The sequence below is a fragment of the Fluviibacterium sp. S390 genome (assembly GCF_049800695.1).
Lineage (GTDB): Bacteria > Pseudomonadota > Alphaproteobacteria > Rhodobacterales > Rhodobacteraceae > Meridianimarinicoccus.
Window position 1 is genome coordinate 1 of record NZ_JBNAFN010000011.1, and the last position, 55,774, is coordinate 55,774.

The window sequence follows — 55,774 nt, forward strand, 5'->3', positions numbered from 1 at the left end:
GCCTGCCGCGTTGACGCGGAGGTGGATCTTGGTCGTGAACCCACCTCTTGAGCGCCCAAAACCCTGTCGCGGAGTCCCCCTTTAGCACCCGCTGCCTGATGATGGGCGCGAATGACAGTGCTATCGACCATTTGCAGGGCGTCCGGAACGGCCCCGCTTTGGTTCAGGGCGTCCAGGATTTCTTCCCATAGTCCCATCAGTGTCCAGCGTCGGAACTGGCGATAAACGCTCGACCATTTGCCGAAGTCTTCCGGCAGGTCACGCCATGGCGCGCCGGTTCGGGCGATCCAGAAAATTCCATCCAAAACAAGGCGGTGGTTGGTGGGCTTGCGCCCATTCGGTGCGCGGGCAGCCAGGATGAAGTGTTCAAAGAACCTCCATTCCTCATCGGTCATCAACTCTCGTGCCAAGCTGGTCTCCATAACAGATACCAGCTTGAATCACGCCTGAGGGCCAGTGTGAATCCTTTTTGTCAACATGACCTAGAATGCCTGCGAAGAAGGGCATCAAGTTGACGGACAAAGGAAAAAACCAGAAGGAGAAAATATTCATCATATTGATGACGGAACCAATGGGGCTCAATTCCCCTAATGACTATACTGTCAACTTCAAAATTCACCACCGGCTGATGGGCGCGAAGAAAGGCAGTTCTACCCAAGGTGGAATTGCCTTGGGAGACACGGGCAACAATGAAAAGGAAGTTGCACTGGTAGCGCCAAAGGGAAAGCACAACGGTATGATCTTTGTGACCGGAATCGATATCACGATTCGGAATCTGAACGACGTACCAGACGATACGATCAAGATCACAAAGCTCATTTTCGGATTCGAGGCACCCGATACGCGACAGGATGGGGACATGGTTGAATACCCGGTTGATATCCCCGGCGTTCCGCTTCCCATGTCGGGCATCCTGTTGACCACTGGATTGATAGGCCTCGCCGCTTCACGCAGGGTGAAGCCGGGGCTGTTCAAACGGTCATGTCAGGATTGCCGGGCCACGCGGTAACGAAGTTGCGGGCGCACACCCCTGCCAGTTCGCCGGATGCCGGCGAACATGGGCAGGGGGCACCCGGTTACTCGTTAACAAACACCGAAATACACTCTCAGGTTGTACCTTTGCTGAACAAAGAGTTTCTGACAAGCGTTTATATTCAGTGTGTTGTCGATTGACCCCAGTCCGCGGACTGCATTTCGCGCAATCGGCTGGCCGTGCGTTCGAATTCGAACGACCCGGCGCCGTCCAGATACAGACGCTCTGGCTCTTCCGCGGCGCTCATGACCAGCTTGACGCCGGCCTCGTAGAGCGCGTCGATCAGGGTGACGAAACGCTTGGCCTCGTTGAACTTCGAGGAATCAAGCCGTGGCACGTCTTCCAGGATCAGAACCCGCACCGCATCGGCCACCGCAAGGTAATCCGCCGGGCCAAGCATGGCGCCGCAAAGATCCCAGAAGCTGGCCCGCGCCACCCCGTTGCGGAAGCGCGGCAGCAGCACCTGCCGCCCCTTGACGGTCAGCACCAGCCCGGCGGACTCGGCCGCATGGGTGCCGCGCGCCAGCCCGGCGGCGGCGGCCTCGGTTCGGGCGGCCCGGATGCGTTCGATGGGCGCGCCGGTCATGTCCTGCCAGATCCTGTCGATGGAAGCGCGGGCGGAGTCGTCGGCGGGATGGAAATAGACCTGTTCGCCCGACAGCCGATCCTGGCGATAGTCGGTGGGACTGGCCAGTTCCCAGACCACCAGATGCTTCTTGATTTCCTCGATGAACGGCAGGAACAGCTGTCGGTTCAGCCCGTTCTTGTAAAGCTCGTCCGGATGCCGGTTCGAGGTGGTCACGATCACCACGCCAGCGGCAAAGAGCCGTTCGAACAGGCGGCCCACCAGCATCGCGTCGGTGATGTCGGTGATCTGCATCTCGTCGAAGGCCAGCAGGCGCACCTCGGCGGCGACCTTGTCGGCCACCGGCGCCAGCGCATCCTCGACCCCGCGCTTGCGGGCTTCGGCCATGCCGGCATGCATTTCCTGCATGAAGGCGTGAAAATGTACCCGGCGCTTGGGCACGGGCACATGGGTAACGAACAGGTCCATCAGGAAGGATTTGCCACGCCCCACCCCGCCCCACAGGTACAGCCCCTTGATCTTTTCGGGCTTGGCACCGCCCAGCCCGAAAAGCCCGCGTTTGGGCGGCGGGGCCTGCAAGGCGGTACGGATGCGCTCGAACTCGGGCAGCACGGCCTCCTGGGCCGGATCGGGACGGATGGTGCCCTCGTCGGCACGGGTCGAATAGATGTAGCGCAGCTCGGTCATGGCACTGGCCTAGCGGCTGTTGCGATCAAAGAAAACCGTCCCGATGCGCGCAGGTCCGGCGGAACCGGAAAGGGAGCCCTCCCGCCCCCTTCGGCCGGACGGCCTGCCAGGGGTTGGGCCGGGCGCCGCGCCTGCGGCGCGGCGCGGGTGCGCCCTTGCTTCCCGGTTGCCCCTTGCACCTCGGGGGCGGTTTTTCCTATCTGAAGGGCACCCAAGACGAGAGCCGTTGCCCATGCGCCCCTTGCTGACCGCCCTTGCCCTGAGCCTTGTTCTGGCCGTCCCGCTGGCCCCGCCCACCCATGCCGACACGGAAGTTCCGGGCTCGCAGGCGCAGATGCAGTTGTCATTCGCGCCGGTGGTCAAGGCGGCGGCCCCGGCGGTGGTCAACATCTATGCCAAGCGCGTGGTGGCGCAGCGGGTCAGCCCCTTTGCCGACGATCCATTCTTCTCGCAGTTCTTCACACCCTACAGCCGCAGCGTGCCGCGGGTGCAGAACTCGCTGGGATCGGGCGTCATCGTCTCGCCCGACGGGCTGGTGGTGTCGAATCATCACGTCGTCGGCGACGCCTCCGAGATCCGCGTCGTGCTGTCGGATCGGCGCGAGTTCGACGGCGAGATCCTGCTGTCGGACCCCGAATCGGATGTGGCCATCATCCGGCTGCAGGAGGCCGCCGATCTGCCCGCCCTGACCTTCGGCGATTCCGACGCGGCCGAGGTCGGCGATCTGGTGCTGGCCATCGGCAACCCCTTCGGCGTCGGCCAGACCGTGTCCAGCGGCATCGTCTCGGGGTTGGCACGGTCGGGCGGCGTGCCGGGGCTGCGCGACAGTTATTTCCTGCAGACCGATGCGCCGATCAACCCCGGCAACTCGGGCGGCGCGCTGGTGGACATGGCCGGGCGGCTGATCGGCATCAACACGGCGATCCTGACCCGCTCGGGCGGCTCGAACGGCATCGGATTCGCCATCCCCGCCAACCTTGTGCGGCAATACGTGACCCAGGCGCAGGACGGGGCGACCCGTTTCGCGCGGCCCTGGGCGGGGATGGAGTTACAGCCGGTGGACGCAGCCCTGGCCGAAGCCCTGGACCAGCCGGTGCCGCGCGGGCTGCTGGTCACCCGGTTGCACGACCAAAGCGCCTTTGCCCGCGCCGGCCTGCGGCCCGGCGATATCCTGATGGCGCTGGACGGGCTGCCCACCGATGCGCCGGTGGAACTGGACTATCGGCTGGCCACCCGGGGGCCGGGGCGCGCGGTGACCGCACAGCTGCATCGCAAGGGTCAGGACCTGCAAGTCGACGTGGTGCTGGAGATCGCGCCCGACACGCCGACCTCCCCACCCCAGACCATCACCGCGCGCACCCCGTTCAACGGTCTGACGGTGGCCGAACTGACCCCCCGGCTGCTGGAGGACCTCAACCTTGGGCTTGAGGCGCGCGGCGCCGTGGTGGTCGCGGCACGCGGCCCGGCCCAACGCAGCGGCCTGCGCCCCGGCGACATCATCACCGGCGTCAACGGCACCCCGGTGACCGATCCCGAACAGCTGGCGCGGCTGTTGTCGCAGCGGGCCAGCGGCTGGGATCTGCGCCTGCGCCGCGACGACCGCGATCTGGTACTGCGCCTGCGCGGCTGAGCAGGCACCGGGCCCGCCGCTGATCGACCCCATCACAAGCTTTGATTTGACCAGCGCCCGCGCGCGCGGCAAATGTCGGCGGGAAGGAGCCGCCGATGTCCCAGCCTCGCCTGATCACCCCCGTCCTTGTCGCCGGCTGCCTGATCCTGATGATCAGCTTCTCGATCCGCTCGGCCTTTGGCGTGTTCCAGATCCCGATCGCGACCGAATTCAACTGGCCGCGTGCCGAGTTTTCGCTGGCCATCGCGATCCAGAACCTGGCCTGGGGCTTTGGCCAACCGATCTTCGGCGCGCTGGCCGAAAAGATGACCGACCGCAAGGCGATCATCCTGGGCGCGCTGGTCTATGCCGCCGGGCTGGTGCTGTCGTCCTTCGCGGTGACACCCGAGGCGCATCAGATGCTGGAGATCCTGGTGGGCTTCGGCATCGCCGGCACCGGGTTTGGGGTCATCCTCGCTGTGGTCGGCCGGGCCAGTTCGGATGAAAACCGCTCGATGTCGCTGGCCATCGCCACCGCGGCAGGCTCGGCCGGGCAGGTCTTCGGGCCGCCGGTGGCGCAATGGCTGCTGAGCTTTCTGTCATGGCAAGAGGTGTTCCTGGTCTTCGCAGTGGTGGTGCTGGCTTCGCTGGCGGTGCTGCCGATGATGAAAGCGCCCACCGTCAGCCGGACGGAGCTGGAAGAATCGATGGGCACGATCCTGAACCGGGCCTTTCGCGATCCGACCTATACGCTGATCTTTCTCGGCTTTTTCTCCTGCGGCTATCAGCTGTCCTTCATCACCGCCCATTTCCCGGCATTCGTGACCGAATTGTGCGGGCCGATCGACCCCGGCGGGTTGCTGGCGGGCATGGGAATTACGACCACCTCGGCACTGGGGGCGGTGTCGATCTCGATGATCGGGCTGGCCAATATCGCGGGCACGCTGGCGGCGGGCTGGGCCGGCAAGCGCTATTCCAAGAAATACCTGCTGGCCTGGATTTATGCCGGGCGCACGGTGATCGCGGCCTGGTTCATCCTGACCCCAATCACCCCGGCGTCGGTGCTGATCTTTTCAGGGCTGATGGGGGCGCTGTGGCTGGCCACGGTGCCGCTGACCTCGGGGCTGGTCGCCCATATCTACGGCCTGCGCTACATGGGCACGCTGTACGGCGTGATCTTCTTCTCACACCAGTTGGGATCGTTCATGGGGGTCTGGCTGGGCGGCAAACTCTATGACCTGACCGGCGGCTACGAGGTCGTCTGGTGGGTCGGCGTCGGGGTCGGCGCGTTCAGCGCCATCATCCACCTGCCGATCCGCGAGCGGCCCTGGCAGGCGGTCCCCCGCGCCGCCTGACCGGACAGGCCGTCAGCCGCCGGACACCGGCAATCCATGTGCCCGCAAGGCCGCGTGCCAGCCCGCGACACCGTCGAACAGATGCGTCTGCCAGCCGCGCGCCTGCGCGGCGCGGATGTTGTCGATCCGGTCGTCGGTGAACAGCAACCGCTCGGGGGCGATGCCGCAATCGGCCTCGACCTGCGCATAGATCCCGGCGTCGGGCTTGATGATCCCCATGTGGCCCGAGATATAGCGCCGGTCGAATTCATCCAGAAACTCGTACCGCGTGCGCGCCAGTTCGAACGACCCGATCCCGAAATTGGTCAGCGCAAACACCGGCACCCCCGCCGCCCGCAAGTCGCGCAGCAAGGCGATGGAGCCTTCGATGCGCGGCTGCGCCAGATCCAGCCAGTTGTCGTGCCACATGCGGATTTCGTCCCGGAATGCGGGATACTGTTCGGCGGTATCATAGATGGTGGCGCGGAAATCGCCGCCGCGATCGACCTCGTCGTTCATGCCGTGCAGATCGACGGCGGCGAACATGGCCTTGCGCCGCTCCTCGCCCACGACCCGGTCGTAATAGGTCTCGGGCTGCCATTCGATCAGCACATTGCCGATGTCGAAGATCACCGCGTCGATACTCATGATTTCACCCTTTCTTGGCCGCCGCCAGGGCCCCGTCCAGCGCCTGCAGGAACCGCGACCGGTCGGCTTTCGAAAACCCGCGCCCGCTGCCCTGCAGGAACGGGTCCGAGGCGCGCAGGTCCGCCATCAGGTCCCGCGTCGCCAGCCGCGCGCCGATATTGGCCAGGCTCAGCGCCGCGCCATCGTGTTGCAGGACCTGCGCCCCGGCCTTCAGGCATTTGTCCGCCAAAGGCAGGTCCGAGGTCACCACCACGTCGCCGGCGCCGCAATTCTCGGCAATCCACATGTCGGCCTTATCCGGGCCGTCGTCGACGAAGACATGGCGCACCAGCGGATTGGCCGAGGGGCGCAGCCCGCCGTTGCAGACCAGCACCATCTCGACCCGGTGGCGCGTGGCCACCCGTTCGGCCTCGGCCTTCACCGGGCAGGCATCGGCGTCGATGAAAAGAGTCACAGATCCAGCGCATCCGCATGGAAGGCCATATGCGCCTCCATGAAGCTCGACATGAAGAAATAGCTGTGATCATAGCCCTTCTGGAAACGGAACACCCCGTCCTGCCGCCGCGCGGCCATGGCCTCGGCCAGCGTCTCGGGGTGCAGCAGGTCCAGAAACTGGTCGTCGGTGCCCTGGTCGATCAGCACCGGCCCGTCGAACCCATGTTCGCGCATCAGCAGGCTGGAATCATACGCCTTCCAACTGGCCTCGTCCTCGCCGAGATAGGCGGTGAACTGCTTGCGGCCCCAGTCCGAAACCATGGGATTGGCAATCGGCGCAAAGGCCGACACCGAAGCAAAGCGCCCCGGGTGCCGCATCGCCACTGTCAGCGCCCCATGCCCGCCCATGGAATGACCGGTGATGGCCTGGCGATCCATCTCGACGGGGAAATGATCTTCGATCAACCGGGGCAATTCGCCGGTCACATAGGACCACATGCGGAAATGCGGATCCCAGGGCGCCTGGGTGGCATCGACATAGAACCCGGCCCCCTGCCCCATGTCGAAGCCCGTGTCATCGGCCACATCGGAGCCCCGCGGCGAGGTGTCGGGAAAACACACCGCCATGCCCAGTTCGGCCGCGTATTTCTGCATGCCGGCCTTGGTCATGGCGTTTTCATGGGTGCAGGTCAGCCCCGACAGGTACCACAACAGCGGCACCTTGCTGTGCGCGGCTTCCGGCGGCAGGTACAGCGCGAAGGTCATCTCGCAGCCGCAGGTCACCGAAGGATGGGCATAGACCCCTTGAACGCCGTCAAAGGCGCGGTTTTCGGATACGGTTTTCATCGGCGGTGATCCTTGTGCTTGTGTGCCTCAACGGCTACCGCGCCGGGGCGCGTCGGGCAAGCCTCAGCCGCCGGTCAGCCAGGCGATCACCATGGGCACGGTCACCACGCTGACCAGCGTCGAGATCAGGATCGAAGCCGACACCCGCTGCGGCGCCACCCCATAGTGCTGCGCCAGCATGTAGACATTGCCTGCCACCGGCAGCGCCGCAGCGGCAATCACAACGGTGGCGGCGAAAGGCTCCACCGGGATCAGCACCAGCAGGGTGAAAGCCACCGCCGCCGGATGCAGCGCCAGTTTGCAGAACGACAGCCAGATCGCGACCTCGACCCGTTCCGCCGACTTGTCCGCCAGCGAGGCCCCGATGGCAAACAGCGCCCCCGGCGTCGCCGCCGCCCCAAGGATCACCACGAAGGACATGGCAGGGGCCGGCAGCGTCCAGCCCGAGGCCGACCACGCCAGACCGGCACAGATCGACACGATCATGGGGTTGCGCACCAGCCCCAGCCCCACCGAGCGCAGCGCCGACGGCCGCATTCGTCCGTCGCGGGCAAGGGTGATCAGGATGACGATCAACGAGGAAAACACGATCAGATCGACCGACAGGATCAGAAGCAGCGGGCCAATGGCGGCCTCGCCCAGAAGCATCACCAGCATCGGAATTCCCAGGAACCCGGTGTTGCCGATGACCGCGACCTGCGCCTCGACCGCCGCCTCCTGCATCCCGCGCCGCCGCATCAACGCCACAATGGTGGCCAGCAGGTACACCGCCAGGCAGGCCAGCAGATAGCCGGTCACGATGTCCCAATCCAGCACCGCCCAAAGATCCAGGTCCGCCGAAAACCGGAACAGCATCGCCGACAGGGCAAAATAGAAAACGAACCTGGTCAGCGCCGAGGTCGCCTCCGGCCCGAACATGCCACCGCGTGCCGCCGCATAGCCCAACCCGATCAGGGCAAAGAACGGAAGTGTCTGAAGAAAAACAGCCAACATGGAAATTCGGTAGCATGCGGCTTCAACGCTGACCAGCACTCTGGTTGCGGCGTTTGAACCGTTCGGTTTAGACTGATCCCCAGCGTGGGAGTACACAGATCTTGAACAAGCATGACGCCCCGATCAAACGGGGCCGGAAATTCGATCAGGTCGTGGCCGGTGCCCGCGAGGTCTTCCTGCGGGAGGGATTCGAGGGCGCCAGCGTTGACAGCATCGCCCGCGCCGCAGGCGTATCGAAAGCCACGCTCTACAGCTATTTTCGCGACAAGCGGCTGCTGTTTCTGGAAGTGGCGCGGATGGAATGCCTGCGCCAGGCCGAAGCCGCCATGTCCCTGGCCACGCATGGCAGTGATCCCCGCGAGACTCTGACCGACATGGCGCGCCGGATCACCGATTTCACCCTGTCGGACTTCGGTCTCAAGGTGTTCCGCATCTGCGTGGCCGAGGCCGAGCGATTCCCGGAACTGGGCCGCACCTTCTATCAAAGCGGTCCCGAGGTCGCGCGCCAGCATCTGACCGACTACTTGCAGGCGGCCACCGCTCGCGGCGCGCTTCGGATCGACGATTGCCGCCTCGCTGCCGATCAATTCGTCGAACTCTGCCGCGCCGATCTGTTCTACCGCCGGGTGTTCAACCTGACCGACAACATCCAGCCCCAGGAGGTCACGCGGATCGTCGACGGCGCGGTGGACACCTTCCTGGCCCGCTACGCCCCGCGCCTCTGACCGCAGCCCTTCTTCTTGGCAAAAATACTCCCGCCGGAGGCGTCCCGCGGCTCAATCCAGGCAGCGCACCTCGAACTGGTTGCCCGCGCCCCGGCGCATCTCGAACATCTTCAGATCGGCCAGAAGATCGCTCAGCTTCTTCTTGCCATAGTTGCGCGGGTCGAAATCCGGATTGGCGGCGGTGATGTGCTGGCCGACCTGGCCCAGCGAATACCAGTCGTCATCCTGGTCGATGGCCTCCATGGCGCGATAGATCAGCGCCCGCGCATCCATCGGCTTGAGCTTCCTGGGCGCCGGCGTCGCGATCCCCGGCGCTGCCGGTTCGGCCTCGCCCGAGGTCAGGTTTTCCACGTAGATGAAGCGTTTGCAGGCGCGGCGGAAGGCTTCGGGGGTCTTCTGCTCGCCCATGCCGTAGACGTCGATCCCCTGTTCGCGGATGCGGCTGGCCAGTCGGGTGAAGTCGCTGTCCGAGGACACCAGCACAAAGCCGTCGAACCGGCCGGTGTGCAGGATGTCCATGGCATCGATCACCAGCGCGATATCCGAGCTGTTCTTGCCCCGCGTGTTGGCCGGGGACTGGATCGGCACGATCGCCAGATGCGCCAGCTTCTTTTGCCAGCCTTTCAGCCCGTCGCGCGAAAAATCTCCATAGATCCGCCGGATCGAGGATTCGCCGAAGCTGGCGATCTCTTCGAAGATCGCCTCGGCATAGCTGGCCGGCACGTTGTCGGCATCGATCAGCACGGCCAGCAGTTTGGTTCCAGTCTCAGGCATCAGGTTTCCACCAGTTGTTTGTACATCACCAGCGCATCCACATAGCCGTGGACCGGGTGACGGAAAGCGCCGGGCAAGCGGCCGACGGTTTCAAACCCGTCCCGCGCCCAGATCGCGATGGCCCCGGCATTGGTCGTGACCACGAAATTGAATTGCATGGCGCGAAAGCCCATCTCCCGCGCAACGGTTTGCGAGTGCGCCAGCATCGCCCCGGCCACCCCCTGTCCGCGCGCCTGCGGATGCACCACGAATCCCGCGTTGCACACATGCGCGCCGCCGCCGCCCTGGTTGGACTTCACATAGAAGGTGCCTACCACCCCGGACGGCAGTTCGGCCACGTATACGCTCTTTTCCGGCGCGGTCCAGAAGGCAAGCGCCTCGGCGCGCGGGATATCCGCCGCCACCGTATAGGTGTCACCTGCCCGAAAGGCCGGCTTCAGGATCGTCCACAGGGCCTCGGCATCGGCGGGGGTCGCCGGGCGCATTTTCAGGCTCATTCCTGCCCCTCTGTCTCGATATGGATCACCGCACCGCAATGCTTGCAATGCACCGCGTCGGAATCGTGCAGCACCAGCCCGCAGGTCTTGCAGGGCTCGCGCACCTTGCTGGGCCGGAACAGCACCTGCGCCAGCCGCAGGAACAGCGTCACCCCGAAGATCATCACCACCACCGAGATCAGCCGCCCGACCGTTCGCTGCAGGGTGATGTCGCCGAACCCGGTGGTGGTCAGCGCGGTGACGGTGAAATACAGCGCATCGGCGTAGTTGCCGATCTGCGGGTTGGTCTGGAACTGCGTGGCATAGACCAGCCCGGTCATGACGAACATGAACACCACAAGGTTGATTGCCGCGACGATGACCTCTTCATGTTTGCGAAACAGCGGAAAATCCATCCGCAGACGCCCCAGCAACTGATAGGTGCGCAGCAGCCGCAAGGTGCGCAACACCCGCAGGAAGCCCAGCCCCTCGCCCGCAAGCGGCGCCAGGAACGACACGATCGAGACGATGTCCACCCAGGTCATCGGCCGCAGCATGAACCGCAGCCGCCGGGTGTTGATGAACAGCCGCGACAGGAAGTCGGCCAGGATCACCACCCCGAACACGGCGTCGATGGATTCCACCACCGGCCCATGATGGCTGAACGAGGTGGCGATCACGAAGGCGATGGTCACCAGATCGAAGATCAGCAGCCCATAGCGGAACCTGTGCGCCCGGGCCGTCGATCCGGTATAGAGCGCGCGCAGCCAATCCTTCAGCCGCGCCGCGCCGGATGGCCTGCCGGGTGTCGTGCTGTCACCGGTCACCGTGCCGCTCCGGCGGCCCGTGCCGGGATCAGTAGACCACGACCGAACGGATCGACTCGCCCGCGTGCATCAGGTCAAACCCCTTGTTGATGTCCTCCAACCCCATGGTGTGGGTGATCATCGGGTCGATCTCGATCTTGCCCTGCATGTACCAGTCGACGATCCTGGGCACATCGGTGCGGCCCCGCGCCCCGCCGAAGGCGGTGCCGCGCCAGACCCGCCCGGTGACCAGTTGGAACGGACGGGTGGAAATCTCGGCCCCGGCAGGCGCCACACCGATGATGACGCTTTCGCCCCAGCCCTTGTGTGCCGATTCCAGCGCCGTGCGCATCACGCCGACATTGCCGGTGGCATCGAAGGTGTAATCGGCGCCGCCGCCGGTCAGCTCGACCAGATGGGCGACCAGATCGCCCTCGACCTTGCCGGGATTGACGAAATCGGTCATGCCGAACTGCTTGGCCATGGGGATTTTGTCGTCGTTCAGGTCAACACCGACGATCTGGTCGGCGCCGGCCAGCCGCAGCCCCTGAAGGACGTTCAGCCCGATGCCGCCCAGCCCGAAGACGATGGCGCGGATGCCGATCTCGACCTTGGCGGTGTTGATCACCGCGCCGATGCCGGTGGTCACGCCGCAGCCGATGTAGCAGATCTTGTCGAAGGGCGCGTCCTTGCGCACCTTGGCCAGCGCGATCTCGGGCAGCACCGTGTGGTTGGCGAAGGTCGAACAGCCCATGTAGTGCAGGATCGGCGTGCCATCGAGCATCGAGAACCGCGAGGTGCCATCGGGCATCAGTCCCTGGCCCTGCGTCGCGCGGATCGACTGGCACAGGTTGGTCTTGGGGTTCAGGCAATAGTCGCACTCGCGGCATTCGGGCGTGTACAGCGGAATCACATGATCGCCGGGGACCAGCGAGGTGACACCGGGGCCGACCTCCAGCACCACGCCCGCGCCTTCATGGCCCAGAATCGCCGGGAACAGCCCCTCGGGGTCGGCGCCCGACAGGGTGAATTCATCGGTGTGGCATATGCCGGTGGCCTTGATCTCGACCAGGACTTCCCCGGCCTTCGGACCCTCAAGGTTCACGTCCATGACCTCAAGCGGCTTTCCGGCCTCGACGGCGACAGCGGCGCGTGTACGCATGTGAAACTCCCTGCTGTGTTTGCGCAGAAGAATGTTCCAAAAGACACAGCTTTACAACGATCTCCTGCCCCATGGCTTGCGCAGGATGTTCCGGGACGGCAGGTTGCGGGTCAAAACGAGGCTTGCCATGCGCGTCACCATTTCGATTCTCTTCCCCGGTCTGTCCCTGCTGGCTCTGGCCGCTTGCGAACCCAGCTATGACAGCGCGCAGGGCGCGATCCCGGCGTCACAGGTCTGCGATGCCACCCTGTTCGACGAGTTGAAGGGCGAGCCGATCGAAGTGGTCGACAGCGTGAATACCCCCCTGCAAGTGCGGGTTCTGGCCGCCGACAGCTTCGTACCGCGCGATTTTGACGCCAGCCGCCTGACCTTTACGGAATCTCCCAAGGGCACCGTCAGCCGCATTTTCTGCGGCTAAGCCCCTCTTCGCCAGCCTCTGCCCGCGGTGTCGGCCTGCAACAGCAGCGCGGACTCGACTCTGGCCGCGCTTTGTTCATAGTAAGAACATAACAGGAACATTATTGCTGCCACAATAATGCCGAATCGTCGTGTTCTCTCTTTGTGGTTCCCACGCCTGGGGGCCGAACGGCTGCTGCGTCAGGATCGTGACGTTCTGGAACGGCCCCTGGCCGTCGTTGCCGATCGCGGCGGCGCACAGGTGCTGTCCAGCCTCTCGGTCGCGGCCGAGGCCGCAGGGCTGCGCGCGGGCCAGCCATTGCGCGATGCGCTGGCGATGTTTCCCGACCTGCTGACCCGGTCCGAGAATGCCCGTGCCGATGCCGCGCTGCTGGCGGCGCTGCGCCGCTGGGCCGGGCGGTTTTCACCCTGGGTCGCCGAAGAGCCGCCCGCCGCCCTGCTGATCGACCTGACCGGCTGCGCCCATCTGTTCGGCGGCGAGGCGGCGTTGATGCGGCAGGTGGAAGCCGATTGCGCCGATCTGGGGCTGACCGTGCGCGCCGGGCTGGCCGACACCGTGGGTGCGGCCTGGGCGCTGGCGCGTTTTGCCGGGCAGGCGGCGGACCCGGTCCGCTCGGGCGATGCCATCGACCAGGAAGCCCGCGCCACCCGCTCGCGCGCGGCCAAGCGGCGGCATTGGGAACGCGGCGGGGCGCCGCCCGGCCTGCCCGCTCCGGACACCCCCGCCGGACGCATCGCACCGCCCGGACGCACCCGTGCCGCGCTGGACCCGCTGCCGGTGGCCGCCCTGCGCCTGAGTGCCGAGGACACCGCCTCCCTGGCCCGACTGGGCTTGCGCCGCATCGGCGATCTGGCGGGCCAGCCGCGCGCCGGGCTGGCGCGGCGGTTCGGGCGGCAATTGGTGCGGCGGCTGGATCAGGCCATGGGGGTGGAGCCCGAGCCGGTCTCGCCCGCCAAGCCCGCCCCGCGCTTTGCCCTGCGGCTCAGCCTGCCCGACCCCATCGGGCTTGAGGACGACCTGCTGGCCGGGATCGACCGGCTGCTGCCGCCCTTGTGCGCCAAGCTGCGGACGGCAGGACTGGGCGCGCGGCTGGTGCGGCTTCAGGCCGAACGCTGCGACCGCGAGATGCAGGAGATCGAGGTCGGCCTCGCCCGCCCCTCGGCCGATCCCGACCGCATCCGCCCGTTGCTGGCGCTGAAGCTGGACCGGATCGACGCCGGGCCGGGGATCGACCGGCTGCGGCTGAGCGCGCCGCGCACCGAAGCGGTGCATGCCCGCCAGCACAAGGGCCATCTGGACGCCGCCCGCGCCGCCACCACCCGCCGCGATGCCGGCCCGGTACTGGACGATCTGATCGGCCGGCTGGGCGCCCGCGTCGGCATGGAGGCGATCACCCGCCTGCATCCCGCCGACAGCCATATCCCGGAAAAGACCGCCACGGTGCTGGCCGCCGCATGGTCGGACCCTGCGGGCGACTGGCCCCGCGCGCCGACCCCGCGCCCGGTGATGATCTGGCGGCCCGAACCGGTGAGCGCCCCCGACACGCCGCGCCTGACCGGCCCCTTCCGCTGGCGCCGCCGCAGCCTGACCCCGGTGCACACCCGCGGCCCCGAACGCATCGCGCCGGAATGGTGGCTGGACGATCCGGCCTGGCGCAGCGGCGTGCGCGATTACTGGGATGTGGTGACGGAAGACGGGGCGCGGCTGTGGCTGTTCTATGCCCATGGCAGCACCCGCTCGGGGGGCTGGTTCTGCCAGGGGGCCTTTGGCTGAGCCAAGGCCCCCGGCACCGCCGCGCTATGGGGGCAATGAACCGGCGGTGCCGGAGAATGGCAGCTTCTGCGCCATGGGTCTGACTATACCGTCAAACGCTCGCACCCGCAGAATTTAGTGCCGGAAATTCAAGCCAACTTCGCCCCAAAAAGCGGCAAAAGACATGGAAAGCTGGAAGGTTAAGCATGGCCGCGCTTGATTTCACCCGGCCTCGGCCCCAGAGTTGACGCATGACCGTGATTCCCCCGACCCCGTTTCCGGGCCCACGCGCCCCGGTCGAACAGGTGGCCTTCCAGCGCGCGGAACTGGGCGTGATCCTTGGACTTTACGGGCGCATGGTCGCCGCCGGAGAATGGCGCGACTATGGCATTTCCTGCCTGCGCGACCACGCGGTGTTCTCGGTCTTCCGGCGCACCGCCGAAACCCCGCTTTATAGAATCGAGAAACATCCTAAACTGCGCAACCGGCAGGGGATGTACGCGGTGATCGGCATGGACGGGCAGATTCTGAAGCGCGGGCATGACCTGAAAACGGTTCTGCGGGTGCTGGAACGCAAGCTGATCCGCCCGGTCTGAGCCGCGCGCCGCGACTCAGTTGGCGGGCACCAGCCGTCGCCGCGAGGTCACCGGGCCATCGCCCTGCCCCGCGATCCGGCGCACGGCTTCTTCGGCGGATTCATAGACCACCGACATGTGATGCGCGTTGGCGTGAATCAGGCGATCATCGCTGACCGCCAGCGCCACATGGCCCTTCCAGAACAGCAGATCGTTGCGTTGCAGCGGCTCGGCATCGGCCACGGCCTGCCCGGCGGTCCGCGCCTGTTCGCCACTGTCACCGGGGCAGGACAGGCCACAGGCCAGGCAGGCCACCTGCACCAGCCCCGAGCAATCCAGCCCCAGGCGCGAATTGCCGCCCCAGAGGTACGGCGTGCCCAGAAACAGCTCGGCAATGGACGCGGGGTCGGAAAACCGCAGATGCGCCTTGGCCACATGCACCATCGGCACATACAGCCCCTCGTGGGTCTGTCCGAAGCTGCCCTCGGTGCCGGTCAGGGTCAGCCGCGCGCCAAAGGACAGGCTGGCCACATCGGGCGCCTTGAAATCCGGTGCGGCATACAGATGGGTGGCCAGGGTGATGACCTGATGGGTCGGCTCCACCGGCTGGCTCAGATCCTCGGGCCGCATGGCGCCGCGATAGCCGTCGGCCACCCGCCGCACCAGGATATGCCCGTCGGCCTCGGCCAGCGGTTGCACCGCCTCGCCATACAGAAGCTGACGGCTGCGGGTACCGCCGGGACGATCCAGAAGATCGGCGACGGGCACCGCCACCTGAAAGGTCTTGAGCGCGGGGCGGGCGGGCTGGGTCATGACGGCATCCTTGTTGTGACCGCCTGCCTACGCCTTCACGCGGGAAGGTCAAGCAGGCTTGGCAGCGCCGCCAGCACGGCCCGTGTGCCCTGCCCGACCCCGCCTTTGGGCCGCGAGGGCGCGGCCACAGGCTGCCAGCCGTAGATGTCGAAATGCACGTAGCGCGGCGCGTCTTCGACAAAGCGGTGCAGGAACAGCGCGGCGGTGGTGGCCCCGGCAAACCCGCCCTTGGGGGCGTTGTCCAGATCGGCCACACCCGGTTCAATCATTGGCTCGTAAGGGTCATGCAGGGGCAACCGCCAGACCGGATCGCGGACCTGCGCTGCGCCGGACGCAAGGGTTGTCGCTGCGGCATCGTCGCGGGTGAAGAAGGGCGCGATATCGGGGCCGACAGCCACCCGCGCCGCGCCCGTCAGCGTCGCCATCGAGATCAGAAGATCCGGTTTTTCCTCGTCCGCCAGCGCCAGCGCATCGGCAAGAACCAGCCGGCCCTCGGCATCGGTGTTGTTGATCTCGACCGTCAGACCCTTGCGCGAGGTCAGGATGTCCTGCGGCCGGAACGACGCGCCGCTGACAGCGTTTTCCACCGCCGGGATCAGCACCCGCAACTGCACCGGCAGATCCAGGGCCATGATCATCCGGGCCAGCCCCAGCACCGCCGCGGCGCCGCCCATGTCCTTCTTCATCAGGCCCATCGAGGCGCCGGACTTCAGGTTCAAGCCGCCGGTGTCGAAACAGACCCCCTTGCCAACCAGCGTCAGCCGGGGGCCGTCGCTGCCCCAGCGCATGTCGATCAGGCGCGGCGCGCGCGGCGAGGCACGGCCGACCGCGTGGATCATCGGGAAATTGGCCTCCAGCAGATCGTCGCCCGTGGTGACCGACATTGCCGCGCCAAATTCGGCCGCCACATCGACGGCAGCCTGTTCCAGTTCCGCCGGCCCCATGTCCGACGCGGGCGTGTTGATCAGGTCGCGGGTCAGCGCCTCGCCCGCCGCGATGGCCTGAATGCGGTCGCCATCGACGCCTTTGGGCACCACAAGGCGCGGCGTGATCGCCGGGGTGCCCGAATAACGCGTGAAGCGATAGCCCGCCAGCAACCAGGCCAGAGCCGCCTCGGCAGCGTCTTCGGGGGCCAGATCGCCCACAAGCGCCCAGTCGCCTGCCGGCAGCGCAGCCGGCGCCCGGCCCAGCCAGAACCGCCCGCGCGCCCGCGCCTGCGCCGTCCCCAAGCCAAAGACCGCGCTGCTACAACTGCCATCGGCACCGGGCACGGCCACCACCTGCCCCAGTTCTGCGGTGAAGCCGACAGCGGTCAGCCAGGTGCGGGTGGTCTCTGGCTGATCGTCCAGCCAGCGTTCCAGATCATCGCTGCCGACAAGGTGAAGGGGGCGCGCCGCGTCGGCGTCTTGGGCAAATGCGAGTTCCATGGGCGGCCTGTCCTGTGATCCGATCCCAGCACCCTACGCCGTTCGGACGCGCCTGCAAGCCGGATCACTCGACCTCCTGGCCGGCGGTCCACAGAAGGGTGATCGTCGCCTCGCCCAGACGGCGGCAGCGGGCCACGGTGGCCGCCAGCGCCACGTGATCCTTCACCGCCGCGCAATGGGCCACCGCCCGCGCCGCGCGCTGCAACCGGGTCAGCCCCGCCGCCGAGGCCGTGGCCTGCAGCCGTTTGGCATGATCCTCCAGCGCCATCAGGTCCGTATCGGCCAACGCCCGCGCAAGGCCCGCCATGCGAGATGCCAGCGATTCGACCAGATCCACCGCCGCACGATCGCGCGAACAGCCCCGCGCCTGGCTGAAACACGCCACCAGAGTTTCGGGATCCAGATCCTCGGACTCGAAAAAACGCAAATGTACCCGCACGATACCCCACCCAATTCCGGCCCCCACCGGTGAATTTCCACATACCCCTGTTCCTGCCAAAAAAACCTTGCTTTTCCAGCCCGAAGTACCTCGAAATTGAATTCACTCCGCACTAGTTTCGAGACTTATGGAAAAGAACACCGCGCTCACGCACCCGCTGACACTCCGGCCCCTCCCGGGCTACTTGCTGCAACGGTACAGAGGCTGGAAAGCCACCGACCACGCAGAAAACAAGATTTGGTACCGCCGTTTGGCAGAGGAAGGTCAACGGCCGCGCTGCATGGTGATTTCCTGCTGTGACAGCCGGGTGCATGTGACATCGGTCTTCGGCGCCGGGCCGGGCGAATTCTTCATGCATCGCAACATCGCCAACCTTGTGCCGCCTTATGCGCCCGACACCGATCATCACGGCACCTCGGCGGCGCTGGAATACGCGGTGCGCAACCTGAAGATCACCAACCTGCTGATCATGGGGCATTCCCTGTGCGGCGGCGCGGCGGGATGCCTTGAGATGTGCAGCGGCAACGCGCCGGAACTGGACGACCCAAACAGCTTTGTCGGCCGGTGGCTCGACATCCTGCGCCCCGGATACGAGCGCGTGAAGGACATCGCCGACAGGGACGAGCAATCCACAGCCCTGGAAAAGCAGGCCGTGGTGATCTCGCTGGAGAACCTGATGACCTTCCCCTTCGTGCGCGAGGCGGTGGAGGCCGATCAACTGGCGCTGCACGGCATGTGGGTGAATATTGCCAACGGCGACTTGCAGATGCTGGACCCGGACTCGCACCAGTTCATCAGCTTGTAGACCCATCGGGCGCGGGTTGTTCCGCGCCCGGTCGGACACTTCCGGCAGGATGCCGGCGCTGATCCGACCCGACCCGAGGAGGCCGGTGATGACTTGGATGATCCGCGCGCTCGCCGGACTGGCCGCCCTGGTGGCCATTCTGGCGCTGGCCGCCTTCGCCTTGCCGCATCAGATCTCGGTCAGCCGGTCCATCACCATCGACGCGCCGCCCGAACGCGTATTCCCGCATCTGGATTCGCACACGGCCACGGCGGAATGGTCGCCCTGGATCGCGCGCAATCCCGATGCCCAGGTGATCTTTGAAGGGCCGGAGGCCGGGATCGGCGCGCGGATGAGCTGGATCTCGGACAATCCGACCCTTGGTGACGGCGTGCAGGTCATCACCTCGATCACCGACAACCGATGGGTGGCGCGATCGATGGAATTCGGAGACTGGGAGCGTGCGACCGCGTCGTTCCTGCTGGACCCGGACGGGACCGGCACCCGTGTCACCTGGTCGTTTTCCACCGATGCCGGGTTCAACCCGGTGTCGCGCTGGATGGGACTGGTGGTGGATGACTGGGTCGCGGACGAACTGGATCAGGGTCTGAGCCGCCTGAAACGGCTGGTCGAGACCGGCAGCCCGGACTGAGGCCGCGCCGCATGAGAACGGCCCCGGCGCGCCCGCGCGCCAGGGCCAATACTGGTGTCAGCCCTTTTTCAGGACGCGCGCACCCAGCGTTTCGGCGATCTGCACGGCGTTCAGGGCAGCGCCTTTGCGCAGGTTGTCGCTGACGCACCACAGGTTCAGACCGTTGTCGATGGTGCTGTCCTGACGGATGCGGCTGATGAAGGTGGCGTAGTCGCCGACGCATTCAACCGGCGTGATGTAGCCCCCGGCCTCGCGCTTGTCGATCACCATGATCCCCGGCGCTTCGCGCAGGATATCGCGGGCCTCGGCCTCGTCCAGATGATCCTCGAACTCGATGTTGATCGATTCCGAATGGCCCACGAAGACCGGAACCCGGACACAGGTCGCGGTGACCTTGATCGCCGGATCGATGATCTTCTTGGTCTCGGCGACCATCTTCCATTCTTCCTTGGTGGAGCCGTCTTCCAGGAACACGTCGATGTGCGGGATCACGTTGAAGGCGATCTGCTTGGGATAGACCGACGGCGCGACTTCCTGGCCGGGCACATACATGCCCTTGGTCTGATCCCACAACTCGTCGATGGCATCCTTGCCCGAGCCGGAAACCGACTGGTAGGTGCTGACCACCACCCGCTTGATCCGCGCGCGGTCGTGCAGCGGCTTCAGGGCCACCACCATCTGTGCGGTCGAGCAGTTCGGGTTGGCGATGATGTTCTTGGCCTTGTAGCCCAGAACCGCCTCGGGGTTCACTTCCGGCACCACCAGCGGCACCTTCGGGTCGTAGCGATAGAGCGAACTGTTGTCGATCACCACGCAGCCCGTCGCCGCGGCCTTGGGCGCATACTTCTTGGTCGCGTCCGAGCCGATGGCGAACAGGGCGATGTCCCAGCCGGTGAAATCGAAGGTGTCCAGATCCTCGGTCGTGAGGGTTTTGTCGCCAAAGCTCACTTCCGTGCCCAGCGACTTGCGCGAGGCAAGAGCTGCGATCTTGTCCACCGGGAACCCACGTTCCGCGAGGATGTTGAGCATTTCGCGGCCCACATTGCCCGTGGCGCCCGCGACGACGACGTTATACCCCATTTCGGGTTACTCCTTCTTGCATAACGCGCGTCTGTTACAGGCTTTGTGTCCCATGGGAAAGGGGGCTTGAGAGACGCTGTGTCAGACTGTGACCGGAAGCTTCGGCAGCACCAGGTCGGGCTTGACCTTGGGATGGCCATCCGGGCCGGTCTCTACCTCGGGATAATAGACCTGCCCGAGATAGTTCATGAAGGCGTTGCGCAAAGCCTTGTCATAACTGGCGGCATCGGCCTCGGCAAAGACCCGATGCAGGGCTGCAGCGTCATCAACCGGGGTCACTAGGCCGGGGATGCGGAAGAACGCCTCGCCCAGCACGATCACCGGCTTCTCGAAATAGAACGCCTGCAATCCCACCGAGGAATTCAGCGTGATGACCGCCTGCGACCGGTCCACCTGGAAGAAGGTGTCGGTCTGGTTGTCGATGACAACGCGATCGGGTTGGGCGGCTTTCGCGCGTTCCAGCGCCGCGCCCAGCGGGATCTTGGAACTGGGATGCTCCTTGAACCGCAGGTGCCAGCCCTCGGGCAGATCGGCGGCGGCCTCGGTCAGCAATTCGATGAAATGTTCGAGGTCGCGGACCCAGCCGCTGAACTGGCGGATCTGGGTATCGTCAGGCACCTGCAACGGGCAGAAGATGAACTTCTGCCCCGCCAGCCCGGTGTCGCCGCTGCCCTGACCGACATCCGCACGGGCCGAGGCGCGCGCCTGCAGCTTCTCGCGCAGGGCCAGCCAGCCGGGTCCGGCCCGGTCCGGATCGTCGCCCGCCCAGTCGCGGTAGAAGCCGGCGTCGCGCGGCAGGCTGTTCAACTGGTTGATGCCCACCGGGTCCACCGTCACCCGGCCGGGCAGCGGCGCGCGCTCCAGATAGATGGTCGGGCGTCCGGCATCGCGGGCGGCAGCCATAAAGGCACGCCGGGTGCCGGTGATGCCGTTCCAGGCGACCGCCACCGACCCTTCATGGCTTTCGAAATGATGGCGGAACCGGTTGTACTGAACCGAGTAGATCCAGATCTTGGCGTTGCGGTGCCGGGGGCTGCGCGGCGGACGCTTGGCGGTCGCCACCGCTTCCTCGGCCCGCTGGCGGGTCTCGGGATAGCCGCGCAGGCGGATGCTCAGATCACTGAACTGCCGGGTGCCGCCACCGATCTCGCAGACCGAGGCCAGCATCGAGTCGATTTCCGGGTCGCCGTCCTTGAGATACACATAGGTCATGGCGCGCCCTTTCTGAGCTTAGCGGAACAACAAGAGCGGGATCTGGCAGGAGCGGATCATCTCGGTCGTGGTCGACCCGATGATCAGTGCCCGCATCCGCGAATGGCGGTAGGCGCCCATCACCAGAAGGTCGGCCTCGCCGTTGGAAACCTTGTCGGAAATCACCTGGATGGTGTCACCCTGCAGGATTTCCGAGGTCACGTCGAAGCCCTTGCCGCGCAGCAGCGCCACCGCGCCCTCATGCTTGCGGCGCATCTCGGTCGAGGCATTGGCGACGGTCAGAAGATGCAGGGACAGCCCGGCAAACAGCGCATTCTCGGCGATGTGATCGACGGCCCTCATGGTGGCCGGATCGCCGTCGAAGGCGATCAGCACCCGGTTGATCGGCTGGAACGCCCGCGAGCATACCATCACCGGCTTGTCCGAGGCGCGCACCACCCGCTCCAGGTTCGAGCCGAGGTGCAGCTTGGCGAAATCCGCAGCTTCGCCGCGCTTGCCGATCATGACGAGGGCGGCGTTGGCTTCCAGATCGTGCAGGGTTTCCACCAGATCGCCGTTGCGCAGGCGCGTGTGCACGTCTTCGACGCCCAACGCTTCGATCCGCGCCTTGGCGTCTTCCAGAATGGCCCGGCCGCGGCGCTGCGCCAGCTTGGCCTTGGCCTGATCCAGTTCGGCCAGCTCCTCCAGCAACGCGGTGCGGGCTCCCAGCCCGATATTGCCGCTGAGGTCCGCCTTGACGCCTTGCCGATGGCCCAGGATATGCGCCACCGAGACCGGCACGCCCAGTCGCGAGGCCGCCCATCCGGCATGGTCGCAGACGCTTTCGGAATAGGTGGATCCGTCCACCAACGCGATGATTTCGCCCATCTTGTCCCTCAATGCTCCAACAGCTTGTCCATCGCGCCGGGCTTGTCGAACACCGACAGCTGATCGACGATGGTCTCGCTGGCCCGATTCATGCCGCGCAGGTCCACATCGGCCCCTTCACGACGGAACTTGAGCACGACCATGTCCAGCGCCGCAACCGACGAGATGTCCCAGATGTGCGCGCCAGAGACGTCGATGACCACGCGTTCCAGCGCTTCTCCGAAGTCGAACGAGTTGGTGAAGGCATCCGCCGAGGCGAAGAACACCTGCCCCTCGACCGTGTAGGTGCGCTCGGTCCCGTCTTCGGACAAGACCGATCTGACCCGGAAAATCTGCGCGATCTTGCCGGCAAAGAAGATCCCCGACAGCAGCACGCCAGTCAGAACGCCGATGGCCAGGTTGTGGGTAAAGACCGTGGTCACGACCGTGGCCAGCATCACGATGGAGGAGCTGCGCGGATGATCGCGCAGCGACTTGATCGAGGACCACGAGAAGGTCCCGATGGACACCATGATCATGATCGCCACCAGCGCCGGCATCGGGATCTGGCGCACCAGGTCGCCCAGCCCCACGATCAGGATCAGCAGGAACACACCGGCGGCAAAGCACGACAGGCGGCCCCGACCGCCGGATTTCACGTTGATCATCGACTGGCCGATCATGGCGCAGCCTGCCATGCCGCCGATGAACCCGGTGGCGGTGTTGGCCACGCCCTGTCCGATGCACTCGCGGTTCTTGTCGCTTTTCGTGTCGGTCAGATCATCCACAAGCGACGCTGTCATCAGGCTTTCCAGCAGGCCTACCACGGCAATAGCGGCGGACACAGGGAAGATGATCTGCAGGGTTTCAAAGTTCAGCGGGATGTCGGGGATCAGGAACACCGGCAGGGTGTCGGGCAATGCGCCCATGTCGCCGACGGTGCGCACATCCAGCCCCAGCGCCAGCGAGGCCAGCGTCAGGACGACAATCGTGACCAGCGGCGAGGGCACCGCACGCGTGATGCGCGGGAACAGATAGATGATCGCCAGACCGGCCGCGACCATGACATAGGTGACCCAGGTGACGCCCGTCAGTTCGGGGACCTGCGCCAGGAAGATCAGGATGGCGAGCGCGTTGACAAAGCCTGTCATCACGGATCGCGAGACGAAGCGCATCACCGAGCCCAGCTTCAGCATCCCGGCGCCGATCTGCAGCAATCCGGCCAGCACGGTCGCGGCCAGCAGGTATTCCAGCCCGTGATCGCGCACCAGCGTCACCATCAGGACCGCCGTGGCCGCCGTGGCTGCCGAAATCATGCCCGGTCGTCCTCCGACAATGGCGGTGATGACCGCGATCGAGAACGACGCATACAGCCCGACTTTCGGGTCGACGCCGGCGATGATCGAAAATGCGATGGCTTCGGGAATGAGTGCCAGAGCCACGACCAGACCTGCCAGCAAGTCTGCGCGAATGTTACCAAGCCATTCTGCCCTGAGGCCGCTTGAACGGTCCAAGATCACTACTCCACTTCTGACACACGTGCGGCGCGGTCTAGTCGTGATCGGCCAGAATGACTAGGGGGAAGATTCCCGGGCGGCGGGGCCGGAGCCTGTCAACAGGGCCTCGGCCCTTTCTCTGAGTCCGGCGCTTTGGGCCAGAAGATCCCTTTGGGTGGCCAGCGTCGGGGGCCCGGTTTCCGCCGGCTCTCCACCGGCTGCAAGCGCGGTGGATCGTGTCTGCGCCGGCTGGCTGGTTGTCTGGTCTGGCAGCACCGGTTGCTGTCCGGGCAGAGGCGCGACCGGATCGGTTTGGGGGATCGGGGTCGTGTCCGGAACCGGTCCATAGCGGCGGGCGATCAGATCGTCGGCAAGGGGAACCGGTTCGGAAACCGCACCGGGCTCGGTTCGGGTCCACCCCTTGAGCACGGGAAGGGATCTGTATCGGTTGGCCAAGGTCGAGAACCCAAGGGACGACAGTCTGTCAACGAATGCCCCGCCATTATCCGGGCTGATGGGCAGCGTCTTGTCGGGAAAGTAGGCTGCTGAAAGATAGACGAATTCGGCTTCCTGACCCTCGGCCACTAACGCCCCCATGAGGTCATCGTAGGCCAGGGGTACGCCCAGATCCTGTGCGAAGCGCGACTCCGCCAGATCCGACAGGAACTTCAAGGCAGGCTCGAATTCACCGACGCCCGACATGGCCTGTACATAGCTCGCGAGGAGTTGGCCGGCCTCGCGCGATCCCTTTGCCGACAGAATCTGTGCTTCCACTTCCCGTTGCCATTCGGCCGGGAATGCGTCGTTTCCAGGCGCGACCTTCTCGAGCAGGATGGATTGGGCCTCCAGACCCACCAGGTCTCTGGACCGCGTCAGATCCTTCAACGCGGCCCTGTCCGGGTGTTCCGGGGCAGCCCTTGCCTGCTCAACGAGCATGTCACCTTCGGCCCCCGCCAATGTGCGCGCTACCGTCGACCGGACAGCGGTCGCGGTTTCATCGTGCCCCAACATCCTCAATTGGCGGGACACGGCGGGTGCGAGATGTGTACGCAAGTGCGGCGGCAAGCCCGAAACCGTATGGAAGACGGCTTGGGTATTTACCTTCACCGATGCGGGCGTCTTGATCGCTCCAAGGCCAAGGACGCTCCACAAGGCCGCCGACCCGGGACAGTTCGTCATCCCGCCCAGCAGTTCGGAAGACACGCGCCCCGGTGTATCCAATTGGAAGGAGATTTCCTTCAGAAGCCTCGTCGCGGTCGTGTCTGCACCCAGCTTCTCCAGCTCCGCACGGGCTTCGGCCCCGAATCCCAGAAACAGGTATCGCGCGGCCACCGCCACCCCATCGACAGTGCCGAGAGACCCGTCTTCATCCGGGCGGCTGTGCAGTTTCTCGACAGCTTCCTCGAGGCTCCCGACGCCCGCGATCTGGATGAAATTCAGATGCGCCGCATCCGGGCATTGGATTGAAGCCGGTTCTTGCTGTTGCGGCCTCAGCAGATCGGTCGCGGTTTGCGCAAGAACTTGTGGAGAGGACCCAAGTTGGGACGGGCGGGCCACCCTTTGCGGTGCAGCAGGCTCCAAAACGCCATCGAAAACGGCCCGCGCCAAGGCCGTTGATATCTCCGGGTCCAACATTCGTGCCTGGCCCTGGTCGCGCGGAAGACCGGACTCACCAAAATCCGGCAAGGCCTCTGGTGGCTGAACCGATGGCGGGAATCCCGTTTCGATCGGCTCCGGGGGCAGCGGATAATCGGGCAGGACAGATGTCAAGCGCCGCTCAAACGGTGACGAATTTTCCGCAGGCCCGTCAACCACGTCAACAACAAGTACCCTAGGAGACACTTCAAATGCCCGTGCATGACAGATGCAGGCGACCGAGATTTGCAGGTGCGTCTGGTTTTGAGCAAGGGAAGAGACCCTTGTCCGGGGAATCCGGTCAAAGACGCCTGCAAAGTCATAGCTCTGCCGCGTGCCTTGCGTTGCGAGGCCATAGCCACCGGACACCTTCCCAAGCGTCCAATCTACATCCTGGTCGAAGTAGAATACCAATCGGGTAAACCCGGCATGCTCTCCCGACCTGATGGTCACTTGCGCGTCCAGAATCGTTGGAAACAGCGCGAAGCAGGCCCAAAGCAGCGCTCTAGCTATCTTCATCTCGCGGCCCGCTTCAGATCACGAATGGCCTCATCCACTTCCGGGAAGTTTGGACGCAAATGGCCGGGGATATTCTGCCGACCAATTTCCAGACACACATTCGCGGAATGCTGGCGCAAATTGGCTACAAGAACTTCGCGGATGACTTTGTAGTAGTTTGAATCGTTCAGCACCACGTCCCGGATCCGGATCGCAAAGGGTCCCACCAGGCCATAGGCCAGGAAAACGCCAAGGAAAGTACCGACGAGGGCACCGCCAATCAATCCTCCAAGAATTTCAGGGGGTTGATCAATGGACCCCATCGTCTTGATCACACCCAGAACGGCCGCCACAATTCCAAGTGCCGGAAGACCATCGGCCATCGACTGCAAGGCGTGCGACGAGTGTAGGGCATCCTTCACGCGTGCTTCCAACCGCCGTTCCAGAACCTCGTCGACCTGGTTTGCATCGTCAAAGTTCATCAACCCAGACCGAAGGGTGTCACAAATCAGGTCAATCGCGTCGGCGTCGGCAAGAATCTTTGGATAGCGGGCGAAGATTTCAGAATCTTGCGGATCGTCCAGATGACCCTCCAATGCCACCACGTCTTTTCGTGCCACATCGATCAATTCGTACAACAGGCACAGAAGATCCTTGTAGTCCGCAGAACGCCACGTTGGGCCCTTGAAAACCTTGGAGATGTCTTTTGCCGCATGTGAAATTCCGCCCTTGTCGCTCCCAATGACAAAGGAACCGATAGCAGCCCCTCCAATAATGATGAACTCATATGGAAGGGACTTGAGAATGATTGCCATCTTGCCCCCAGAGGCAAGGTAGCCTCCGAAGACGGTAACAAAGATTAATGCAATTCCAGCCAGACCAAGCACAGTTGAACTTCCATCTTATTGACGTACCAAAATTGATTAGTTGGACGGTACATCCATGTTCCGACCCGCGACATGGACAGACACGGCAAATGCAGAATTGGGCGACATGTTAGAGACAATTCCGGCGGCCACACTTGGATCCATCTGCGTGAGGAACCCGGCCGAAAAGCCTGGTGGCATCTGCTCAAAAATCACCGCTGCATCCTTGGGCTTCATGTTCGTATAGATGCCCACAAGTCTTTCGATGTCGCCACTGGATGCGTCCCGTGCAATTTCAATCGTCTGCGATAGATTCTCTTCGGACTCCTGAAGCCTGGATATCGCAACGGCCAGTTCCTGCTCCATCTCGGACACTTGCCGGCTGCGGATATCCAGTTGTCTCGCTTGCTCGTCCAGACGTTTCTCTCGTGTCGAAAGATCTGCAATAAGATCTTCAATCGCAGGATCAATCGCCTCCCTAGCACCGGGATACGGGTCAGAGTTTTTCATTTCACCAACCAAGTCGCTTGCCTTTACCAGGAAGTCACTTTCCATGATTCTGATTAGACATGAGGCAATGAAAAGAAACGCAATCACTTTCCCGAACGAGAGTTTTCTGGTTGGCCACGATGGTTTCGCCATATTTTTCACCCTCGTTCCGCACGAGACGTTGCGTCCGGCGCGCGTCGCGCAAAAACCGGCTCGGCCCGTTCTTTGTCCGGATTGTCACCGGGTAAATCATGGAGTGAGGCGAGAAGGAGTTCCAAGCTCTTCTTGGCAGCCTCCCCTTTTTCAAGGTTTCGCGCCAAAGACTCGGAGGAAGAATCTACGCTTTGCAGGGTTTTCTCCAGAGTTTCGTTCAGAGCTTGAACTTGGTCGGAAAGTGCCTTTATTTCCAAGCCAATCCCATCCGAATGGTTTGAAAACCTGTTGAGCTTTCGTGACAGGACAATGCAGTATATTGCGGCCGAAAGGGCCGCAGCGATCAGAAGCGAGTCGGCAATCATCCCCATTCCCTCATCCAATCATGAATTTCGTCAGGTATATTTCCCGAACAAGCTCGGGGCTTGAGACGGTTTGCAGTCGACGAAGAAGTTGTGCGCGAAGCTCTGCTATTTCGCCTGGATCATCAATCTGAGACACCTCCACCGACCGCACATACTGCGAGACAACGTCCGTAAAGAATGACGATCTTGATTCGATTTCTTTCATGCTTTCCGGCAATCCCGCGATTGCCAATTCCAAGCGAAGTTGCCTTTCAGGTCCAGTGGAGGAAACCGGAACCAGTATTGGCGGCAACGGAAATGTGCCCATCTCAACTTCCGTTTCAGTGTACACGTCGGTTTTATTTGATCTGACCGCAAGGATTGCACCCAGGCGCGGCTCCAGAACCGCATATCCGGCCACTGCCCCGAGAGAGAAACAGCCAAGCAACAGGGCGACAGTTTTTTTCGACAACACCATGCTCCTTCTCGACGAATGTCTCGCGACAATTCTGCCTTCTTCGACTCGCCGCGAACTCATCTGTAAAGCCAACACAGCTAACCAGTTGTTAAAACGCGGATGCCATATCAGAGGCGGTCACAATCCGGCAGCGTTTGGGTGCTATGAAAAATATTCTGGAATCCGTTCTTTCTCGCATCATGCGGCACAAGGGTCTCAGTGCCGCAATTGCCTTTTCGGTCCTGTCGTTCGCCATCATGTTGGCGCTGGTCCGCCCGTTCGCGCCGTCCATGGCACTTCTGTACTCGCGGCTTGAGCCGCAATTGGCCGGTCAGATCCTGGACACGCTTGCTCAGCGCAATGTGGATTACACCATTCAGGGTGATTCCATCTATGTGCGGGCCACAGAGCGTGACGCCCTGCGCATGAGCCTGGCCCTGGATGGCGTCGCGAGCACCGGTGGCGTCGGCTTCGAGCTGCTCGAGACCCTGCCAGGGTTCGGCACCACCTCCCGGATGTTCGACGCCACGTACTGGCGCGCGATCGAAGGGGAACTGGCACGAACAATCACCGCCAGCCCGCTGATAAAGGGCGCGCGCGTGCATCTTTCGACACCCACGTCACAGGGGTTTTCCAGCAACCTGGCCGTGTCTGCGTCGGTCTCCCTGACCCCGGTCACCGGATCCCTATCGCCGCAGATGGCAGAGGCGGTAAGATCCCTGGTGTCATCATCTGTCCAGGGCCTTGACCGGGATGCCGTGGCGATCATCGACGCGCGGAACGGGACGGAGTTCAGCAGCGAAAGGGACTACTCGTCGCTGGAGGTTGAACTGTCCGAAGCCTTCCGCAAGAAGGTCGAGCGCCTCGTCGATGCACGCGTCGGCCGTGGCAACGCCATCGTCGAAGTGGCTGTCGACACGGTCAAGAACGAAGAAACGGTGGTAGAACGCCTGATCACGCCGGATTCGCGTGTCGCCATCAGTGTGGATTCCGAGGATTCCAGCCGAAGCGAATCGTCGTCTGACGGTGCCTCGGTGGGGGTTGCCAGCAACCTGCCGGACGGAGACGCCGCGGGGCAGGATCGGCAGACCCGCACCGAATCCACGTCCAGCCGCGAAACAACCAACTACGAGGTCTCTCAGGTTACGCGAGAAACCAGCAAGCCGCCCGGATCGGTTCAGCGTATCTCGGTCGCCGTTCTGGTGAACCTTGCTTCGGTTGAAGGCGATCCCGCCCAGATCGAAGAGGAACTGTTGCAAATCGGCGAGTTGGTGACCTCGGCGGTCGGCATCAATCAGGAGCGGGGCGACCGCGTCACCGTCAAGGCGCTTCCGTTCTCACCTCCGGCAGCCGAGGGCGAGGTTCCCGCGGCCTCCCTGTTATCCTTGTCGTCGCTGGACATCTCGCAACTGCTGAAGACCCTGTTGTTTGCCATCGCCGCCGTGGTCATCGGGATCTTCGTGGTTCGGCCTTTTGCGTCCAGCAGGCGTGAAGAGGCGACATCAGGAACCGCACTCTCGGTGCTGCCCCATGAACCTGGCCAGGTTATTGCACCGGATACACCTGAACGCGCTTCCTATCCAATGACAGCAACGGATGTCCCGAGCCCCCAGGCGCGCATGAAATCACTGCCCGTTGCGGATGCTTCCGATCCTGACGGACCATCCAAGACCTCCGGGACGACGCAACAGCCTGCAAACAACTCCCTTGTTGAACTTGTGGATCAGCGGCAGTCCGACACGGTCGAGGTTCTGCGCAGTTGGCTCGAAGAGAGCCCCGTTTGATGGTTGCTTCACCCAGGAACAGCATCCATTTGCGCGACTTCTCTGCGCCGGGGTCCGGGCCTGACGTGTTCGAGGGGGACGCGGCCACGACAGAAGGCCTCAAATTGGAGGCGTTTGAAAATGGCTACAAATCCGGCTGGGATGATGCGCGCAAAGCACTGGATGCAGACAAACTCTCTTTCTGCAGCACCGTTCAGGATGCGATCAAGGCGTCGACAACGACCTATGAGTCCGCGTGTCAGGATCTCTTGCGGGAAATCGAGCCGCTCTTGTGCGGGCTTGCCCGGAAAACACTCCCCGAAGTCGCACAAGCACATTTTCCGGAAATTGTCCTGGATCTGATCCGGGCCAACCTTTCGGAAACCGGCGATGCCCAACTGGAGATTCAGGCCTGCGAAAGCACCCGCGCCGAGGTTTCCGCGCTTCTTCCCCCGGACCTGGCCGAGGCGGTCCAGATCACCACGGACGCAAGCCTCGCTGAAGGGCAAGTCATCACCACGTTGCACGGCGCCTCCCGCCTGACCGATGTGTCGCGGATGCTTGGCGAAATCGAAACACGCATCGAGAGCTTTTTTGCCTCTCACAGAAAGGAATAACCGATGACGACCGGCATCAATCCTGCTGTTTCAGAGGGGCGAACCTCCCCGACCTCGAATCCTTTCGAAGATGTGCCTATCGAGATCCGGGTGTCCGTGGGCCGCGCCCACCCCTCCATTCAGGAGTTGCTGGCGTTCGGGCCGGAGTCGGTTCTGGAACTCGACCGCAAGATCGACGATCCGGTGGAACTGTTCATCGGCGACCGGATCATCGCCCGAGGGGTGCTGGAAGCCGCCGAAGACGGTCCTGCTGGACAGTTGGTGGTGCGCCTGACCGAGGTGATCCGTGATGGCGCAGTGTCGTAAACTTGGCGCCGGGCTGCTTGGCGCCCTTTGCCTGTTCTGGGCCGGGACGGCTGCAGGGCAGGATCTGCCCATGGATCTGATCGGCAACGGCACGGTCTCGGGTCAGGGTGTTCTCCTGTTCCTTCTGATCGCCGCGATTGGCGTGGCGCCGGCGCTCTTGATCGTCGTGACCTGTTTCCCGTTCATCGCGACGGTTCTGTCGATCCTGCGTCACGCCATCGGCCTGCAACAATCGCCACCGAACATGCTCATTGTCTCGCTGGCGCTGTTCCTGACCTATTTCGTGATGGAGCCGGTGTTTTCCGAAGCCTGGCGCGTTGGGCTTGGCCCCGCGGTACAGGGAACCCTGCCGTTCGAGGACGCATTCCTGAGAACCCTGGAACCGTTTCGCATCTTCATGACCGCGCGCGTGGATCCGGAAACCTATCAACACCTGGCGGAATTGCGGGCCGAGGACACGCTTGCGCCAAGCCCGACCTCTCCGCTGTCCCTGCTGGTGCCTTCGTTCCTGCTCAGCGAGATGACGCGCGCTTTCGAGGTCGGCTTCATGATCTTCCTGCCGTTCCTCATCATCGACCTTGTGGTCGCCGCCATCCTCATGTCGATGGGCATGATGATGGTGCCACCCGCCATCGTGTCCCTGCCATTCAAACTGGCGTTCTTTGTTGTGGCGGATGGTTGGACGCTGGTTTCGGCCGCACTTGTCCGCGGCTACATGTGATGCCGCGGTACCTGGCCTAGCGGATCAGACGCTGGATTGTGGCGCTGCCCAGCTTTTCCCCGATCCACTGGCGCGACTTCCACAGGAATCCGTCGGATCCCGCCCAGTAGAGATTGGTGAAGGCCAGGGTACCGTCCTGACAGCTTTCTTCAAAGCGGGTCACCGCGTGACGTCGCTCCAGCACCACGATGGTTTCGGATCCCGCCCTTTGAAAGCGACAGGTCATGTCGCGCACAATCATCTGGTTCAACCCGTCAAGGTGGCGATAGCTGCGCGAATACTCGGCCCCGCGGCCCTGACGAACCAGTGCTGCGGTCTGGCGTGTCTCGGCCGCCATCAGATCCCAGCCGATGCCTCGCGTCGCGAAAATCACGCCGTCGTCGAGGATCAGAGAGCCGCCATCCGCCGACCGCCAATAGATGAAGGCCCCATCCTGGTACCAGACCTTCAACGTGGTCGCGACACCCTGATCCGGCAGTTCGAACAGGATCAGGGGAATGGTGACATCGGCGATTGCCGCGCGGGTCAGTTCCGAGATGTCGCGCACCTCGGACGCCTCCCGGTTGCCGGATGAAAACAACGATTCGGTAACCTGAGCCAAAAGCTGGTCGGGCGCCTGGCCGGTGGGTTCGGAACTGCAACCGGCCAGTCCGAAGACCAGACCAACCGTACAGAACCGCAGGGCGAGGGACAGGCGAGTGCACATCGTCATCTCCAGAACTGTCCCCATTGCTCTTCCAACTTGTACTTCCGGCTGTCGTACACGGCCTGATAGAGCTGCCCCGGCACATCCACGCGTGCACCGCCGTCGCGGGTCAACGGCCGGATGACTATACGCTCTGTCACCCGCGTGGGACGCCCCAGGAACCAGTCGATGGGAATTTCCATGACGATGCCCTTGTCGAAGGATCCTTCGCCAAAGTCCTCGGCCGACACGTCGGTCTTGGTGGCGAAGGCGCCGATCTTCCAGCCGTTGGCGAATGTTCGTTCCAGCCCAAGGGTCGCGCCGACATCGCCGGCCAGATAGCGGCCCACGTCAAGCCGGGCAAAGAAGTCATCGGTGAACTGCCAATAGCCCGTAACGAAGCCGGTCGCGACTTCATAGTCCAGCATCCCGAAGCCGCCGTCATAGTCGCGCTGCTTGACATAGTTCAACTCGGCGCCGAGGGCATAGCGTTTGTCAAACGGGGCCCAAAGCACCTCGCCCGAGACACCGGCATACATGCGCTCAAGATAACCGGCGGTCAGGCGGCCGTAGACTTCCGAACTGCCCTGAAAGTAATAGGCGCCGTACAGATCCCGCATCGCCGGATCGCCGTACTTGTTGTAAAGCGTGAAGTCGCTGCGCACGTGCGGCAGCGTCGACGCCGAGGTTTCGCTGTTCTGATCCAGGTTGCCGATCAGTTTTTTCTGCACGGTCCCCGCAAACAGCCATCCCGGTGCGGGCTGCCACGCGCCGGTCAACTGAACCCCGACATCCATCCGGAACGGGTTGGCCGGATCAAACAGCGACGTGCTGACATACGGCCCCAGCGACCAGGTGAACCGGGGATAGACGAAGGGCGCATAGTCCTCTGCGGCGGGTTCATCGGGCGCTGTGCCGAACGCCGCGATTGCCAGCATCTGCTCGGCCCCATCGGCCTGAATGACGTTCTGCTCCACCGCGCTGCGCGCATAGGTAACCGAAGGCAGTTCCAGCCCCGTCACCATCGGCACGATGGTGAATGTATCAACCGAGGGCGGCATGACGGTCGACATCAGGCGCAGGCTGCGCCCGATCGCCTGCGCACCGGAGCGGTAGCCCTTGTTGCGCAGGTAAAGCGTGGCTTCGGTGGCGTCCAGGTGCAGCGCCTCCATCTCCATCCCTTCGGCCAGAAGGGCATCGGCCAGGGCATCGCGGATCGTGATGCGGGTGGGCTCCGAACCGACCCAGGCCGTGGTGTAAAGCTCCGGCGCTTGAGCGCGCGAGGGCCGCTGATAGACCGGCGACCCCGCAGGCTCCTGCCCGCCGACAACCGGCGGGCGGGCGGGGTTCAGGTTGACCTGAAGCTGCACCCCGATCTCGGAGCCATACATGAAATAGCCACCGACCTTGAAATCGCGGGAAATGGCATATTCCGCCCCGAAGTTGAGCGGCGATTTCCGGTCGAAGATGTCGCGCTGTTCGGTTTCCTGAACATAGGCATCCGACGAATACTCGGCATGAAAGGTCCATTTCGGTGTCGGGCGCCAGACGACGCCCCCGAACAGCGCCACGTCGCCGCGAAACCAGACGTCCGAATTGACGGTACCGCCGGTGCCAACCTCATCCGGCGTCGTTACCGGTCGCGTCCCGGTAGAGCCAATCGGGTTGTAGCTGCCCAGCCGTCCCCATCCCAGGCCACCGCTGACGGTCAGACTGTCGCCGAAGGACTTGCTGGCCGCGATGAACTCGCCCGAATACACCCCGGTGCCGATAAAGTCCTGAAGCCCGATCGTGATCGACGGGCGGCGCGCGGTTTCGGTCAGAAGCTGCAACCGCAGATCGAAGCTGCGATCATAGTAGGTATCGAACCCGTCGGAGTTCCAGTTGCGAATGCTGCTGTAGCGAAAGCTGCCCATCAGCCGTGGAGCGATCTGGAAGGCCAGCGTGCTGCGGGTCTGTCCGGCGAATGTCGACGCCGTGAAGGCAAATTCGCCATCGGGCATCATGTCCGCCGTCGGCATGTCGATCACGCTGGGCAGACCGTAGAACCCCAATTCGGTCCTTGTGACCGTGGGCTTGGCGATATCCGCCGCCGCTCCCCAGCCAGTTGCAGCACAGACGGCGGCAAGCGTGCAGAGGGGCCGGACGCCGCGCGGAAAGACCGATGTGTTCAAACTCAAGCGCCTGTCGTTACTCGTATCGGGTGCTGTGCGCCTTCAACCCAACGGGACAGGGTCGCGCTCACGGCATCACCGTCATTTGCCTCGATTGCGGCCCGCAGTTCGCGCAGGGCCGTGGCGACCTCGATCTCGGACAGCCCCTGCTCAAGGGCTCGCATGATCTTCGGGTGCGCCGTGGTGACCCTTTCATCGCCGATAAGCAGTTCCTCATGCAACTTCTCACCGGGTCGCAGGCCGGTGACGCAGATCTCGATATCGCCGTCGGGATTGGTTTCGTCCCGCACCGTGTATCCGGCAGAGGTGATCATCTGCTGCGCCAGCTTCCGGATTTCCACCGGTTTGCCCATGTCCAGCACGAACACATCGCCGCCACGCGCCAGTGCGCAGGAAATCAGCACAAGGCGGGTGGCCTCGGGAATGGTCATGAAGTACCGGGTGACAGACCGATCGGTCAGGGTCACGGGCCCGCCATTGGCGATCTGCTGCTCGAACAATGGAATGACCGACCCCGACGAGCCCAGCACATTGCCGAAACGCACCATCGAGAACAGGGTTGTCGTGCTACGGGCGGCCATGTCCTGGATCACCAGTTCGGCCAACCGCTTCGAGGCGCCCATCACGTTGCGCGGACGCACCGCCTTGTCCGTCGACACCAGAAGGAAGCGTTCTACGCCCTTGGCCCGTGCTGCATCGGCCAGAACCTTGGTTCCGAAGACATTGTTCTGCAGACCCACGAACGGATTCTGTTCGACGATGGGAACGTGCTTGTAGGCCGCGGCATGCAACACCACGTCCACGTCATGGGCGTGCAAAACCTTGCGGCACAGACCGGGATTGTCGACGCTGCCCAGGACCGCATGGATTTTTGTGTTGCCCGGTGCGGCCTCGATCTCGGCGCTGATGTTGTACAGTGCCAGTTCCGAGTGATCGAGCAGCACCAGATGCGCGGGCTTGCAGGCCAGTACGTGGCGGCACAGTTCCGATCCGATCGAGCCGCCGGCACCGGTCACCAGCACCGATTTGCCCGCATAGGCGTGCTCGGCGGTTTCCAGCGCGCCATCGAATTGCGTCCGCTCCAGGAAATCCTCGGGATTCACCGGGGTCAGCTTTTCCACCAGCGCCTCGGCCCCGACCAGTTGTGCGAACGACGGCAGCGCCTGAACCTCGACCCCAAGCGGCGACAGGCGCCGGAACATGCGCAGCTTGCGCGGCGACGTCAGCGAGGGCATGGCCAGGATCACCCGCTCGATCTTTTTCTTGCGGATGGTCTCTTCCAGATTGGCCGGCGACAGCACCGGCAGCCCCATCACCGACATGTGCCGCAGCGCAGGATTGTCGTCGATGAAGGCCACGGGCTGCACCCGGTGATCGTGGCGCAGGGCCGCGGCCAACTGCATGCCCGTGCGTCCGGCCCCGTAGATCAGGATCGACATGCGCGGCGTCTGCGAGGTCAGGACCGCGATCAGCATGGCGCGCATGGTCACGCGCGACATCAGCAGGCCCATGAACATCACGACGCCGAAGCCAAGGAAAGCCCCCGGAGGGATCGAGCCATCGGCCAGTTCGTTCAATCCGAAGGCCGACACCGCAAGGATCGCCGACAGGACCGCGCCGCGCGGCAGCCCGGCGGTTTCATAGTCGTTCAACTGAATGCGGGGCAGGCCCAGCGTGTAGGAACACAGAACCCCGATCACCACGAGGATCGGGACGATCTCCCAATCGTGCAGGGCCTGGGACGAGATCAGAAACGTGTTCTCGAAGACCGCGACCGTCACATAGAGAGACAGTGGAATGAGCAAGGCATCCACTGCCAACATGATCCGGATTTTCTGCACCTGCGCAAGCCGGCTGAGAGGTCCCAACGCCTTTGCGAGTGCCTTTTTCATGGGCGCCAAACCTGGTCCTATCTGTGTCACGAGATACGTGTAATAACTTCTAAAAAAACGCTTTCAGTCCTTTCAGGGGTAGCAGACGCGGCCCTTCCGTCGCAAGAGTTTCGCGCCCAAAGAGCATGCAACCGGCAAAGACTCGCCACGAATGCCCGCTTTCGTGGCAGAACTGCCGCAAGTGCGAAAGCGCTCAGAGGATGGCCCGCAGGGTCCGCCACAGCAGAACCAGATCAAGACACACGTTGCGGTTGTCGCAGTAGATCAGATCAAGCCGCGCCTTGGCCGGAACGCAGCGGCGCAGGTAGGTCTCGTGCGTCTCTTCCGGCGTCTGGCAGCGCGCCAGAATCCGCGATTCGTGGCGGTGATAGACCAGGGTCGCCAGACCGGTCAGGCCGGGACGGCTGCGCAACACCGCCGAATACAGCGCCGGTTCCGCCTCGACATACAGGCGCAGGGGCGGGCGCGGGCCGACCAGGCTGATGTCGCCCCTCAGCACGTTCCAAAGCTGCGGCAGCTCGTCCAGCCGATGCGCCCGCAACCAGCGTCCGGTGCGGGTGATCCGGTCGGACTTGTCACCCCCGGTCACGCCTGCGTCTGCCGGATCAAGGCGCATGGTGCGGAATTTCAGCAAGGTGAAGCCCTGCGTGGCGGTCTTCATCCGCTCGGACCGGTACAGGATCGGACGGCCATCACGCAGCAGGATCACAACGGCAATGCCAAGCCCCAGTGGCAGGAACAGGACGCCGAAGATCAGCGCGATCGTCAGGTCCATCAGGCGTTTGGCGGGGGTCATCGGGTTGTCTCGGCAGCAAACGGCGTCTGCCGCACCAGTGCGCCCGCATCGTGACAGCGGACCTGTTGCAGCGCGGGAAAGGTCTGAAACAGGGTGCGCGTGTCCAGAAGATGCGCATGCAGGGCCGTTGGCGGCGCTGGCGTCCATTGCCACGCCACCGGATGCCCCGCGGCCTGCATCGCGTCCAGAACCGCCGCCATGTCCACCCCTGCCGCACTGTCCGCCACATTCAGAACCGGCGGCAAGCGTGTCGGGTCTGCGTCGGCAAGCGCTTGCAACAGGGCAGCAAGCAGCCTGCCGGAGGCATAACTGCGTCGTGGGCCGGTGCCATCGGGGAATTGATCCAGCTTCAGCGGTGTCTCGGTACGGGCGTTGCGCATCGCCACGGCCAGTTGATCGGCCCCGAACAGGTTGGCCAGCCGCAAGGTGGTCAGCGCCGGGGCGTCGGCCGTGGCCAGATCGCGCAAGCGCCGCTCCATCGCGATTTTCGACCGGGCGTAGGGCGAGGTTCCCGCCAGGGTGTCGTCTTCGCAAAAGGCGTGGCTGTCTTTGGGCCCGTAGACAGCCCCGGTAGACAGCGCCACGAAGCGGGCGATTCCGGCTTGGGCGGACGCACGAAAAGCCAGCTCCGCCAGACGGGTATTGCGCGTGAAATCCGCCTCTTGCGCGCCCGGAACAGCGCCCCACAGGCAGACCACCAGATCCGGGCGCTGCGCCGTCAGGGCCGTGGCAAGAGCCGCCGCACCGGCCACCTCGGGCGCCAGTGCAAGCGTGCCTGGCCCCAGGTTACGCCGCGATTGCACCACCAGTTCTGCCCCGCGCCGATCCCAGGCAGCGCGCAGCAGAGTGCCGACCCGTCCGCCAGCGCCCAGGACAAGCACACGCGGCCGCGTCACCGCTGCTGTTCCCGCATGTTGCGTTCGTGGAACGCGATGGCGTCGTTCACATTGTCGAAATAGGTCATCTTGCCCCGATCCAGCACGGCGGCCTCGTCGCACATGCTGCGGATCTGGCCCATCCCGTGGCTGACCATGATCGCCCCGGCGCTGGAAATCTTCGATTTGAAGACCCGCTCGGCCTTGTCGCGAAACGCCTGATCCCCGACCGAGGTCACCTCGTCGATCAGATAGGTGTCAAATGGCAGGCCCATCGAGATCCCGAAGGCCAGCCGCGCCCGCATCCCCGAGGAATACGTGCGCAGGGGCATATGATAGAACTCGCCCAGCTCGGTGAAATCCATCACGTAATCCGCCAGCGCATCGGTGTCCGCGCCATAGATCCGCGCCACGAAGCGCGCGTTCTGGGCGCCGGTCAGATCGGGGTGGAACGAGCCCGCAAAGCCGATGGGATAGGACACGGTGCCGTGGCGGATGATCTCGCCCGAATCCACGTCCTGCGTGCCTGCAATCAGCCGCAGCAGCGTGGATTTGCCCGCGCCGTTGCGGCCCAGCAGGCCGATGACCTTGCCCGAGGGAAAGGTGATGGTGCAATTGTCCAGCACCACCTTGCGGCCTGCATCGGTGCGGTAGGATTTGGTGAGGTTGCGAAACTCGATCATGGTGCCGCGCCTAGCGGCGATCCCGGATGGAATAAAGCGTCAGGACCACCAGCATCCAGACCATGAAGGTGAAGCCGCTGAACAGCAGACCAAGGGTCAGGCGCCGGGGGTAGATCGCGGTTTCGGCCAGCGTCGGTTCGATATGCACGGCCAGGTACCGGCTTTTGCGCCGGGCTTCGGCCACCGCACTGTCATAGGCCGCCAGCGCCGCAATATAGGATTGTTCGGCAAACTCGCGATCCACCACAAGGCTTTCATAGTCGCCGACCACGCGGGCCAGATCGTCGGCGCTTTCCTCCTCGCGGCTGCCGACCTTGGTGCGCTCATCCTCGATCCGGCGGCGAATGGCTTCGATCTCGCGCTCGGCCTGGATGATGCGCGGATCACCTGCACGGGTGGTGCCGATCAGAAGGTCGCGGCGGATCATGGCTTCGGCAAGGCTTTGCTGCAGCGCCGAGATGACCCCCATCTGCCCGGCAATATCCGCCGTCGGATCGACGATCTGTTCGATGTCACGGAATTCGGCCATTTGCAGGCGCACGTCCTTCAGGCGTGCCGAGGCGATGTCCAACTCTTCCTGCGCCAACCGGATGGTGTCATCCCGCGCGATCTTGCTGAGACGCTGGATCAGGGTCGAGCTTTCCTGAAGGATGATCTCGGCGATGCGCTGCGCCTCGGTCGGGGTAAAGGCGGTCACCTCCATCGAGATCAGCCCGATGTCCGCGTCGAACACCAGCGCGACGATACGCTCCCAGTACTCCACCATGTCTTCAAGGTTGGCATCCGGAGCGATGGAAAACACCGGATCGGCCTTGTAGTGGCGGCCAAAGGCGTTGCGCAAGTCGACCTGCGCGTCCACGGCTTCGACCATCTTCTGCGACTGGATGAACTGGTACAGGATATCCGCGTCCGGGGTGGTTCCGCTCGACACCCCCAGCGCCGACAGGCCGCTCATCATCTCGAACGAGCTTGTGCTGTCTTCCTTGTGCACCGAAAACGCCGCGTGCGAGGCAAAGCGATCGGCCGCCTGCACATAGAGATAGGCGAAGGCCAGTGCCGAGGGCAGAACCACAAACAGGATGAAGCTGAACATCAGCATCCAGTGGCGTCGCTTGGCACGCGCCGTGGGCACGCGCGGCTGCGGCGTTGGCTGGGGTTGCTGCGGGATCTTGGCCGGGGTCGGCGCCTGCTTCACCAGCGGCTTGTTCTGCTGAACTGCCGGGGGTTTGGGCTTGGCCTGGCCTTGCGCACCCGGACCAGCGGCGGGTTTCTTCTGGCCGCCACCTGCGCCCGGCTGGGCCTGCGCAGGGCGCGCCGGTTGCTTCTGGGCGGCCGGTTTCTGACCACCCTGGGGTCCGTCGGCCCCTTGCGCCTGAGGTGCCGGTTGTTGCTGCGCGGGTTGTGCTGCCAAGCCGGCCCCTGCGGGTTTCTCGCCACCCTTCCCCTGAGGCGCGGGTTGGCCGCCACCCTGCCCTTGCGCAGGCTGGTTGCCCGCAGGTCCTGAACCTGCTTGCGCCTTTTGCGCGGGATTTCGGGACGACGGCGCGCCGGCCTCTGCAGGCTGCGCCTGCCCGGCCGGGGCATCCTGCGCGGGGCCTTGCTGTTTCGGCTGTCCCTCACCTGCTGTCATGGCCGATCCTTCATTCCATCCGTGTTAGGCTTCATAGGCTGGCAACCAACCCATCCGCAACGCCGCACTGCAGAACACCCCTGCACAAAATCATAGCTCGTTAAGGATCTTCTTGTGATAGCGGCGCAGGAAGAAGATGCCTGCAACCGCCGGAATGGCCGCGCAGAGAAAGACGTACCATGGCGTCACATAGGCCCCGGCATAGGTTGGGTACACGCCGATCCGCATCTGCCCGATGACATGGATCAACGGATTGAACCATAGAAATTTCTGCAACAGCGCGGGCATGCTGTCATAAGTGAAAAATATCCCCGAAATCAGGAAGGCAGGCCGGTTCATCACCGCCCAGATCATCTGCCACGACGGCAAAAACGCGAACAGCAGGCAGTTCAAAGCCCCGACCCCAAAGGCGAAAGACAGTGCCATGGCGAAGGACAGGAAAATCGCGCCAAAGTCGATGACAGGGCGCGTGTCCTGCATCAGCAATAGCCCCCCCATCACGGTGAATACGACGACCAATTGCGTGATCGCGTTCAACAGGAAGCGTGCAAAGACAGCGTCCAGAAAGGTCAACCGCGGGTAGCTGAGCAGCGGGCGCGAAAACTGGATGGCCTGCGACACCTTCCCCGACACCGTCATGTACATCAGGAAGGGCAGCATTCCCGTCGCATAAAACAGGGCAAAGCTGTTCCCCAGTGGGGGATCTCGCAGCATGAAACTGAACGCAGCGGTCAGGATCGCGATCCCGGCAATCGGTTCTGCAAATGCCCACAGATAACCTGCCGCCGAGCGCCCGTAGGTGGTGCTCATCTCGCGCAGGACAAGCGCAGAGATCACGCGGGGCGTTCGAAGATCGAACATCATGGGCGTGCCATGTCCTTTCCTGCGACCGCGCCGCGCCCCTGCCGCGCCTCCCGGTTCAGAGGCTGCCGCTGCCGGCCAGCGCCTTCAGGTACTTGCCATAGTCATTCTTGCGGTAAAGCTCGGCCGCTTCCAACAGGGTTTCGGTGCTGATCCAGCCCTGCGACCAGGCGATTTCTTCCAGGCAACCAACCTGCATCCCCTGCCGCTTGGTCAGGGTGCGCACGAAATTGCCCGCGTCCAGCAGGCTGCCGTGGGTGCCGGTGTCCAGCCAGGCATAGCCCCGGCCCATCTTTTCGACCCGCAGGGTACCATCCGCCAGATACAGTTCCAGCAGCGAGGTGATTTCCAGCTCGCCGCGCGGCGACGGCTGCACCTGCCGCGCCCGCTCTGGCGCGCTGCCATCCAGGAAATACAGCCCCGTGACGGCATAGTTGCTGGGCGGCACCTCGGGCTTCTCGACGATGGTTTCAGCCTTGCCATCCGCGTCGAAGCCGACCACGCCATAGCGCTCGGGGTCGGCCACCCGATACCCGAAGACCGTGCCACCGCTGTCCTGCGCACCGGCCGAGGCCAGAAGCTCGGGCAGACCGTGGCCGAAGAAGATGTTGTCGCCCAGAACCATCGCCGAGGGCGCACCATCAAGGAAATCTTCGGCCAGCAGATAGGCCTGCGCCAGCCCGTCAGGCGAGGGCTGTACGATATATTCCAGCGAAACGCCCCACTGGCTGCCGTCGCCCAGCGTGCGCTGGAACTGCTCCTGGTCGTGCGGGGTGGTGATCATCGCGATCTCGCGGATGCCGGCCAGCATCAGCACCGAGATGGGAAAATAGATCATCGGCTTGTCATAGATCGGCAGAAGCTGTTTCGACACGCCGCGCGTGATCGGATAAAGCCGCGTGCCGGACCCACCGGCCAGAATGATGCCCTTGCGCGATGTCATGTGAGACTGTCCTTCGACCAGAAAATACATGTTGAGCGGACGCAATGGCCCGGCCCGAACCCTTGTTACAGTGCCGCTGTACCGGCGGCAGGATAATTGGCAACCTTTGGCCGCCGCGCTGCGTCACATTGCGCCGGGGCGGGATGGTCCGCCCCCGGCGCGCCGGTCACGCACCATCCCCAGCCTGAATGTCGGACAGAATCGCCGCCAGCGACACCCGCCAGTCAGGGCGGGAAATGCCGAAAATGCTTTCGGTCAGGCTGTTGTCCATGCGGGAGTTGAAGGGCCTTTTCGCCGGCGTGGGGAAGTCTGAGGAAGGAATGTCCGCGACCTCGCAGTTCAGATCCGCCTGTCGGAAGATCTCGCGCGCGAAATCGGCCCAGCTGACATCCGGGCCGCCGCTGAAATGATAGGTGCCGTATTTCTCGGGATCAGCCTTCAACTGCCGGGCGATCTCAAGGCAGGCATCGGCGATATCCGCTGCCGACGTAGGCCCGCCAACCTGATCGGCGACGATCGTCAGCCGGTCCCGTTCGGCCCCCAGCTTCAGCATGGTCTTGACGAAGTTGCGGCCATGCGCCGAGACAACCCACGACGTGCGCAGGATGACATAGTTCCCGCCGGCCTGTCGCACACCCATTTCCCCCGCCAGCTTGGAGCGGCCATAGGCCCCCAGCGGACCCGAGGGCGAATCCACGGACCAGGGGTATTCTCCTGATCCATCAAAGACATAGTCGGTGGAGATTTGGACGAAGGGCAGCCCGCGTTCGGCACAGACCTTGGCCAGCGCGGCCGGCGTGTCGCCGTTGATCAGGGTGGCCAGCGGCTCTTCTTCCTCGGCCTTGTCCACCGCCGTATAGGCCGCCGCGTTGATCACCGCATCGGCGTCCGTGGTCTGCACACGGGCGACACAGGCGGCGGTGTCCCGAAAATCGGCCTCGTCCGAGCCGTAGACCTCCAGTTCCACGCCGCCGGCGCGGCGCTGAAGCTCCCGCGCGACCTGTCCGTTGCGTCCGAATACAAGGATCTTCATGCGGTCTTGCCCAGTCGTTCGCCCACACCTTCGCGGGTTTGCAGGGCCCTCCACCAGGCCTCGTTGTCGAGGTACCATTGCACGGTTTGCGCCAGCCCCTCCTCGACCGTCACCGAGGGGCGCCAGCCCAGTTCGGTGCGGATCCGGGTCGGATCAATGGCGTAACGCGCGTCATGGCCGGGGCGATCGGTCACGAAGGTGATCTGATCGGCATAGGAGCCGTCCGCCTTGGGCCGCTTTTCATCGAGGATCGCACACAGCGTTCTGACCAGTTCGAGGTTCGAGCGTTCGTTCTCGCCACCGATGTTGTAGGTGCGGGCGTTCTCGCCCTTCTCCAGCACTGTCAGCAGTGCATCGGCGTGATCTTCCACGAACAACCAGTCGCGCACGTTCGAGCCATCGCCATAGATCGGCAGCGGCTTGCCAGCCAGCGCGTTCAGGATGACCACCGGGATCAGCTTCTCGGGGAAGTGGAACGGGCCGTAGTTGTTGGAACAATTGGTCAGAACGAAGGGCAGGCCATAGGTCTCGCCCCAGGCACGCACAAGATGATCAGACGAGGCCTTGGACGCCGAATAGGGCGAGCGCGGATCATAAGGCGTGTCCTCGGTGAACTGCACCGAAGGGTCGGCGGGCAGCGAGCCATAGACCTCATCCGTCGAGATGTGGTGAAAGCGGAACCCTTCGGGCTTGCCCTGCGCCAGCCAGTAATCGCGGGCCGCGTTCAGCATCTGGTAGGTGCCCATGACATTGGTGTCGATGAACGCCCCCGGTCCGTCGATGGAGCGATCCACATGGCTTTCGGCGGCCAGGTGCATCACTGCGTCGGGCTTGTGTTCGGAAAAAATCCGCTTCAGCGCCTCGGCATCGCGAATGTCGGCGTGTTCAAAAGCATACAGCGGGCTGTCGGCCACCATGGCGACATTGTCGAGACAGGCGGCATAGGTCAGCGCGTCAAGGTTCACCACCGTGTGTCCGCGCGACACGGCCAGCCGCACAACGGCGGACCCGATGAAACCGGCGCCGCCGGTGACGAGAATTTTCATGGCATCAGCCCTCATATACAAACGGACTGTCGAAGTCCTTCATCAGCGGCGCGGCGGCATCCTTGGCCGACAGGGTCGCCTTTTCGCTGTCCACGCCCCAGTCGATGGCAAGATCCGGATCATCGAATCGCACTGCCCCATCGCAGTCCGGCGCGTAGAAGTCCGAACATTTGTACAGAAGCTCGGAGTTCGGCTCCAGCGTGGCGAAACCGTGCAGAAAACCCTTGGGGATGAACAACTGGTTGCCGGCTTCGGCGGAAAGTTCCACGGAGATCCAATCGCTATAGGTGGGCGAGCCTTTGCGGATATCGACAGCCACGTCCAGCACCCGGCCCGCACCGACGCGCACCAGCTTGTCCTGCGCCGCGGGCGGCGCCTGAAAGTGCAAACCGCGCACAACCCCCACGTCGCGGGACAGCGAGTGGTTGTCCTGCACGAATTCCACCGCGATCCCCGCCGCGAAATAGGCCGTCTTGTTATAGACTTCCGAGAAAAAGCCCCGGTCGTCCCCGAAACGCTTGGGCGTCACGATCAGCACGCCTGGCAATCTGGTCTCTTCGACGTTCACCGCTCACTCCATACACCATTCCGTTCGCCGCCTTTTAACCCGGCAAACCGGGGGCGTCACACAGGAAATTGGACGCACGCCCGCAAGGCGAATTCGACGGGACGTGCAAATATTTTCGCACATCCCGTCACGTCCGGTGTAGAATGCGGCAACAAGGTGACAGTGACAGCGCAGATGCATGACATTTTCTGCACCGCGAAGAATCCCCTTTACGCTTTGCTCACGTGTAGTAATCTACAGCCAAGTCATCAAAGATTGGAGTTGACCATGAAAAAGATTGCACTGGCCATCACGGCCGCCCTGCTCGTTTCGACCTCGGCCCAGGCTCAGGACTTCGGTGGCCAGATCACCCCGGAAGTTGGTGCAGGCATTGCTGCCGGCATGATCGTTCTGGGTGCCGTCGTTGTGAACAACGGTTCGAGCGACAGCAGCACCACCACGAACAACTAAGGTTCTTGCCTTAGCGATCCCAAAAAAGGGCCCCGCGGCGCGACATGTGCCGCGGGGCCTTTGTCATTTTGAAAAGTGACTCTATATTCGGGTCAGTATCGACCCCGCATATGCCCCTTGGCGACACGCCCGACCCCGACAGGAGCCGACCGTGGCTGAACATGACCCCAATCCCAGCCAAGGTTGGACCGCTGCCGGATACGTTCCGCCGGTCATCGCAGCCGGGCTGTTTCTGACCTTTCTGCAAGCCCTGCCCACCATCGCCGGCGGCGGCACCTTGCGGTACAGCTTCAGCTGGATCCCCTCGCTGAGTGTCGACCTGAGTTTCTTCGTTGACGGGCTGAGCCTGACCTTCGCGCTGCTGATCTCGGGCATCGGTGTCATGGTGATGCTGTTTTCGGGCAGCTACCTCAAGGGGCATCCCCAGCACGGGCGGTTCTCACTGTATCTTGTCAGCTTCATGCTGGCGATGCTGGGCCTTGTCCTAAGCGACAACATGCTGGGATTGTTCGTGTTCTGGGAGTTGACCACGATCACCTCCTACCTGCTGATCGGCTTTTCCCACACCTCAGAAAACTCGCGGCGCTCGGCCTTGCAGGCCCTGTTCGTCACCGGGTTCGGCGGGCTGGCGATGCTGGCAGGCTTCCTGATCATCGCCGGAATTGCCGGCACGATGGAACTGTCGGAACTGCGCGGCATGGGCGACATCCTGCGCGACAATTCCATGTATGGCGCCATCCTGGTGCTGATCCTGCTGGGCGCCTTCACCAAGTCGGCACAGGTGCCGTTTCACTTCTGGCTGCCCAATGCGATGGCGGCCCCGACGCCGGTCAGCGCCTATCTGCACTCGGCCACCATGGTCAAAGGCGGCGTCTATCTGCTGGCACGGATGCATCCCACCCTGTCGGGCACCGATGCCTGGCTCTGGTCGCTGACGATCTTCGGGGCGGTGACCGCCGTCTTTGCCTCGATCATGGCGATCAAGCAGACCGACCTGAAACAGACGCTGGCCTATACGACGCTGATGGCGCTTGGCACGCTGGTGATGTTCCTGGCCTCGCCCAACGCCTACGCGATCACCGCCGTGGCCACCTTCCTTGTTGTGCATTCGCTGTACAAGGCGGCGCTGTTTCTGGTGATCGGATGTGTCGATCATGCCACCGGCACCCGCGACGCGCGGCGGCTGGGCGGGTTGATGCGGCAGATGCCGGTGACCACCGTGGCCGCCGGTCTGGCAGCACTGTCCATGGCGGGTGTGCCGCCGTTCATCGGCTTCATCGGCAAGGAATTGCTCTACAAGGGCGGGCTGGAAAGCCCCTCTGTCGGCCCGATTCTGATCGGAGCCACCCTGGCCGCCTCGGCATTGATGTTTGCCGCGGGTGGCATCGTGGCGCTGCGCCCGTTCTGGGGATCCGCTGACAAGATGCCCGATCCGGGCCGTCCGATCACCGAAGCGCCCTGGCCGATGCTGGTCGGCCCGGTACTGCTGAGCGTTCTGGGGCTGCTTTTCGGCCTTGTCCCGCACATGCTTGAGGTCAATGTCACCACACCACTGGTGGCCGCCCTGCTGGGCGACCCGGCCAAGGCCAAGCATCTGCACCTCTGGGCCGGGGTCAACGCGGCGCTGATTCTCAGCCTGATCACCTTTGCCATCGGCATCCTGCTGTACCTGCTCCACACCCGTCTGCGCGACGCGCTGGAGGCCGCCGGCGACCGCCTGTTCACCTTTGACGGGCTTTGGGACGGGTTCCTGGCGCGGCTGGGCCGATTTGCCCGCTGGCAGGGCGGGTTGATCCAGTCCGGCATCCTGAACCGCTATCTGACAACCGTGTTCATCGTCATCGCACTGGGACTGGCCAGCGCCATGATCCATACGCGAATGAGCACCGGCCCGATCGCCATCCCGACACCGGAATTCAAGCATCTGGTGGTCTTCCTGCTGACTTTCGCGGGCACGGCCCTGACCATCATCACCAACTCGCGCATTTCCGCCATCGCCGGGCTGGGCGTGGTCGGCATCGGCGTCGCGCTGATCTTCATCCTGTTCTCGGCGCCGGATGTGGCGATCACCCAGCTTCTGGTCGAGATGCTCGTGGTGGTGCTGTTCTCGGTCGCAGCCCTGCGCCTGCCGGTGCTGCCGCGCCGCACCGGCAAGCGCGAGCGCATCGGCCACGGGATCATCGCGGTTTCGGTCGGCTCGCTGGTGACGCTGACCCTGCTGGGGGTGGTCTCGGAACCCATCGATCGCCGCCTGTCGGATTTCTTCGAAATCGCCAGTTACCCGGATGCCTATGGCCGCAACATCGTCAACGTGATCCTCGTGGACTTCCGTGCCTTTGATACCTTCGGCGAGGTTTCGGTGGTTGCCGTCGCGGCGCTGGCGGCCCTTGCCCTGCTGCGACAGCGCGGAAAGGGGGGACGCTCATGAAGTCCATCATCCTCACCACGGGGACGCGAATCATCGTGTCGCTTCTGCTGGTCTTTTCGGTCTACATGCTGCTGCGCGGCCATAACGAACCCGGCGGCGGTTTCATCGGCGGGCTGATCGGGGCGTCGGGCTTTGTGCTCTATGCCATTGCCAACGGCACCTCCGAGGCCCGGCGGGCGTTGCGCGCCGCGCCCGAACAGATTGCCGCCGTCGGTCTGGGTGTCGCGGCCATTTCCGGCCTGATACCAGGGCTGTTCGGCAATGCCGCCTATACCGGAAAATGGCTGTTCCTGGGCGCCACGCCCGACAGCAAGGGCTTCCCGATCTCGAACATCATCGCCTTCGACATCGGCGTCTATCTTGTGGTGCTGGGCGCGATCCTGACCCTGGTCTTTGCCCTGGAAGAGGAGATCTGACGTGGAAACGCTCCTGTCCCTGACCGTCGGCGTGCTGGTTGCCGCCGCCGTCTATCTGATGCTGCAACGCGACCTGCTGCGGTTTCTGTTCGGGCTGACCCTGATATCGAACGCCGCCAACCTGCTGATCTTCACCTCGGGCCAATTGACCAGCGGCCGCCCGCCACTGGTGCCCCAGGGCGCCAAGGCCCCGCTGCCGGGGGTGGCCAACGCGCTGCCGCAGGCGCTGGTGCTGACGGCGGTGGTGATCGGCTTTGGCCTGTTTGCCTTTTCGCTGGTGCTGACGCTGCGGGCCTATACCGACCTTGGCACCCTGAAAACCGATGACATGCGCGTGGCAGAACCCCGCGAAGAAGAGCAGGACGCATGATCTGGATCCTCGTCTTTCCGCTGATGATCCCCTTCTTGACGGCGGTTTTCAGCTTTCTTTACCGTGAACGCGACCTGGGCCGCTGGATCGCCGTGGGCGGGTCCGCCCTGGCCGTCCTTGCGGCCGTGGCGCTGATGAAACAGGTGCTCAGCGATGATGTGGTCGCCGGGCAGATGGGCGAATGGGCCGCCCCCTTCGGCATCACGCTGGTGGCCGACCGGCTGTCGGCGATCATGGTGCTGCTGACCGCGATCTCGGGACTGGCCGTCAGCCTCTATGCCACCGCCGAAATCGACCAGACGCTGGAAAGGCTGGGCTTTCACACCATCCTTCAGATCCTGCTGGGCGGCGTGACCGGCGCCTTCCTGACCGGCGACCTGTTCAACCTGTACGTCTGGTTCGAAGTCATGCTGATCGCGTCATTCGGGCTGCTGATCCTGGGCGGTGAACGGCGGCAGATCGACGGGGCGGTAAAATACGTCACCCTGAACCTCGTTTCCACGGTGCTGTTCCTGTCGGGCATCGGCCTGCTGTACGGCGTCACCGGCACCCTGAACATGGCCGACCTGCGCGGCGCGGTGGCGGCCAGCGACCGGCAGGGGGTTCTGACCGTAATCTCGGTGTTCTTCCTGATCGCCTTTTCCATGAAGGCGGCGGCCTTCCCGCTGTTTTCCTGGCTGCCGGCGTCCTATCACACGCCGACGTTCGTGGTTTCGGCCATCTTCGCCGGGCTGCTGACCAAGGTCGGTGTCTATTCGCTGATGCGCATTTTCACGCTGATCTTCGATAGCGAGGACAGCTTCTTTCAGGACGTCCTGATCTGGGTGGCGGTGCTGACCATGATCACCGGGGTGCTGGGCGCGCTGGCCCAGACCGAGGTGCGGCGCATCCTGTCCTATCAGATCATCAGCTCGATCGGTTTTCTGCTGCTGGGTCTGGCCATCGGCACGCCACTGGCACTGGCCGGTGCCATCTTCTACCTGATGCACAACATCATCGTGAAGGTGCTGCTGTTCCTCGTCGCGGGGGTGATGGAGCGTCTTTCGGGCGGGTCCGACCTGCGCTTCACCGGCGGGCTTTATAAATCGGCGCCGCTGCTGGCCGTGCTGTTCCTGATCCCGGCGTTTTCGCTGGCCGGCTTCCCGCCGTTCTCGGGCTTCTGGGCCAAGGTTCTTCTGGTCAAGGCCACGCTGGATGTGCAGGCTTGGGTGGTTGCAGGTGTGGCGCTGGCGGTCGGGTTGCTGACGATCTATTCGATGACCACGATCTGGGCCGAGGCCTTCTGGAAGGCCCACCCGGATGACCGCGAGCCGGTGCTGGATGATCTGGGCCCCGACAAGGTCGGGATGTTGACCCCGATCGTGTTGCTGTGCGGGCTCAGCCTGATCCTGGGCTTTTTCCCGCAACCCTTCATCACGCTGGCCGAGCAAGCCGCCGCGCAACTGCTGGACCCAACCGCCTATCTGGCGGCTGTTCTGGGGGAGACTGCGCAATGAACCTGTTCGCGATCAACGTCCTTCTGGCCTTTGTCTGGTGCGCCCTGTCGGCTGCCTTTACCTTCAATGCGCTGATCACCGGCTATCTGATCGGTTTCGCGGCCCTGTGGATCACCCAGCCGCTGTACAATGCGCCCAAGCAGTATTTCGTGCGGATGATCCGGATCGTGCAGCTGGCGCTGTTTTTCGTCTATGATCTGCTGGTGTCCAGCATCCGCGTGGCGTGGGACGTGCTGACCCTGCGGGATCGATCGAACCCCAAGATCATCGAGATGCCGCTGGACGTGAAATCCGATCTGGAGATTCTGCTGGTGACCAACCTGATCTCGCTGACGCCGGGCACGCTCAGCCTGGATGTCTCGCCTGACCGCAAGACGCTTTATGTCCACGCCATGTTCGGCGACGATCCCGAGCAGGTCATCGCCGACCTGAAGTCTGGCATGGAACACATGGTACGGAGGGTATTCGAGGAATGACCCCGGAAAACTTCTTCTATTGGTGCACCGAGGCCGGGTTCACGCTGGTGATGATCTCGCTGGTGCTGGGCTTCATCCGGCTGTTCAAGGGACCGTCGTTCTCGGATCGGGTGGTCGCGCTGGACATGATGACCGTGTCGATCGTGGCCTTCTGCGCGCTTTTCGCGATCCGCTCGGAAGCCTCGGCTTTTCTGGACGTGGCGCTGGTGCTGGCGCTGATCGGCTTTCTGGCCACCGTGGCACTGGCCCGTTTTGCCGAACGGTCGATGCTGCGGCAGTCGACACAGCCCGTCCTGCCCCCTGCCGAGCAGATGGAGGCCGAAGCCGTCAAGCCGGCACAGACCAAGAAAGACCCTGCCCCGAGGAACCTGTCATGACCGAGATCATCGCCGGCATCCTCGTCCTGACCGGAGGCGCCTTTGCCTTCATCGCGGGGCTTGGGGTGCTGAAATTGCCCGATGTGCTGAACCGGATGCATGCCTCGACCAAGGCGGGCACGCTGGGCAGTGCGCTGACCCTGGCCGCTGCGGCGCTGCATTTCGAAATTGCCAGCGTCACCACAAAGGCCGTGGCCACCATCCTGTTCCTGATGCTGACTGCCCCCATCGCCGCGCATATGATCGGCCGTGCCACGGTCGAGATCCGCCGCGTCAAGGCGGCCCGTGCGGCGGCTCAGGCCAAGCGCGCCTCGTCATAGATCCGCTGGATGAACTGGCCCGCGGGCCGGTCGCGCAGCGGCTCCATCACCGCGCGCATCTCGGGGGGCAGCGCTGCCATCTCGGGCAGGTGACCGCCGTAGCCGCGCGCCACGATCATCGGCGCACCTGAAGTGGCAAAGGCCAGATCGGCCAGCGTCAGGCGGTCGCCGCACAGGTACTTGCGCCCATCGGCCAGCCGCGCGTCGATCTCGTCCCACGCCGCCTGGATGCGGGTCAGGGCCTTTTCGGCATCTTCCGGACCCAGCCCCAGCCCCTTGAACATCGCGGCCTTGATGACGCTGTAGCCGCCCAGCGACATGAAGGCCGTTTCAAACCACGGCACGCCGGTCGTCAGGCTGGGCCAGACCAGTTTCTTGTGTTGCAGGAAGTGGAAATAGGCCCAATGCACGGTGCCCTCGCCCATGTCGTAGCGCATCCGGTGTTGCAGATCCATGACCTCGGCATGCAGTTCGGGCTCGGCCTGCGGATCGGGCACCAGACGGTTGCCTGAGGGGGCCTTGTCATCGAAGGCCGCCACCAGTTTCTCGATGGTGGGGGTTTTCGTGTCACCGTCGATCAGCAGCGGGTAGTCATCCTTGCCGACCCCATGGGACTTGAGCGCGAGGATGTGGAACACCGGGGCGTGGGGCCGCTCGGTATAGGCCACCCCCCAAAGCTGCATCAGCCAGCGCCCCAGATCCACGTCGACACTGGGCAGAAGGGTGACCATGAACGGCGGTTTGGTCATCAGACGGTCCTTATGCGGGGTCGAAGGCGACGGTGAAATGCTGCGGGAAAGGCGTGTCGCCGGAGTCGATCTGCCCGGCCGCGCCCTCGGCCCGGCGCAGGTTCTTTTGCGCCAGTACAGGCTTCAGGATCGCCGGGATCACCGCTTCATTGATAGCGGCGCCGAAACAGGTATGCATCCCGGTGCCCCAGATGATGTAATCCTCGAACCGCCGGTCGGTGCGGAACGCACCGGGCCGGTCGATGGCCGCGCGGTCGAACATGGCCGACAGGCTGGCGGCAAAGACCATCTGCCCTTTCTTCACCTTCAGCCGCCGGAAGGTACCCGAGGCGATCTCGCAGTCGCGGGTGGCGCGGCGGTAGATCACCGGGTTGTGCGGGTTGAAGCGCAGCGCCTCCCAGATGCAGGCGGCCAGTTTGGCGTCATCGCCCGCACGGGCGGCGGCCTGCGCCTCGGCCAGGGCCTCGGGGCGGTTCAGAAGCTCATCCAGCGCCAGGCAACTGGCCTTGGAAATGGTCGGGATCGCGCCGATCAGCAGGCCCAGAAGGTTGTTGCGGATGCCCAGATCGCTCATCCCCGGCGTTTCCGCCGATTGCAGGGCCAGGCAGCGGTTGAGGATGTCGTCCCCTTCGGTCGGACTGGCCTTGCGGGCGGCGATCGCCCCGTCCAGCCAGGCGCGCAACTCGGCCGCCGCCGTCATGGCGCGCGCATCCAGCGCCGGATCGGCCCCCAGATCGCCGAACAGGTACCAGAACAGCGTTGTGGTCCAGCCCTGCATGGTGGCATTGTCCGGCCCGCCGGTGCCGAAATAGCGGTCGGTCATGTCCCAGGGCACCTGCAGCGTCAGCGCCGGGGGCAGATCGAGCCGACCCTCGCTATCGGCCACGATGCCCGCTGCCAATTCGGTGGCACGGGGCAGAACGATCGCGGCCACATCGGTGTGCCGCGCGGCCAGCCGCATGGCCGAGGTGTCGCGGGTGTAGTCCCAACCCGGCTGCATCCCCAGAAAGAAGTTGTCGCCATCGGTCAGCTTGCGCATCCGGGGGCCGTAGACCACCTCGAAATCTGCATCGCGATAGAGCACGTCCAGCACATCGGCGCGCCGGGTCACCACCACCGTGCCGTTGTTGTCATAGGATTTCACCAGCACCCGGCTGAGCCCGATGTTGGGCAGGAAGGCGCGCAATGCATCGAAGACCCTGCGCTGCATGGCCGGCGCGGCAAACACCGCCCCGGCATTGGCCTTGAAGCCGCCCGGCGCGCGCGCCGCCGTCACCCCGGCCCCGGCCAGACCGACCAGCGCCGCCAGCCCCTGCCCCCATTCGGTGACCACCCGCAACGGCGCGGTCACCAGGTTTGCAATCCGTGTCAGCATGGAACGGTCCTCAGGTCGGATCGACGATGCCAAGCGCCATCATGTGCAGCGCCGTCAGCGACGGGATGAAGAAATAGTCGCCCCCCCGTGTTTCCACGAAGGTCTTGAGCTTGCTCATGTAATAGGGCGGCTTGCCGCTGGCGGGATCCGACGGGATGCTGTGCCGCTTGTGGATCTCGTGGCTACCCAGCAGCGGACAGGTGTTGTTGCCCTGGTTGAAGTCCAGCCCGTATTGAATCCACTGCTGCTGCACGAATTCGAACTGCCGGAAGATAGACGCGCCAAGCGCCATGAAAGCCACGCCCTGCTCGGTCTCGTCGGTCATCCCGCCGGGATGGTCCGGCCCATAGGGCAGACCCCGCCGCAGGATGCGCCGGCGCTTGTTGAGCTGGGTGGTGGCCTTGGGGTTCTTGCTGCCCGGCGTGTTCAGCGGATCAAGGTAATCGCGCGTGTTCACCCGCCGCAGGTGCGCCCCGTTGGGACATTTGAACCCTTCCAGGTCGTCGGCATAGCGGAAGTTCGACACTTCCGTGGACGACAGATAGGCCCGCATGGCGCCAAGCGCCTTCAGCGGGTCGGGATCGTCGAACCCCTTTTCCTTGCGGAAGGCTCGCCATCCGTCATAGGTCGGCACGCGCGCCAGCGGCACCCCGTCGGACCAGCGCCCGACCATCTTGGCGATCAGGGTTTCGCGGGCTTCCTCTTCGTCCACGCCCATGGTCGCGGCATAGGTCTTGGCCTCTTCGCCCACCACCTCGGCGAAGGTCGAAACGTTCTCGTGCAGCTTGCGATACACCATGTAGGTGCCGTTGTGCATGAAGTTGGGGGGCTGGGCCGTGGGCGGCAGTTCCTGGCTTTCGTCGGGATGGCCGAGGATGAATTCGCCGGTGGCCAGTGGTTGCCAGCCGTCCTTTTCGTTCATCCATTTGCCGCGCCCGATGACGGCGACCTTTTCCTTGTCCTCCGGGTACTGGCCCTCGAAGACCGGATCGCCGATGCCGTCGGTGATCCCGAAATGCTCTTTCGGGGTGGGGATCTTCTTGTCGCCCAGCGTGTCGAACACTGCCGAGGCGGCCTGGTATTCCTCGCCGCCGTTCTGACCGTTGGTTTTCATGATCCAGACCTTGTGGTCCAGTTCGGCGCACAGCTCGCGCAGCCAGTCGGTCTGTTCCTCCAGCTCAGGCGCTGGTGTGTCGGTCCCCGGTTCGGCCAGTTGCGCGTTCATCGAGATCCAGATGTGAACGTCGTTCTTGCCGCCGACGCCCCGCATCCGGTTGTCGCGCCAGATCGGATCCCATTTGGCGCACCAGTTGCCCGCGTCCTCCTCGGTCTTGGTCACGTCCCGGTCGCCCAGGATGAAGGCGCGGGCCTTCATGCCGTCGATGAACGCCTCGGGCATGCCCTGAAGGGTGCGCGTCGGCAGCCCCATCATGTAGAGCCCGGTGAAGGTGAACCCGATGTTGAAGGTGACCGGCGGCTTGGTGCCCTCGGTCCAGCGCGTCGCGGTGGTGACCCGACGGCGCGCCGCATCGACGAACTTGCGGCCCGCTTCGGGGGTTTCGATGTGCAGGAAGAAATAGCGTGCAAAGGGGAAGGAAAAGCGCCCGTAGGCGCGGGTGACGTTGCCCTGGATGTCGTCCAGATTCAGAATGCGAGTCATCTTGGCCCCCTATCCTTCTATCACGCCGCCGGCGGCGTCGATGGAGATCACGCCGGGCGCCTGACTGGGCGCCATCTTGTTGCCGGGGCGATGCTGTTTCAGGAAGTCGCCGAAATCGGCGTGCAGCGTATCGGCATCGCGGCCTTGCTGGTCGATGACGAAATTCGCGAAATGCTGTTGCAGATACAGCGACTTCAGCACCGATGGCAGATCGCCGTATTTGGCCGGTGGCATGGGCTTCTGCCCGTTGGCCAGGACATAGCGATACAGCCCATAGACCACAGCCGCAGTCACAAGCCCGCCCCAGAAGAAGCTGCCCCAGGCGCTCCACCCGGTCAGCCAGCCCAGCAGGAACATCTTGTCCATGCCGAAAATGCCGCCGATCAGCCCCAGAAGGGTAATCGCCGCCGGGATCGCCGCCGCGACAAGCATCGGCTTGGTCGGCAGGTTGCTGAGCTCGGGCTGCGAGATCCAGTAGTCGTTGAACGGCATGGTGGTTTCGATCTGGCACTTGGCCATGTAGGCGGCAAAGCTGGCCCCCGAATCCACCCCGTCAAAGCCGGTGCAATTGCCATAGATCAGGCGCAGTTCCGGCTCCATCGTGGTCCAGAGCTTGCGCAGATAGGCATCGCGCGCCCGTGCCTGCAGGGCCGTATCCAGCACCTCAGGCAGGGATTCGCCCTCGTCCATCACCGCGTCGACATCGGCGCAGAACACCAGGTAGGCGCAGTTCAGGCGATCCACCCGCTGCGGGTTGATCGGATCCTTGCCCTGCAGGGACTCGCAAATCGCGTCTACGGGATTGCGCCCGTTGAAGACCGCGTCTTCCAGCACGAACATCCGGCACAGATGGGTCATGCGGTTGCGCGCGAAGGGGCTGTTTTCCCCGATTTTCTGCGTGGCCGGCGATTGCAGCGCCGTGGGCAACAGCCCCAGCGTCGCCCGGACAAGCTGTTCATGGGAGACGATGGCGCCCGTGGGATCGCTGGTGGAGCCGTGCTTGATCGGCGACAG

Annotated in this window: 58 protein-coding genes and 1 pseudogene (1 of these 59 cut by a window edge); 21 read left to right on the forward strand and 38 right to left on the reverse strand. The window is 63.8% G+C overall.

Going from position 1 to position 55,774, the window contains the following annotated elements:
* Positions 1-422, reverse strand: a pseudogene (locus ACP15K_RS10255) (IS5 family transposase); the annotation flags it as partial.
* A 65-nt stretch (positions 423-487) separates the two neighbouring features.
* On the opposite strand from ACP15K_RS10255, the gene ACP15K_RS10260 reads away from it, so the two are divergent.
* Positions 488-1,009 carry a hypothetical protein gene (locus ACP15K_RS10260; protein ID WP_424990451.1) on the forward strand — a complete coding sequence of 174 codons (522 nt, stop codon included), beginning with the start codon at positions 488-490 and terminating at the stop codon, positions 1,007-1,009.
* Between the two features lie 145 nt (positions 1,010-1,154).
* On the opposite strand, the gene zapE is transcribed toward ACP15K_RS10260, so the two are convergent.
* Positions 1,155-2,306 (reverse strand): cell division protein ZapE, encoded by a 1,152-nt coding sequence (gene zapE / locus ACP15K_RS10265; RefSeq protein ID WP_424990452.1) that lies wholly within the window; start codon positions 2,304-2,306, stop codon positions 1,155-1,157.
* A gap of 232 nt (positions 2,307-2,538) precedes the next feature.
* Here zapE and ACP15K_RS10270 point away from each other — a divergent pair, with 232 nt between their 5' ends.
* A complete protein-coding gene (locus ACP15K_RS10270) occupies positions 2,539-3,936 on the forward strand; it encodes a trypsin-like peptidase domain-containing protein (RefSeq protein ID WP_193140439.1) in 1,398 nt (465 codons plus the stop codon).
* 95 nt (positions 3,937-4,031) lie between these two features.
* Positions 4,032-5,270 carry an MFS transporter gene (locus ACP15K_RS10275; protein ID WP_193140438.1) on the forward strand — a complete coding sequence of 413 codons (1,239 nt, stop codon included), beginning with the start codon at positions 4,032-4,034 and terminating at the stop codon, positions 5,268-5,270.
* A gap of 12 nt (positions 5,271-5,282) precedes the next feature.
* Here ACP15K_RS10275 and ACP15K_RS10280 read toward each other — a convergent pair whose 3' ends face one another.
* From ACP15K_RS10280 to ACP15K_RS10295, 4 genes are all read right to left on the reverse strand, one after another.
* A complete protein-coding gene (locus ACP15K_RS10280; RefSeq protein WP_193140437.1) occupies positions 5,283-5,897 on the reverse strand; it encodes an HAD family hydrolase in 615 nt (204 codons plus the stop codon).
* 4 nt (positions 5,898-5,901) lie between these two features.
* Positions 5,902-6,351: a YaiI/YqxD family protein gene (locus tag ACP15K_RS10285; protein ID WP_193140436.1), complete on the reverse strand. Its 450-nt coding sequence runs from the start codon at positions 6,349-6,351 to the stop codon at positions 5,902-5,904.
* Positions 6,348-7,178 (reverse strand): S-formylglutathione hydrolase, encoded by an 831-nt coding sequence (gene fghA, locus ACP15K_RS10290; RefSeq protein ID WP_193140435.1) that lies wholly within the window; start codon positions 7,176-7,178, stop codon positions 6,348-6,350. Before fghA ends, ACP15K_RS10285 begins: the two co-directional genes overlap by 4 nt.
* Positions 7,179-7,241: 63 nt before the next feature.
* Entirely contained in the window at positions 7,242-8,171 is a 930-nt protein-coding gene (locus tag ACP15K_RS10295) for an AEC family transporter (protein ID WP_193140434.1), read from the reverse strand.
* 101 nt (positions 8,172-8,272) lie between these two features.
* Between ACP15K_RS10295 and ACP15K_RS10300 the strand changes: the two genes are divergently transcribed.
* Positions 8,273-8,896: a TetR/AcrR family transcriptional regulator gene (locus ACP15K_RS10300; RefSeq protein ID WP_193140433.1), complete on the forward strand. Its 624-nt coding sequence runs from the start codon at positions 8,273-8,275 to the stop codon at positions 8,894-8,896.
* Between the two features lie 51 nt (positions 8,897-8,947).
* Here ACP15K_RS10300 and ACP15K_RS10305 read toward each other — a convergent pair whose 3' ends face one another.
* From ACP15K_RS10305 to ACP15K_RS10320, 4 genes are read right to left on the reverse strand one after another with little or no spacing between them, the layout of a single operon-like run.
* Positions 8,948-9,670, reverse strand: coding sequence for an NYN domain-containing protein (locus ACP15K_RS10305; protein ID WP_193140432.1), 723 nt, complete (start codon positions 9,668-9,670; stop codon positions 8,948-8,950).
* Positions 9,670-10,167, reverse strand: coding sequence for an N-acetyltransferase family protein (locus ACP15K_RS10310; RefSeq protein WP_424990453.1), 498 nt, complete (start codon positions 10,165-10,167; stop codon positions 9,670-9,672). Before ACP15K_RS10310 ends, ACP15K_RS10305 begins: the two co-directional genes overlap by 1 nt.
* Entirely contained in the window at positions 10,164-10,973 is an 810-nt protein-coding gene (locus ACP15K_RS10315) for a potassium channel family protein (RefSeq protein ID WP_424990454.1), read from the reverse strand. The genes ACP15K_RS10310 and ACP15K_RS10315 overlap by 4 nt, the downstream gene beginning before the upstream one ends.
* A gap of 28 nt (positions 10,974-11,001) precedes the next feature.
* Positions 11,002-12,114 carry an S-(hydroxymethyl)glutathione dehydrogenase/class III alcohol dehydrogenase gene (locus tag ACP15K_RS10320; protein WP_424990455.1) on the reverse strand — a complete coding sequence of 371 codons (1,113 nt, stop codon included), beginning with the start codon at positions 12,112-12,114 and terminating at the stop codon, positions 11,002-11,004.
* A gap of 127 nt (positions 12,115-12,241) precedes the next feature.
* On the opposite strand from ACP15K_RS10320, the gene ACP15K_RS10325 reads away from it, so the two are divergent.
* From ACP15K_RS10325 to ACP15K_RS10335, 3 genes are all read left to right on the forward strand, one after another.
* A complete protein-coding gene (locus ACP15K_RS10325) occupies positions 12,242-12,532 on the forward strand; it encodes a hypothetical protein (RefSeq protein WP_193140429.1) in 291 nt (96 codons plus the stop codon).
* A 117-nt stretch (positions 12,533-12,649) separates the two neighbouring features.
* Entirely contained in the window at positions 12,650-14,305 is a 1,656-nt protein-coding gene (locus ACP15K_RS10330) for a Y-family DNA polymerase (protein WP_424990456.1), read from the forward strand.
* 230 nt (positions 14,306-14,535) lie between these two features.
* On the forward strand, positions 14,536-14,880 hold the full coding sequence (locus ACP15K_RS10335; protein WP_193140427.1) for a DUF2794 domain-containing protein: 345 nt from the start codon (positions 14,536-14,538) through the stop codon (positions 14,878-14,880).
* A gap of 15 nt (positions 14,881-14,895) precedes the next feature.
* Here ACP15K_RS10335 and ACP15K_RS10340 read toward each other — a convergent pair whose 3' ends face one another.
* From ACP15K_RS10340 to ACP15K_RS10350, 3 genes are all read right to left on the reverse strand, one after another.
* A complete protein-coding gene (locus ACP15K_RS10340; RefSeq protein WP_193140426.1) occupies positions 14,896-15,672 on the reverse strand; it encodes a C40 family peptidase in 777 nt (258 codons plus the stop codon).
* Positions 15,673-15,707: 35 nt separating this feature from the next.
* Positions 15,708-17,099 (reverse strand): leucyl aminopeptidase family protein, encoded by a 1,392-nt coding sequence (locus ACP15K_RS10345; RefSeq protein ID WP_424990457.1) that lies wholly within the window; start codon positions 17,097-17,099, stop codon positions 15,708-15,710.
* A gap of 64 nt (positions 17,100-17,163) precedes the next feature.
* A complete protein-coding gene (locus ACP15K_RS10350; RefSeq protein ID WP_424990458.1) occupies positions 17,164-17,526 on the reverse strand; it encodes a hypothetical protein in 363 nt (120 codons plus the stop codon).
* A gap of 139 nt (positions 17,527-17,665) precedes the next feature.
* On the opposite strand from ACP15K_RS10350, the gene ACP15K_RS10355 reads away from it, so the two are divergent.
* Together ACP15K_RS10355 and ACP15K_RS10360 are read left to right on the forward strand one after the other, a co-directional pair.
* On the forward strand, positions 17,666-18,343 hold the full coding sequence (locus ACP15K_RS10355) for a carbonic anhydrase (protein ID WP_193140423.1): 678 nt from the start codon (positions 17,666-17,668) through the stop codon (positions 18,341-18,343).
* 88 nt (positions 18,344-18,431) lie between these two features.
* The gene (locus ACP15K_RS10360; RefSeq protein ID WP_424990459.1) at positions 18,432-18,974 is read left to right on the forward strand and encodes an SRPBCC family protein; all 543 of its coding nucleotides are present in this window, start codon (positions 18,432-18,434) and stop codon (positions 18,972-18,974) included.
* Between the two features lie 57 nt (positions 18,975-19,031).
* Here ACP15K_RS10360 and ACP15K_RS10365 read toward each other — a convergent pair whose 3' ends face one another.
* The 9 genes from ACP15K_RS10365 to ACP15K_RS10405 all read right to left on the reverse strand — a co-directional run bounded on the left by ACP15K_RS10365 (position 19,032) and on the right by ACP15K_RS10405 (position 28,065).
* Entirely contained in the window at positions 19,032-20,054 is a 1,023-nt protein-coding gene (locus ACP15K_RS10365; RefSeq protein WP_424990460.1) for an aspartate-semialdehyde dehydrogenase, read from the reverse strand.
* A gap of 81 nt (positions 20,055-20,135) precedes the next feature.
* Positions 20,136-21,266, reverse strand: coding sequence for a capsular biosynthesis protein (locus ACP15K_RS10370; protein ID WP_424990461.1), 1,131 nt, complete (start codon positions 21,264-21,266; stop codon positions 20,136-20,138).
* A gap of 18 nt (positions 21,267-21,284) precedes the next feature.
* Positions 21,285-22,133: a universal stress protein gene (locus ACP15K_RS10375; RefSeq protein WP_424990462.1), complete on the reverse strand. Its 849-nt coding sequence runs from the start codon at positions 22,131-22,133 to the stop codon at positions 21,285-21,287.
* 8 nt (positions 22,134-22,141) lie between these two features.
* Positions 22,142-23,626, reverse strand: coding sequence for a SulP family inorganic anion transporter (locus ACP15K_RS10380; RefSeq protein WP_424990463.1), 1,485 nt, complete (start codon positions 23,624-23,626; stop codon positions 22,142-22,144).
* 60 nt (positions 23,627-23,686) lie between these two features.
* A complete protein-coding gene (locus ACP15K_RS10385) occupies positions 23,687-25,762 on the reverse strand; it encodes a hypothetical protein (protein WP_424990464.1) in 2,076 nt (691 codons plus the stop codon).
* The gene (motA, locus tag ACP15K_RS10390; RefSeq protein ID WP_193140416.1) at positions 25,759-26,628 is read right to left on the reverse strand and encodes a flagellar motor stator protein MotA; all 870 of its coding nucleotides are present in this window, start codon (positions 26,626-26,628) and stop codon (positions 25,759-25,761) included. Before motA ends, ACP15K_RS10385 begins: the two co-directional genes overlap by 4 nt.
* A 36-nt stretch (positions 26,629-26,664) precedes the next feature.
* A complete protein-coding gene (locus tag ACP15K_RS10395) occupies positions 26,665-27,162 on the reverse strand; it encodes a MotE family protein (RefSeq protein ID WP_424990465.1) in 498 nt (165 codons plus the stop codon).
* Between the two features lie 92 nt (positions 27,163-27,254).
* A complete protein-coding gene (locus ACP15K_RS10400; protein ID WP_424990466.1) occupies positions 27,255-27,632 on the reverse strand; it encodes a hypothetical protein in 378 nt (125 codons plus the stop codon).
* A complete protein-coding gene (locus tag ACP15K_RS10405; RefSeq protein ID WP_424990467.1) occupies positions 27,625-28,065 on the reverse strand; it encodes a flagellar basal body-associated FliL family protein in 441 nt (146 codons plus the stop codon). Before ACP15K_RS10405 ends, ACP15K_RS10400 begins: the two co-directional genes overlap by 8 nt.
* A 149-nt stretch (positions 28,066-28,214) precedes the next feature.
* On the opposite strand from ACP15K_RS10405, the gene fliF reads away from it, so the two are divergent.
* From fliF to fliP, 4 genes are all read left to right on the forward strand, one after another.
* Complete coding sequence (gene fliF / locus ACP15K_RS10410; RefSeq protein ID WP_424990468.1) at positions 28,215-29,834, forward strand: flagellar basal-body MS-ring/collar protein FliF; 1,620 nt, start codon at positions 28,215-28,217, stop codon at positions 29,832-29,834.
* Positions 29,835-29,938: 104 nt separating this feature from the next.
* The gene (locus ACP15K_RS10415; RefSeq protein ID WP_424990469.1) at positions 29,939-30,430 is read left to right on the forward strand and encodes a hypothetical protein; all 492 of its coding nucleotides are present in this window, start codon (positions 29,939-29,941) and stop codon (positions 30,428-30,430) included.
* A gap of 3 nt (positions 30,431-30,433) precedes the next feature.
* Positions 30,434-30,736, forward strand: a complete 303-nt coding sequence (locus ACP15K_RS10420) for a FliM/FliN family flagellar motor switch protein (protein WP_193140410.1) — start codon at positions 30,434-30,436, stop codon at positions 30,734-30,736.
* Positions 30,720-31,457, forward strand: coding sequence for a flagellar type III secretion system pore protein FliP (fliP, locus tag ACP15K_RS10425; protein ID WP_193140409.1), 738 nt, complete (start codon positions 30,720-30,722; stop codon positions 31,455-31,457). The genes ACP15K_RS10420 and fliP overlap by 17 nt, the downstream gene beginning before the upstream one ends.
* Positions 31,458-31,473: 16 nt before the next feature.
* Here the strand turns inward: fliP and ACP15K_RS10430 are convergent, their stop codons facing one another.
* From ACP15K_RS10430 to rfbC, 12 genes are all read right to left on the reverse strand, one after another.
* A complete protein-coding gene (locus tag ACP15K_RS10430) occupies positions 31,474-32,169 on the reverse strand; it encodes a YjbF family lipoprotein (protein ID WP_424990470.1) in 696 nt (231 codons plus the stop codon).
* On the reverse strand, positions 32,166-34,322 hold the full coding sequence (locus tag ACP15K_RS10435) for a YjbH domain-containing protein (protein WP_424990471.1): 2,157 nt from the start codon (positions 34,320-34,322) through the stop codon (positions 32,166-32,168). Before ACP15K_RS10435 ends, ACP15K_RS10430 begins: the two co-directional genes overlap by 4 nt.
* Entirely contained in the window at positions 34,319-36,208 is a 1,890-nt protein-coding gene (locus ACP15K_RS10440) for a polysaccharide biosynthesis protein (protein ID WP_193140406.1), read from the reverse strand. The genes ACP15K_RS10435 and ACP15K_RS10440 overlap by 4 nt, the downstream gene beginning before the upstream one ends.
* Positions 36,209-36,401: 193 nt before the next feature.
* The gene (locus ACP15K_RS10445; protein WP_193140405.1) at positions 36,402-37,004 is read right to left on the reverse strand and encodes a sugar transferase; all 603 of its coding nucleotides are present in this window, start codon (positions 37,002-37,004) and stop codon (positions 36,402-36,404) included.
* The gene (locus tag ACP15K_RS10450) at positions 37,001-37,900 is read right to left on the reverse strand and encodes an NAD-dependent epimerase/dehydratase family protein (protein ID WP_424990472.1); all 900 of its coding nucleotides are present in this window, start codon (positions 37,898-37,900) and stop codon (positions 37,001-37,003) included. The genes ACP15K_RS10445 and ACP15K_RS10450 overlap by 4 nt, the downstream gene beginning before the upstream one ends.
* A complete protein-coding gene (locus ACP15K_RS10455; protein ID WP_193140403.1) occupies positions 37,897-38,562 on the reverse strand; it encodes an ABC transporter ATP-binding protein in 666 nt (221 codons plus the stop codon). The genes ACP15K_RS10450 and ACP15K_RS10455 overlap by 4 nt, the downstream gene beginning before the upstream one ends.
* A gap of 10 nt (positions 38,563-38,572) precedes the next feature.
* The gene (locus ACP15K_RS10460) at positions 38,573-39,973 is read right to left on the reverse strand and encodes a sugar transporter (RefSeq protein WP_193140402.1); all 1,401 of its coding nucleotides are present in this window, start codon (positions 39,971-39,973) and stop codon (positions 38,573-38,575) included.
* A 309-nt stretch (positions 39,974-40,282) separates the two neighbouring features.
* On the reverse strand, positions 40,283-41,056 hold the full coding sequence (locus ACP15K_RS10465; RefSeq protein ID WP_193140401.1) for an ABC transporter permease: 774 nt from the start codon (positions 41,054-41,056) through the stop codon (positions 40,283-40,285).
* 55 nt (positions 41,057-41,111) lie between these two features.
* A complete protein-coding gene (gene rfbA, locus ACP15K_RS10470) occupies positions 41,112-41,996 on the reverse strand; it encodes a glucose-1-phosphate thymidylyltransferase RfbA (RefSeq protein ID WP_193140400.1) in 885 nt (294 codons plus the stop codon).
* Between the two features lie 166 nt (positions 41,997-42,162).
* Entirely contained in the window at positions 42,163-43,029 is an 867-nt protein-coding gene (rfbD, locus tag ACP15K_RS10475; protein WP_424990473.1) for a dTDP-4-dehydrorhamnose reductase, read from the reverse strand.
* Complete coding sequence (rfbB, locus tag ACP15K_RS10480; protein ID WP_424990474.1) at positions 43,026-44,075, reverse strand: dTDP-glucose 4,6-dehydratase; 1,050 nt, start codon at positions 44,073-44,075, stop codon at positions 43,026-43,028. The genes rfbD and rfbB overlap by 4 nt, the downstream gene beginning before the upstream one ends.
* A gap of 4 nt (positions 44,076-44,079) precedes the next feature.
* On the reverse strand, positions 44,080-44,643 hold the full coding sequence (rfbC, locus tag ACP15K_RS10485) for a dTDP-4-dehydrorhamnose 3,5-epimerase (RefSeq protein ID WP_424990475.1): 564 nt from the start codon (positions 44,641-44,643) through the stop codon (positions 44,080-44,082).
* Between the two features lie 267 nt (positions 44,644-44,910).
* Between rfbC and ACP15K_RS10490 the strand changes: the two genes are divergently transcribed.
* The 8 genes from ACP15K_RS10490 to mnhG all read left to right on the forward strand — a co-directional run bounded on the left by ACP15K_RS10490 (position 44,911) and on the right by mnhG (position 50,976).
* Entirely contained in the window at positions 44,911-45,093 is a 183-nt protein-coding gene (locus tag ACP15K_RS10490; RefSeq protein ID WP_193140396.1) for a hypothetical protein, read from the forward strand.
* A 151-nt stretch (positions 45,094-45,244) separates the two neighbouring features.
* Positions 45,245-47,521 (forward strand): putative monovalent cation/H+ antiporter subunit A, encoded by a 2,277-nt coding sequence (locus ACP15K_RS10495; protein ID WP_193140395.1) that lies wholly within the window; start codon positions 45,245-45,247, stop codon positions 47,519-47,521.
* On the forward strand, positions 47,518-47,937 hold the full coding sequence (locus ACP15K_RS10500) for a Na+/H+ antiporter subunit B (protein WP_193140394.1): 420 nt from the start codon (positions 47,518-47,520) through the stop codon (positions 47,935-47,937). Before ACP15K_RS10495 ends, ACP15K_RS10500 begins: the two co-directional genes overlap by 4 nt.
* A 1-nt stretch (position 47,938) precedes the next feature.
* Positions 47,939-48,307: a Na+/H+ antiporter subunit C gene (locus ACP15K_RS10505; protein WP_193140393.1), complete on the forward strand. Its 369-nt coding sequence runs from the start codon at positions 47,939-47,941 to the stop codon at positions 48,305-48,307.
* Positions 48,304-49,803 (forward strand): Na+/H+ antiporter subunit D, encoded by a 1,500-nt coding sequence (locus ACP15K_RS10510; protein WP_193140392.1) that lies wholly within the window; start codon positions 48,304-48,306, stop codon positions 49,801-49,803. Before ACP15K_RS10505 ends, ACP15K_RS10510 begins: the two co-directional genes overlap by 4 nt.
* The gene (locus ACP15K_RS10515) at positions 49,800-50,279 is read left to right on the forward strand and encodes a Na+/H+ antiporter subunit E (RefSeq protein ID WP_193140391.1); all 480 of its coding nucleotides are present in this window, start codon (positions 49,800-49,802) and stop codon (positions 50,277-50,279) included. The genes ACP15K_RS10510 and ACP15K_RS10515 overlap by 4 nt, the downstream gene beginning before the upstream one ends.
* Complete coding sequence (locus tag ACP15K_RS10520) at positions 50,276-50,656, forward strand: monovalent cation/H+ antiporter complex subunit F (RefSeq protein WP_193140390.1); 381 nt, start codon at positions 50,276-50,278, stop codon at positions 50,654-50,656. The genes ACP15K_RS10515 and ACP15K_RS10520 overlap by 4 nt, the downstream gene beginning before the upstream one ends.
* Positions 50,653-50,976 carry a monovalent cation/H(+) antiporter subunit G gene (mnhG, locus tag ACP15K_RS10525; protein ID WP_193140389.1) on the forward strand — a complete coding sequence of 108 codons (324 nt, stop codon included), beginning with the start codon at positions 50,653-50,655 and terminating at the stop codon, positions 50,974-50,976. The genes ACP15K_RS10520 and mnhG overlap by 4 nt, the downstream gene beginning before the upstream one ends.
* Here the strand turns inward: mnhG and ACP15K_RS10530 are convergent.
* The 4 genes in view from ACP15K_RS10530 to ACP15K_RS10545 are tightly spaced (at most 10 nt apart) and all read right to left on the reverse strand, a layout consistent with a single transcriptional unit that may run on beyond the window.
* A complete protein-coding gene (locus tag ACP15K_RS10530) occupies positions 50,952-51,725 on the reverse strand; it encodes a glutathione S-transferase C-terminal domain-containing protein (RefSeq protein WP_424990476.1) in 774 nt (257 codons plus the stop codon). The two genes, mnhG and ACP15K_RS10530, sit on opposite strands and share 25 nt — an antisense overlap.
* 10 nt (positions 51,726-51,735) lie before the next feature.
* A complete protein-coding gene (locus tag ACP15K_RS10535; protein WP_193140387.1) occupies positions 51,736-53,100 on the reverse strand; it encodes a cytochrome P450 in 1,365 nt (454 codons plus the stop codon).
* 10 nt (positions 53,101-53,110) lie between these two features.
* The gene (locus ACP15K_RS10540; protein WP_193140386.1) at positions 53,111-54,760 is read right to left on the reverse strand and encodes a Dyp-type peroxidase; all 1,650 of its coding nucleotides are present in this window, start codon (positions 54,758-54,760) and stop codon (positions 53,111-53,113) included.
* A gap of 9 nt (positions 54,761-54,769) precedes the next feature.
* Positions 54,770-55,774 carry the 3' portion of a hypothetical protein gene (locus ACP15K_RS10545; protein WP_424990477.1) on the reverse strand. It continues 39 nt past the right edge of the window, so 1,005 of the gene's 1,044 nt are visible here — the last part of the coding sequence; the start codon falls outside the window, past its right edge; the stop codon is at positions 54,770-54,772.

Excerpts from the sequence above, each read along its gene's own strand:
- ACP15K_RS10260 (WP_424990451.1), top strand. The coding sequence starts at position 488 with ATGCCTGCGAAGAAGGGCATCAAGTTGACGGACAAAGGAAAAAACCAG.
- zapE (WP_424990452.1), bottom strand. The coding sequence starts at position 2,306 with ATGACCGAGCTGCGCTACATCTATTCGACCCGTGCCGACGAGGGCACC.
- ACP15K_RS10270 (WP_193140439.1), top strand. The coding sequence starts at position 2,539 with ATGCGCCCCTTGCTGACCGCCCTTGCCCTGAGCCTTGTTCTGGCCGTC.
- ACP15K_RS10275 (WP_193140438.1), top strand. The coding sequence starts at position 4,032 with ATGTCCCAGCCTCGCCTGATCACCCCCGTCCTTGTCGCCGGCTGCCTG.
- ACP15K_RS10280 (WP_193140437.1), bottom strand. The coding sequence starts at position 5,897 with ATGAGTATCGACGCGGTGATCTTCGACATCGGCAATGTGCTGATCGAA.
- fghA (WP_193140435.1), bottom strand. The coding sequence starts at position 7,178 with ATGAAAACCGTATCCGAAAACCGCGCCTTTGACGGCGTTCAAGGGGTC.
- ACP15K_RS10295 (WP_193140434.1), bottom strand. The coding sequence starts at position 8,171 with ATGTTGGCTGTTTTTCTTCAGACACTTCCGTTCTTTGCCCTGATCGGG.
- ACP15K_RS10305 (WP_193140432.1), bottom strand. The coding sequence starts at position 9,670 with ATGCCTGAGACTGGAACCAAACTGCTGGCCGTGCTGATCGATGCCGAC.
- ACP15K_RS10310 (WP_424990453.1), bottom strand. The coding sequence starts at position 10,167 with ATGAGCCTGAAAATGCGCCCGGCGACCCCCGCCGATGCCGAGGCCCTG.
- ACP15K_RS10320 (WP_424990455.1), bottom strand. The coding sequence starts at position 12,114 with ATGCGTACACGCGCCGCTGTCGCCGTCGAGGCCGGAAAGCCGCTTGAG.
- ACP15K_RS10325 (WP_193140429.1), top strand. The coding sequence starts at position 12,242 with ATGCGCGTCACCATTTCGATTCTCTTCCCCGGTCTGTCCCTGCTGGCT.
- ACP15K_RS10330 (WP_424990456.1), top strand. The coding sequence starts at position 12,650 with ATGCCGAATCGTCGTGTTCTCTCTTTGTGGTTCCCACGCCTGGGGGCC.
- ACP15K_RS10335 (WP_193140427.1), top strand. The coding sequence starts at position 14,536 with ATGACCGTGATTCCCCCGACCCCGTTTCCGGGCCCACGCGCCCCGGTC.
- ACP15K_RS10340 (WP_193140426.1), bottom strand. The coding sequence starts at position 15,672 with ATGACCCAGCCCGCCCGCCCCGCGCTCAAGACCTTTCAGGTGGCGGTG.
- ACP15K_RS10345 (WP_424990457.1), bottom strand. The coding sequence starts at position 17,099 with ATGGAACTCGCATTTGCCCAAGACGCCGACGCGGCGCGCCCCCTTCAC.
- ACP15K_RS10355 (WP_193140423.1), top strand. The coding sequence starts at position 17,666 with ATGGAAAAGAACACCGCGCTCACGCACCCGCTGACACTCCGGCCCCTC.
- ACP15K_RS10360 (WP_424990459.1), top strand. The coding sequence starts at position 18,432 with ATGACTTGGATGATCCGCGCGCTCGCCGGACTGGCCGCCCTGGTGGCC.
- ACP15K_RS10365 (WP_424990460.1), bottom strand. The coding sequence starts at position 20,054 with ATGGGGTATAACGTCGTCGTCGCGGGCGCCACGGGCAATGTGGGCCGC.
- ACP15K_RS10370 (WP_424990461.1), bottom strand. The coding sequence starts at position 21,266 with ATGACCTATGTGTATCTCAAGGACGGCGACCCGGAAATCGACTCGATG.
- ACP15K_RS10375 (WP_424990462.1), bottom strand. The coding sequence starts at position 22,133 with ATGGGCGAAATCATCGCGTTGGTGGACGGATCCACCTATTCCGAAAGC.
- ACP15K_RS10385 (WP_424990464.1), bottom strand. The coding sequence starts at position 25,762 with ATGAAGATAGCTAGAGCGCTGCTTTGGGCCTGCTTCGCGCTGTTTCCA.
- ACP15K_RS10395 (WP_424990465.1), bottom strand. The coding sequence starts at position 27,162 with ATGGAAAGTGACTTCCTGGTAAAGGCAAGCGACTTGGTTGGTGAAATG.
- fliF (WP_424990468.1), top strand. The coding sequence starts at position 28,215 with ATGAAAAATATTCTGGAATCCGTTCTTTCTCGCATCATGCGGCACAAG.
- ACP15K_RS10420 (WP_193140410.1), top strand. The coding sequence starts at position 30,434 with ATGACGACCGGCATCAATCCTGCTGTTTCAGAGGGGCGAACCTCCCCG.
- fliP (WP_193140409.1), top strand. The coding sequence starts at position 30,720 with ATGGCGCAGTGTCGTAAACTTGGCGCCGGGCTGCTTGGCGCCCTTTGC.
- ACP15K_RS10430 (WP_424990470.1), bottom strand. The coding sequence starts at position 32,169 with ATGACGATGTGCACTCGCCTGTCCCTCGCCCTGCGGTTCTGTACGGTT.
- ACP15K_RS10440 (WP_193140406.1), bottom strand. The coding sequence starts at position 36,208 with ATGAAAAAGGCACTCGCAAAGGCGTTGGGACCTCTCAGCCGGCTTGCG.
- ACP15K_RS10445 (WP_193140405.1), bottom strand. The coding sequence starts at position 37,004 with ATGACCCCCGCCAAACGCCTGATGGACCTGACGATCGCGCTGATCTTC.
- ACP15K_RS10455 (WP_193140403.1), bottom strand. The coding sequence starts at position 38,562 with ATGATCGAGTTTCGCAACCTCACCAAATCCTACCGCACCGATGCAGGC.
- ACP15K_RS10465 (WP_193140401.1), bottom strand. The coding sequence starts at position 41,056 with ATGATGTTCGATCTTCGAACGCCCCGCGTGATCTCTGCGCTTGTCCTG.
- rfbA (WP_193140400.1), bottom strand. The coding sequence starts at position 41,996 with ATGACATCGCGCAAGGGCATCATTCTGGCCGGTGGGTCCGGCACGCGG.
- rfbD (WP_424990473.1), bottom strand. The coding sequence starts at position 43,029 with ATGAAGATCCTTGTATTCGGACGCAACGGACAGGTCGCGCGGGAGCTT.
- rfbB (WP_424990474.1), bottom strand. The coding sequence starts at position 44,075 with ATGAAAATTCTCGTCACCGGCGGCGCCGGTTTCATCGGGTCCGCCGTT.
- ACP15K_RS10490 (WP_193140396.1), top strand. The coding sequence starts at position 44,911 with ATGAAAAAGATTGCACTGGCCATCACGGCCGCCCTGCTCGTTTCGACC.
- ACP15K_RS10500 (WP_193140394.1), top strand. The coding sequence starts at position 47,518 with ATGAAGTCCATCATCCTCACCACGGGGACGCGAATCATCGTGTCGCTT.
- ACP15K_RS10510 (WP_193140392.1), top strand. The coding sequence starts at position 48,304 with ATGATCTGGATCCTCGTCTTTCCGCTGATGATCCCCTTCTTGACGGCG.
- ACP15K_RS10515 (WP_193140391.1), top strand. The coding sequence starts at position 49,800 with ATGAACCTGTTCGCGATCAACGTCCTTCTGGCCTTTGTCTGGTGCGCC.
- ACP15K_RS10520 (WP_193140390.1), top strand. The coding sequence starts at position 50,276 with ATGACCCCGGAAAACTTCTTCTATTGGTGCACCGAGGCCGGGTTCACG.
- mnhG (WP_193140389.1), top strand. The coding sequence starts at position 50,653 with ATGACCGAGATCATCGCCGGCATCCTCGTCCTGACCGGAGGCGCCTTT.
- ACP15K_RS10530 (WP_424990476.1), bottom strand. The coding sequence starts at position 51,725 with ATGACCAAACCGCCGTTCATGGTCACCCTTCTGCCCAGTGTCGACGTG.
- ACP15K_RS10535 (WP_193140387.1), bottom strand. The coding sequence starts at position 53,100 with ATGCTGACACGGATTGCAAACCTGGTGACCGCGCCGTTGCGGGTGGTC.
- ACP15K_RS10540 (WP_193140386.1), bottom strand. The coding sequence starts at position 54,760 with ATGACTCGCATTCTGAATCTGGACGACATCCAGGGCAACGTCACCCGC.